The 52,123-nt window shown below is 60.1% G+C and carries 42 protein-coding genes, 3 tRNA genes, 1 rRNA gene and 1 other RNA gene; 21 read left to right on the forward strand and 26 right to left on the reverse strand.

Features of this window, described 5'->3' with window-relative positions; translation table 11 throughout:
- Together Q0J85_RS08145 and Q0J85_RS08150 are read right to left on the reverse strand one after the other, a co-directional pair.
- Window positions 1–72: ribosomal RNA gene (locus Q0J85_RS08145) — 16S ribosomal RNA — on the reverse strand; the annotation flags it as partial.
- Window positions 73–387: 315 nt separating this feature from the next.
- Complete coding sequence (locus Q0J85_RS08150; RefSeq protein ID WP_294480172.1) at window positions 388–1,650, reverse strand: FAD-dependent oxidoreductase; 1,263 nt, start codon at window positions 1,648–1,650, stop codon at window positions 388–390.
- Between the two features lie 109 nt (window positions 1,651–1,759).
- Between Q0J85_RS08150 and Q0J85_RS08155 the strand changes: the two genes are divergently transcribed.
- Window positions 1,760–2,665 (forward strand): AraC family transcriptional regulator, encoded by a 906-nt coding sequence (locus Q0J85_RS08155; protein ID WP_294480177.1) that lies wholly within the window; start codon window positions 1,760–1,762, stop codon window positions 2,663–2,665.
- Here the strand turns inward: Q0J85_RS08155 and Q0J85_RS08160 are convergent.
- From Q0J85_RS08160 to Q0J85_RS08175, 4 genes are all read right to left on the reverse strand, one after another.
- Window positions 2,659–3,102: a hypothetical protein gene (locus Q0J85_RS08160; RefSeq protein ID WP_294480181.1), complete on the reverse strand. Its 444-nt coding sequence runs from the start codon at window positions 3,100–3,102 to the stop codon at window positions 2,659–2,661. The two genes, Q0J85_RS08155 and Q0J85_RS08160, sit on opposite strands and share 7 nt — an antisense overlap.
- 89 nt (window positions 3,103–3,191) lie before the next feature.
- Window positions 3,192–4,445 carry a phage terminase large subunit gene (locus Q0J85_RS08165; RefSeq protein ID WP_294480184.1) on the reverse strand — a complete coding sequence of 418 codons (1,254 nt, stop codon included), beginning with the start codon at window positions 4,443–4,445 and terminating at the stop codon, window positions 3,192–3,194.
- A 1-nt stretch (window position 4,446) separates the two neighbouring features.
- The gene (locus Q0J85_RS08170) at window positions 4,447–5,937 is read right to left on the reverse strand and encodes a hypothetical protein (protein WP_294480186.1); all 1,491 of its coding nucleotides are present in this window, start codon (window positions 5,935–5,937) and stop codon (window positions 4,447–4,449) included.
- Between the two features lie 97 nt (window positions 5,938–6,034).
- A tRNA-Gly gene (locus Q0J85_RS08175) sits at window positions 6,035–6,110 on the reverse strand.
- Window positions 6,111–6,345: 235 nt separating this feature from the next.
- Here Q0J85_RS08175 and Q0J85_RS08180 point away from each other — a divergent pair.
- Complete coding sequence (locus Q0J85_RS08180) at window positions 6,346–7,293, forward strand: hypothetical protein (protein WP_294480188.1); 948 nt, start codon at window positions 6,346–6,348, stop codon at window positions 7,291–7,293.
- Window positions 7,294–7,338: 45 nt separating this feature from the next.
- Window positions 7,339–8,241, forward strand: coding sequence for a quinolinate synthase NadA (gene nadA / locus Q0J85_RS08185; RefSeq protein ID WP_294480191.1), 903 nt, complete (start codon window positions 7,339–7,341; stop codon window positions 8,239–8,241).
- A 41-nt stretch (window positions 8,242–8,282) separates the two neighbouring features.
- Here the strand turns inward: nadA and dnaX are convergent, their stop codons facing one another.
- The 6 genes from dnaX to ilvD all read right to left on the reverse strand — a co-directional run bounded on the left by dnaX (window position 8,283) and on the right by ilvD (window position 14,765).
- Entirely contained in the window at window positions 8,283–10,109 is a 1,827-nt protein-coding gene (gene dnaX, locus Q0J85_RS08190; protein WP_294480193.1) for a DNA polymerase III subunit gamma/tau, read from the reverse strand.
- A 3-nt stretch (window positions 10,110–10,112) separates the two neighbouring features.
- Window positions 10,113–10,892 carry a ribonuclease PH gene (rph, locus tag Q0J85_RS08195; protein ID WP_294480195.1) on the reverse strand — a complete coding sequence of 260 codons (780 nt, stop codon included), beginning with the start codon at window positions 10,890–10,892 and terminating at the stop codon, window positions 10,113–10,115.
- A 189-nt stretch (window positions 10,893–11,081) separates the two neighbouring features.
- Window positions 11,082–11,771 (reverse strand): DUF1559 domain-containing protein, encoded by a 690-nt coding sequence (locus Q0J85_RS08200; protein ID WP_294480197.1) that lies wholly within the window; start codon window positions 11,769–11,771, stop codon window positions 11,082–11,084.
- Window positions 11,772–11,879: 108 nt separating this feature from the next.
- Window positions 11,880–11,978, reverse strand: an RNA gene (ffs, locus tag Q0J85_RS08205) — signal recognition particle sRNA small type.
- Between the two features lie 42 nt (window positions 11,979–12,020).
- The gene (gene accD, locus Q0J85_RS08210; protein ID WP_294480199.1) at window positions 12,021–12,869 is read right to left on the reverse strand and encodes an acetyl-CoA carboxylase, carboxyltransferase subunit beta; all 849 of its coding nucleotides are present in this window, start codon (window positions 12,867–12,869) and stop codon (window positions 12,021–12,023) included.
- Between the two features lie 210 nt (window positions 12,870–13,079).
- Entirely contained in the window at window positions 13,080–14,765 is a 1,686-nt protein-coding gene (gene ilvD / locus Q0J85_RS08215; RefSeq protein ID WP_294480201.1) for a dihydroxy-acid dehydratase, read from the reverse strand.
- Window positions 14,766–14,940: 175 nt separating this feature from the next.
- On the opposite strand from ilvD, the gene ffh reads away from it, so the two are divergent.
- From ffh to Q0J85_RS08260, 9 genes are read left to right on the forward strand one after another with little or no spacing between them, the layout of a single operon-like run.
- Window positions 14,941–16,395: a signal recognition particle protein gene (ffh, locus tag Q0J85_RS08220; protein WP_294480205.1), complete on the forward strand. Its 1,455-nt coding sequence runs from the start codon at window positions 14,941–14,943 to the stop codon at window positions 16,393–16,395.
- Between the two features lie 12 nt (window positions 16,396–16,407).
- Window positions 16,408–17,205 (forward strand): hypothetical protein, encoded by a 798-nt coding sequence (locus Q0J85_RS08225; RefSeq protein ID WP_294480207.1) that lies wholly within the window; start codon window positions 16,408–16,410, stop codon window positions 17,203–17,205.
- A 5-nt stretch (window positions 17,206–17,210) separates the two neighbouring features.
- Window positions 17,211–18,014: an ABC transporter permease gene (locus tag Q0J85_RS08230; RefSeq protein ID WP_294480210.1), complete on the forward strand. Its 804-nt coding sequence runs from the start codon at window positions 17,211–17,213 to the stop codon at window positions 18,012–18,014.
- A gap of 12 nt (window positions 18,015–18,026) precedes the next feature.
- Window positions 18,027–18,812, forward strand: coding sequence for an ABC transporter ATP-binding protein (locus Q0J85_RS08235; protein WP_294480212.1), 786 nt, complete (start codon window positions 18,027–18,029; stop codon window positions 18,810–18,812).
- A 15-nt stretch (window positions 18,813–18,827) separates the two neighbouring features.
- Window positions 18,828–19,826, forward strand: a complete 999-nt coding sequence (locus Q0J85_RS08240) for an MlaD family protein (protein ID WP_294480215.1) — start codon at window positions 18,828–18,830, stop codon at window positions 19,824–19,826.
- Window positions 19,823–20,209, forward strand: a complete 387-nt coding sequence (locus tag Q0J85_RS08245) for a Minf_1886 family protein (RefSeq protein ID WP_294480217.1) — start codon at window positions 19,823–19,825, stop codon at window positions 20,207–20,209. The genes Q0J85_RS08240 and Q0J85_RS08245 overlap by 4 nt, the downstream gene beginning before the upstream one ends.
- 33 nt (window positions 20,210–20,242) lie before the next feature.
- A complete protein-coding gene (locus Q0J85_RS08250; RefSeq protein WP_294480219.1) occupies window positions 20,243–22,780 on the forward strand; it encodes a pitrilysin family protein in 2,538 nt (845 codons plus the stop codon).
- Complete coding sequence (locus tag Q0J85_RS08255) at window positions 22,777–23,328, forward strand: isochorismatase family protein (RefSeq protein ID WP_294480221.1); 552 nt, start codon at window positions 22,777–22,779, stop codon at window positions 23,326–23,328. Before Q0J85_RS08250 ends, Q0J85_RS08255 begins: the two co-directional genes overlap by 4 nt.
- Window positions 23,325–25,202 carry a hypothetical protein gene (locus Q0J85_RS08260; RefSeq protein ID WP_294480223.1) on the forward strand — a complete coding sequence of 626 codons (1,878 nt, stop codon included), beginning with the start codon at window positions 23,325–23,327 and terminating at the stop codon, window positions 25,200–25,202. Before Q0J85_RS08255 ends, Q0J85_RS08260 begins: the two co-directional genes overlap by 4 nt.
- On the opposite strand, the gene pyk is transcribed toward Q0J85_RS08260, so the two are convergent.
- From pyk to lpxC, 4 genes are read right to left on the reverse strand one after another with little or no spacing between them, the layout of a single operon-like run.
- Window positions 25,195–26,601 (reverse strand): pyruvate kinase, encoded by a 1,407-nt coding sequence (pyk, locus tag Q0J85_RS08265; RefSeq protein ID WP_294480226.1) that lies wholly within the window; start codon window positions 26,599–26,601, stop codon window positions 25,195–25,197. The two genes, Q0J85_RS08260 and pyk, sit on opposite strands and share 8 nt — an antisense overlap.
- A 29-nt stretch (window positions 26,602–26,630) precedes the next feature.
- Entirely contained in the window at window positions 26,631–27,935 is a 1,305-nt protein-coding gene (locus tag Q0J85_RS08270) for an acetyl-CoA hydrolase/transferase C-terminal domain-containing protein (protein WP_294480230.1), read from the reverse strand.
- Between the two features lie 25 nt (window positions 27,936–27,960).
- Window positions 27,961–28,875 (reverse strand): 3-hydroxyacyl-ACP dehydratase FabZ, encoded by a 915-nt coding sequence (fabZ, locus tag Q0J85_RS08275; RefSeq protein ID WP_294480233.1) that lies wholly within the window; start codon window positions 28,873–28,875, stop codon window positions 27,961–27,963.
- A gap of 22 nt (window positions 28,876–28,897) precedes the next feature.
- Window positions 28,898–29,749 carry a UDP-3-O-acyl-N-acetylglucosamine deacetylase gene (gene lpxC, locus Q0J85_RS08280; RefSeq protein WP_294480235.1) on the reverse strand — a complete coding sequence of 284 codons (852 nt, stop codon included), beginning with the start codon at window positions 29,747–29,749 and terminating at the stop codon, window positions 28,898–28,900.
- Between the two features lie 90 nt (window positions 29,750–29,839).
- Here lpxC and Q0J85_RS08285 point away from each other — a divergent pair, with 90 nt between their 5' ends.
- Entirely contained in the window at window positions 29,840–30,700 is an 861-nt protein-coding gene (locus Q0J85_RS08285) for a tRNA (adenosine(37)-N6)-dimethylallyltransferase MiaA (protein ID WP_294480236.1), read from the forward strand.
- 8 nt (window positions 30,701–30,708) lie between these two features.
- On the opposite strand, the gene Q0J85_RS08290 is transcribed toward Q0J85_RS08285, so the two are convergent.
- The 8 genes from Q0J85_RS08290 to Q0J85_RS08325 form a co-directional block, all read right to left on the reverse strand.
- Window positions 30,709–31,491, reverse strand: a complete 783-nt coding sequence (locus Q0J85_RS08290; RefSeq protein WP_294480238.1) for a TIM barrel protein — start codon at window positions 31,489–31,491, stop codon at window positions 30,709–30,711.
- Window positions 31,492–31,530: 39 nt separating this feature from the next.
- Window positions 31,531–32,535 (reverse strand): FAD:protein FMN transferase, encoded by a 1,005-nt coding sequence (locus Q0J85_RS08295; RefSeq protein ID WP_294480240.1) that lies wholly within the window; start codon window positions 32,533–32,535, stop codon window positions 31,531–31,533.
- A 1-nt stretch (window position 32,536) separates the two neighbouring features.
- On the reverse strand, window positions 32,537–35,665 hold the full coding sequence (gene ileS / locus Q0J85_RS08300) for an isoleucine--tRNA ligase (protein WP_294480241.1): 3,129 nt from the start codon (window positions 35,663–35,665) through the stop codon (window positions 32,537–32,539).
- Between the two features lie 7 nt (window positions 35,666–35,672).
- Window positions 35,673–37,343, reverse strand: coding sequence for a sodium:solute symporter (locus Q0J85_RS08305; RefSeq protein ID WP_294480243.1), 1,671 nt, complete (start codon window positions 37,341–37,343; stop codon window positions 35,673–35,675).
- Complete coding sequence (locus tag Q0J85_RS08310; protein WP_294480245.1) at window positions 37,340–37,528, reverse strand: symporter small accessory protein; 189 nt, start codon at window positions 37,526–37,528, stop codon at window positions 37,340–37,342. Before Q0J85_RS08310 ends, Q0J85_RS08305 begins: the two co-directional genes overlap by 4 nt.
- A 98-nt stretch (window positions 37,529–37,626) precedes the next feature.
- Window positions 37,627–37,854 (reverse strand): 50S ribosomal protein L28, encoded by a 228-nt coding sequence (gene rpmB / locus Q0J85_RS08315; protein ID WP_294480247.1) that lies wholly within the window; start codon window positions 37,852–37,854, stop codon window positions 37,627–37,629.
- Between the two features lie 81 nt (window positions 37,855–37,935).
- Window positions 37,936–38,011 (reverse strand) — tRNA-Lys (locus Q0J85_RS08320).
- 287 nt (window positions 38,012–38,298) lie between these two features.
- On the reverse strand, window positions 38,299–39,207 hold the full coding sequence (locus Q0J85_RS08325; protein ID WP_294480250.1) for an AraC family transcriptional regulator: 909 nt from the start codon (window positions 39,205–39,207) through the stop codon (window positions 38,299–38,301).
- Between the two features lie 136 nt (window positions 39,208–39,343).
- Between Q0J85_RS08325 and Q0J85_RS08330 the strand changes: the two genes are divergently transcribed.
- From Q0J85_RS08330 to Q0J85_RS08345, 4 genes are read left to right on the forward strand one after another with little or no spacing between them, the layout of a single operon-like run.
- Window positions 39,344–40,579, forward strand: coding sequence for a hypothetical protein (locus Q0J85_RS08330; RefSeq protein WP_294480252.1), 1,236 nt, complete (start codon window positions 39,344–39,346; stop codon window positions 40,577–40,579).
- Entirely contained in the window at window positions 40,576–41,523 is a 948-nt protein-coding gene (locus tag Q0J85_RS08335) for a type II secretion system protein (protein ID WP_294480255.1), read from the forward strand. Before Q0J85_RS08330 ends, Q0J85_RS08335 begins: the two co-directional genes overlap by 4 nt.
- A 27-nt stretch (window positions 41,524–41,550) precedes the next feature.
- Window positions 41,551–43,416: a beta-galactosidase gene (locus Q0J85_RS08340; protein WP_294480257.1), complete on the forward strand. Its 1,866-nt coding sequence runs from the start codon at window positions 41,551–41,553 to the stop codon at window positions 43,414–43,416.
- Window positions 43,413–45,257 carry a beta-galactosidase gene (locus Q0J85_RS08345; RefSeq protein ID WP_294480261.1) on the forward strand — a complete coding sequence of 615 codons (1,845 nt, stop codon included), beginning with the start codon at window positions 43,413–43,415 and terminating at the stop codon, window positions 45,255–45,257. The genes Q0J85_RS08340 and Q0J85_RS08345 overlap by 4 nt, the downstream gene beginning before the upstream one ends.
- A 28-nt stretch (window positions 45,258–45,285) precedes the next feature.
- On the opposite strand, the gene Q0J85_RS08350 is transcribed toward Q0J85_RS08345, so the two are convergent.
- Window positions 45,286–47,001, reverse strand: a complete 1,716-nt coding sequence (locus tag Q0J85_RS08350; RefSeq protein WP_294480262.1) for an SLC13 family permease — start codon at window positions 46,999–47,001, stop codon at window positions 45,286–45,288.
- A 215-nt stretch (window positions 47,002–47,216) separates the two neighbouring features.
- Here Q0J85_RS08350 and Q0J85_RS08355 point away from each other — a divergent pair, with 215 nt between their 5' ends.
- From Q0J85_RS08355 to Q0J85_RS08365, 3 genes are read left to right on the forward strand one after another with little or no spacing between them, the layout of a single operon-like run.
- Window positions 47,217–48,422, forward strand: a complete 1,206-nt coding sequence (locus tag Q0J85_RS08355; RefSeq protein ID WP_294480264.1) for an aspartate aminotransferase family protein — start codon at window positions 47,217–47,219, stop codon at window positions 48,420–48,422.
- Window positions 48,423–48,426: 4 nt separating this feature from the next.
- Entirely contained in the window at window positions 48,427–49,329 is a 903-nt protein-coding gene (gene argF / locus Q0J85_RS08360) for an ornithine carbamoyltransferase (protein ID WP_294480266.1), read from the forward strand.
- 56 nt (window positions 49,330–49,385) lie between these two features.
- Window positions 49,386–49,985: a manganese efflux pump MntP family protein gene (locus Q0J85_RS08365; RefSeq protein WP_294480268.1), complete on the forward strand. Its 600-nt coding sequence runs from the start codon at window positions 49,386–49,388 to the stop codon at window positions 49,983–49,985.
- Between the two features lie 78 nt (window positions 49,986–50,063).
- On the opposite strand, the gene gltX is transcribed toward Q0J85_RS08365, so the two are convergent.
- On the reverse strand, window positions 50,064–51,524 hold the full coding sequence (gene gltX / locus Q0J85_RS08370) for a glutamate--tRNA ligase (protein WP_294480270.1): 1,461 nt from the start codon (window positions 51,522–51,524) through the stop codon (window positions 50,064–50,066).
- 182 nt (window positions 51,525–51,706) lie between these two features.
- On the opposite strand from gltX, the gene Q0J85_RS08375 reads away from it, so the two are divergent.
- Window positions 51,707–51,782 (forward strand) — tRNA-Glu (locus tag Q0J85_RS08375).
- The last annotated feature ends 341 nt before the right edge of the window (window positions 51,783–52,123 follow it).

Here is a 52,123-nt window from a genome sequence, read left to right on the forward strand (position 1 = left end):
GGTTCGTTCAACTTGCATGCCTAATCCATGCCGCCAGCGTTCGTTCTGAGCCAGGATCAAACTCTCCGTAAAAAAATAAATTCTTATCAGAGATATCTGATGATGACTTTGTGATTCTTCTGTAGAAATCTACATGTAATCTCAAAAAAATTTTACGAGTTACATCGCACGATTCAATTTTCAATCAGCCTCATCCCATGAGGGACGCAACAGGATTTTAATATATCAGCGTTTGCTGTTTTTGCAAGCCCGGTTCGCAAAATTTCTTTAAAAATTTTTCAACCGGCTCAATCCTGTTTTTTTCATCAACCGCGTCTCATTCGGGACGCAACAGATTCTTAACATAACCCCCATCCAGGAACTTTTCAAGCTCAAAATCAAACTTTTTTACAACTTTTCCGAAGATTTTCGTTGAAACAGCAGTGGTTGAATCTCCGAAACCGGGACGGTTCTCAACTCACAGCCGTGTTTCGCCGCATAAGCGGCGGCTGCCCCGCCCCCGGCCCCCAGCGCCATGGCAATGCACATGACCCGGCAACTCGCCAACGCCTCGTGCGATGCACTGATGCAGCGGCCGGCAAACAGCAGGCCATCGATCCGACGCGGGATAAGCACCCCGTATGGTATGTCATAAGGCTTTGCACGTTCCGCCGTTCCGACTTCGTGCTCGTCACGACCCGCCGCCTGCCCCCCTCCCGCCGGATTGTGAATGTCAATCGAAAAACAGGCCCGATGCACCACTGCGTCATCGAAAACACGCCCCGCGATGCAATCGGCTTTCTCCAATCGCGCTACCCCGACAAAGCGACGGGTCTCACGCACCCCCACCGCCGCCGGCATCTGCGACAGAAATGCGTTTTCGTAACCCGGCAGCGACTCCCGCAGGAAGTCGACGATCTGAAACGCCTGCCGACGCCCCTCAATCTCCGCCCGCGTCAAATCTGCCGATGAACATCCGTCGATGTAATTCACCTGAGTCGCATTGATGATGTTTTCATCGTCCCGCACCGCCGCATAAAGGCGCACCACACTGACCGTCTCAGGCAGCCGGCCGGCCGCCTGCGCCTCCAGCACGACCTCCTCCCAGGTGCGTCCGTTCACCTTTACCACGCGCGCCTCCTGCTCGGAGCCGCAGGTAAACCGCCGGGCAGGATCGACCCCCGCAATCAGATACATGATGCTGACCGGCTGCATGAGCCCATCCCCATCGCGCCCGATCTCAAACGGAACTCCCGCCCGGAATGCGACTTCGCCATCCCCTGTGCAGTCGATCACGCAGCGGGCATGGAATGCGCGTTTCCCCTCGCGGCACTCCGCCTCAACTCCCTGTACCCGATTTCCGGCAGTCAGCACTCCGCTGACCGGGGCATGGAGCAGAATTTCCACACCGCGCTCGCGAAGCAGGTCGTAGAGCTCCACATCCACGCGCCGGAAATCAATGCAATGTCCGCCAAGACGCTTCAGGACAGTGTCTACGACCAGACTTTCAACTCCACCCATCAGCGGCCCGACCACCGACTGAACCGCGGTTCCTCCCAGTCGTCCGGCACGTTCGAGCAGCAGAGTTTTCGCCCCGCAACCGGCTGCTGTGTATGCGGCTCCGACTCCGGCGGGACCGCCGCCGACCACGATCACATCATAATCTTTCATGATTTCAAATCCTCCCGAATTCCGGAATATAGTATACCAAAATATGATCCATTTGAAAATGCACAAAAAAGCTGTATCTTTATAGAAAATTGCTTTACAACGGAATATTATGATAAACTTTCCGATTATCGACCCCGATTCCCCGGGGAAAATGCTCCGGGAGGGACTCAGGGCTGTGGAAAAACGGCGCGGAATTCACCTGACTCTCCACGATTGCCGCGGCATTCTATGTCGCGAGGATGGACGTCCGTTCTTCCCGGACCGCGGCATGCACACGCATCCTTACTGTCTGTCCGGGCGGTTTGAACTTCCCGGCTGGAATCGGCGCTGCCACGAGGAGTGCATGCTCAGAGCGGAGGCCGCGGGCGACAGATTACGCAAGCCGTTTCTGCACCATTGCTGGAAAGGAGTGACGGAACTGGTTGTGCCGCTCGAACGCAACGGCTCTCCCGTGCTGCTGCTCTATGCCGGCGTTTTCCGGACACCCGGAGCGTCTCCGCCGGACGACTTGACTCCGGAGTTGAGAAGTGTGTTCGACACACTTCCCTCCCCCGACGGCCAGCTCAGTGAGGAACTCGCTCTCGAACTGCAAATACTAGGACAGGGAATCCTGTACTACGCCGATCTCTGCAGAAACCGCGCCGGAACGCCGCAGGGACAGAGCAGTCAGATCCGCCGCTTTCTCGAAGAGCATGCGCATGAAAACGTCGGACTGGCTGAACTCGCCGCGGCGATGCATCTCTCCGCCTCGCACTGCTGTCATGTCGTCAAGTACCATTTCGGAAAGCCGTTTCACGCGTTGCTGCGGCAGGAACGCATCCGCCGTGCGCGCAATCTGCTCGAATCAACCGGAATGCCGCTCAAAGAGGTCGCCGCGGCGGTCGGATTCCGCAACGAGTTCTATTTCAACCGCGAATTTTCACGAGAGTGCGGCATCTCACCGGGAGAATTCCGGAAACACCGGGAGAAAATGCCCGTCGTAAAGCAACAGGCGGAACAGTTGTGCCATCAATGATTTGCGCCATCATTCCGCGGACTGCCGCCGGCTTCTGCCGCAGGCGGATTCATTGCGGTCGGCTCTTTCCGCTCGAACCAGAGCGAAATCGCCCACAGCACCAGCAGCACACAAATGTCGCGCGGAATCGGCGGACAGCATCTCAACAGCAGCGGCAGGAAAAGAGCTCCTGCAACACAAGCGGCGATAAACAGCCGTTTCCGCACCGGTCGGGAAAGACGCACACAATTCGCAACCAGGCAGGACAGGAAGAAGAACGGCGGCACGACAAACAGAGCTATGCACATGACCGGCAACGGAAGCGGCATCTCCGAAAGCTGCATCCGGGAACTGAATTCGCTCCATGCAAGGCTTCCGCGCAGCAGCGCCGGCAGGTCCGTCACCTGCAGATAGTGCCACAACCCCAGAAGTGACAGAATGCAGAAAAAAAACTTCATCCGACGACCCCTCCCCCGGTCTCGCGATCCCGTTGCTTTCAAATACTGTACACCGGTCTGCCGAAAATTGCCAGCCTGCAGCGGGGAAATCAGGCGGGAATCAGCCGGGAGACGTTGTTCCGGGCGCCGAGCATGGTGATCGCCCAGACCAGCGCATCGAGCCGGTCCGGGCTTTCCCGGCTCGACGCGGTGAATCCGGTCATCTCCTCCTCAAGCGCCGGGAAACGGCCGACATGGTGCACCCGGCCCTGTTCATAAAGCGCCGCGACAGGTTCGGCTCTTGCGATTTTCCCGCGCGTGGCGCGCACGGCACGGTAACTCAGATTCCAGTTGACCTGACGGAGAACCGTTTCAACAAGTTCCCCGCCGTTGTTCACTTCGCCGACGACGCGATCGGCCTGAAAGCGTTCATACTCGGCATTCACAACCGCAGCCCACTCGAGCGGACGCCCTTTGCAGCTGGCGTCCGAGAGAACATAAAAGTGGTTGTCTCTCGAGCGCCCGACCGTGACGATCCCGGTACAATCACTCGAGGCGTTCCCGGTCACGGCCGGATCGACACCGACGACGATCCGCTCAAGTTCCGGAACGACAGTCACGCGATTCCGGTCGATCAACTGCGGAGACCAGAGAGCGCCGGCAATGTCGTCGAGCCACGCCCCCTCGAGAAAGCGGGCCCGCTGCCGGTCCGGGAGTCCGGCAAGGGTCTCCTCCAGATATCCTGCAGGGAGATTTTCCGCATTCTCCGCCGGATTCAGCAACATCGACGCATAGTGCGCCGGAAAGGCGACCGGCAGATTCGACTCCGGATCGATCTTCTCCATGAACAATCGATAGCTCCAGTGCGATTTTCCGGAGGGGTTGCAGTCGAAATAGGCCTTGTTTACGAGCGGAGTCTTCTGCGCAAGCCGCGTCAACGCCGTATTGACCGCCTCATAACCGATCTCGGAACACTCGTTGAAATAGATCGTGCTGAACTCCTTGCCGAGAATCTTGTCGGCCCGCTCCCCCGCATCGAGTCCTCCGAACCAGATTTCCGAACGGTTCGGCAGCCGAACGAGTTGATCGCGCGCGGACTCCCGGAGCCGAAGCTGCGGAAAAGCCAGCTGCACCACTTTCGGCAGCGTGTCCATCTGCACCGACTGCCGGACCGCGTTCGAGTGGAGGCGCAGAATCGCGTGACGACTCCCCGGCGCTCGCAGCGCCCGCACGAGCAGCGCATAAACGAGGATAAACGTCTTTCCGGACCGGGACCCGCCGAACAGCAGAACATAACGACTGCCGCCGCCGAGCAGCTGCAGCGCCCGCCGTTGCGCCGGGGTTTTGTGAAAGGGAGTTGCCATATCATTGCGCGTCCCAGTAATTGTAGTTCCAGACATAATCCCCGGGAGCCCGTTGATAACTGCGCGTGATGCGGGTATAGAGTTCTCCCGAATCGCTGAACACTTCACGACAGGTCTGGCGAAGTTTCAGATACGAGCCGGAAATGCCTCCGATCGCCTCGTTGGTCACGCGGTGCATCGCCCAATTCGCAAGAGCCTCGATCCGGGATTTGATATCGCCCGCCTCGTAGGTGCTGATGGTGATCACAAGACAGCGGAACGTGACGTCAACCATGTTCGCAGGCAGCCAGCCGGAAACCTGAAACGGACAGTTGTACATGCAATTCCAGTTCGTAATGGGCTGATATTTGCCGTCCGGCAGCTTCTGATACCCCGCCATCGTCGCGAAAAGATGAAAATCCGCCATATCCACGGTCAGATCATAGCGGTTCGGCAAATCCGAACGGTCGTCGTTGGAATACCGTGCGGCAAGCCCCGGATTGTTGCGGTGCTGAACCTCGATCCCGACCTCGTACTCCATTGCGGAAAGCTGTTTCGGAGTGACATCGGTGATCAGGCAGTTCGCCTCCGGCCAGTCGGCGGGAGTGGTTCCGGTCAATCCGAAGAACGCGGGAAGATCTCCGGCGGCGACCCGCCATCGAGCGTTCCAGACGATCTTCCGGCGGATGATTCCCGCCGCCGTCATGCCGGCAAACGATTCGGAACGGATTTTCGAGAGACATCGGGTTTCGACTTTCCGCGCGACCAGCGTCACCTCGTAACCGGCCTTGCCGAACGGTTTTGAGTCGGCGGAGAGAAGAAGAAATTTGTCGCCCGCCCACGTCTCCGCGCCGCCGACCGGATGGGCGGCGAGAAACTCTTCAAACGCTTCGGAGCTCACGAACCAGACGGCGCGACGGGTTTCAAACCCGTCTTCGTCGACGCCGTGTTCCGTGAGACCGAGCTGAAAGGTCGTCACCTCGCGGGCGGTCACTTCAAACTCGCAGCCCGCCACTCCCGAATCGGTCACGGTGCAGACGGTGCAGACGAAAGCTCCGCCCTCCCATTCGAGTACGCCTCCCGGTCTTGGAATGAGGGAATCATCCGCGCCGGGAGGCAGGCGGAAACGCCGGCGGCGCTCGAGCGCGCCATCGAGATCGCGGCTGTCGACCGTCTCGCCGACTGCGACGGGCTGAAGCAGAATCCCGCCCTCTTCCCCCGCTTCCGCGGCGGCGAATCCCGTGCCGGAATAGATGACGCGGCAGACCCCGGCGTTGACCGGCTTGAACTCGATGGCCGTGACGGTCAGCCGATCGGAAAACTCATACGAGCCGTCGGGCAGCGGCACCCGGAACGGGTCGCCGATCGCGCCCGCCCATGTGCGCGCCTCCTCGAGCAGCTGCCCGGCCGTCTGTGCGGGCTCGGCGAGAGCGAGATTCCAGGCGCTCTCAAGTGTGACGAGGCCGTCGCCCGTGATTTTCAGATTCGCGTGGTAAAGATTCTCTGCAATCATGTTTCACCTCCGTGCGTAATGAATCACAACTGCAGGGGAAATGTCAACTTTTCCGCTCAAAACCGGCGTTCAGGGAAATTCAGGAAGACAAAAAAAATGGAGCGAGTGACCGGAATCGAACCGGCGACAATCACGTTGGCAACGTGATGCTCTACCAACTGAGCTACACTCGCATTTTCCGTTTTCGATGTTTTTAAATATATTACCGCTTCTGAAAAATGCAAGTTCGCAACTGTAATTTTTTCAAAAATTTCCGGACGGGGACGATTCGCGCCCCTCTCCCCGGCTTTCACCCGGCCCGTTATCCCGGGGGCGCTGCCGATAGAATCGTTTCCCAGTTTGCAAAAAAACCTTTTTCATATTATGTTAATAACGTGTCGATTTGTCAATACCGAAAGCTGGAAAGTCATGAGAGTTCTGAAACCGCTGTCCGCCGCGCTCGCCGTCACTCTGCTGGCCGCCGGATGTTCGCTTTTCCCGACCGGTCCCGCGCTGTCAGGGAAAGCCTCCCGCGCACTCGCATATCAACTCGGCGGGGAGTCCGAGGCGCTGGTCATTCCGGTCTGCGACTACAGCGACTCGCTCGCAATCGGAACTCCGCGCGTGATGCGGACACCGTTCCGCGAACTCACCGGGCTGAACGACGAGTGCAGCACTCTTTTCGAGCGACAGCGGCAGCCGGCACGTCTGCTCGTGCTCACGCACTCCGGCGAACTCTGGTCGATGATTCCGGTCGCCGAACCCGAACCGGGATGGGCTTTTTTCCGTGCGCGCCTGGACGAAGCCGGACGGGCGGCCCTGCTCGCGGATTTGAAAGCGCGGCAGTTCGAGATCAACGCCGCCCCCTCGCCGTGGCTCGTTCCCGGTGCGGAGTTCGACGGTACAGCCATCGCGGTCGAACCGCTCGACGATGACGCCGACTGGAGCGCCGCAACCGCTTTCGTCGAGGCCGTACAGCCGGTGGAGAGCGGCGAAAAATTCCGGCCTTTCAACCGCGGTGCCGCACGTCCCGGCGTCTACTGTCAGGCGGAACATTCGCACGTGAAACCGGATTATGCTCCGAATGCGATTCTCACGCTCGACTTCGCTCAGGATCAGCCGGTCCGCATCGGCAGCAAGGCCGAATTTTCCGACCCGGCCGAACTGCGGGAGGCTCTGAACGTTCATCTCGCCAGCGGCCGCTATGCGCTCGTCCGAATCCGACTCGCTGCCGACAACGACATCTTCGCGCTTGAACACAGCGGCATCCATGCAATCGTGCAGAACTGCTCCGACCATTACGGATCGGATCTGCTCGTGGAACTGCCCGACGGAACGACGTTCTGGCGGTGCAGCCGCTGCTTCTCCCCGGAATAAGCGGGGATTTTCCTTTCAACATTCAACGACATCAGGAGTTTACCGATGAATCTGATCGAAGAAATCAAACAGCTCAAGGCCGAACGCAACGCGGTCATTCTCGCCCACAATTATGTGCGTCCCGAACTGCAGGAGATCGCGGACTTCACCGGAGACTCTCTGGAGCTCTCGATCAAGGCGAAGAACGTGAAAGCTGAAACGATCGTCTTCTGCGGCGTCCGTTTCATGGCCGAAACCGCGAAACTGCTCTCGCCCGACTCCGTCGTGCTGCTGCCGAATCCCGACGCGGGCTGTCCGATGGCGGACATGGCGGCAGCGGACGCGGTCGCGGCCTACCGCGCCGCGCACCCGGAGGCGTTTCTCGTCGCTTATGTGAATACCACCGCCGATGTGAAAGCACACGTCGATCTCTGCTGCACCTCCGGCAACGCCGAGAAAATCATCGCCGAACTGCCGGAAAATCAGGAGATCCTCTTCCTGCCGGACCGCAACCTCGGCGGCAATATGAACCGCAAGCTCGACCGCAAAATGGATCTCTGGCCCGGCTGCTGCCCGACGCACGACCACGTTACGCCGGAAATGATCGCCGAGGCGCGCGCGGCTCACCCGGGCGCGAAAGTGCTCGTCCATCCCGAATGCGCCCCGGAAGTCGTGGCCGCGGCGGATGAGGCGCTCAGCACGGGCGGCATCCTGAAATTCGTCCGGGAATCGTTCGACAAGGCGTTTATCATCGGCACCGAATCGGGCATTCTGCACCGGCTGCGCAAGGAGAATCCGGGCAAGGAGTTCTACCCGCTCCAGCCGGAGATGATCTGCCCGGACATGAAGAAAATCACACTCGAGAACGTCCGCGACTGCCTGAAAAACATGGCCCCGCGCATCGAGCTCCCGGAAGAGATCCTGCGTGAGGCCGTCAAACCGATTGAGGCGATGATCGCGCGTTCCTGAAAAAAAAACGCGCACACCGCGCGTCCGATCCCGGAGCCGGATTACGGCTCCGGACGGTGAATATCCACGACTTTGCCGCCGAAAAGATCGACGATCTCGTGCACGATCGGATCCTGGAGCGCATCTTCGAGCGCTTTCGGGTTGTCATTCGCAATGCTGCGCCGTTTGCGACGACCCGGCTTCGTCTCCGGCGCAAGTTTTTCCGCTTCATTTTCGGCGGGAAGCTGCGGCATTTCAAGCGGAATCTGCACCGCCTCCCCGGTTGAAGCATCGAACCCCTGCATGATTTCCGGTTCCGATTCCGGCGCGGAAGCGGCCTCTTCAACATCCAGAACGGGTTCCGGTTCCGACTCCGGCTCTGACTCCTGTTCTGGTTCTGGTTCGGGTTCTGATTCGGGCACAGGCTCGGGCTCGGGCTCGGGCTGCGGCGCAGACTCCGGTTCAGCGGCCGGTTCCGGCTGCGACTCCGGCTGCGACTCCGGCTGCGGTTGCGGCATCGGCGGCGGCGCGGGTTCTGTAACCGGTTCCACTTCCGGCGCAGACTCCGGTTTGGCCGCGGATTCCGATTGGGGCGCGGGTTCGACCACCGCTGTCGGCGCGGGGGTCGGAGCGGGAACGACTTCCGGTTTGGCCGCAGGGCGCTCGATCACCACAACTTCGGGAGCGGCGGGTTTGATCTCGGTCGGAAGCTGCTCCAGAAACTTGAGTTCGCCCGCGGTGCGCAGCTGATTCAGCCGGGCGAGCAGGTCGTTGATCCGCACGGCGTGCGCCTCGCGCATCGCCTTGAGCAGAATCGTCTCAAGATAAACCTGTTTATTGAGCGCATCATGCAGCACACGGCCGACAGGAGCGACGGTTTCGAGCAGGATCTGCAGCGCATCAGGGCGGACGATCTTCGCGAGCTTGCGGTAGTGTTCGATCGTCTCGGGCGCCTCGTTCAGCACTTCGCCCGGATCGGGAAGAATCCCGCAGAGCTGCACCGCCCGCAGCGCTTCAAGCAGATCGTCGAAGAGCGTCTCCAGATTCTTCCCTTTCTTCGACAGGTTCGCGATGACTTTCACGACTTCGCCGGGCTGGTTGCGCAGCATCGCCAGCAGAATCGCATCGAGATCCGCGCGGTCGGTCAACCCGAAGAGCGAAAGCACCTGTTCGCCCGTAATCGCATTCCCATCCCCCTGCGCGAAAAACGCGATCATCTGATCAAGCAGAGACTGCGCGTCGCGCATGCCGCCCTCGGCCGCGCGCGCGATGGCGTTGATCGCCTCATCGTTGATCGCGACGCCCTCACGATCCGCGATCAGCCGCAGCCGTTCGGCGATCCGGCGGGTCGGGATCGGCAGCAGATCGAATCTCTGACAGCGCGAAATGATGGTTTTCAGCACCTTGTGCACTTCGGTCGTCGCGAAGATGAACTTCACGTGGGCGGGTGGTTCCTCGACGGTTTTGAGCAGCGCGTTCCACGCCTGCGCGGTCAGCATGTGGACTTCGTCGATGATGTAGATCTTGTAACGCCCCGCGACCGGCTGGTGCATGACATCCTCGGCAAGTTCGCGCATATCGGCGGCGGAGTTGCGGCTGGCGGCGTCGATCTCGATCACGTCGAGACTGCTCTCCTCCATGATCGCGCGGCAGGAGGCGCATTTGCAGCACGGTTCGCCGTCCTGCGGATCGAGACAGTTCATCGCCTTCGCGAAAATACGCGCAAGTGTGGTCTTGCCGACGCCGCGCGGGCCGACGAAAAGATACGCATGCGCGGTCCGCTGTTTGCGGATCGCGTTTTCGAGCGTCCGCACCACATGCTCCTGCCCGACCACGTCGGCGAAGCATTGCGGACGCCACTTCCGGGCGATTACCTGATATTCGCTCATCGCTTAAAACTCCCCGAAGAGATCGCCGGTCGCCTCGGCCGCGGTCAACGGCGGAAACACGGAGGCGATCACCTCGTTCTGAATCCGGAAAATCCGTTTCAACCCGTGTTCGGCGAGGTCGATGAGCTCATTGAGCTGTTTCCGCGAGAACGGCGCGCCCTCGGCGGTGCCCTGCACTTCGACGAGTTTGCCGGACTCGGTCATGACCACATTCATATCGACCTCGGCGGAGGAGTCCTCCTCGTAGCAGAGATCGAGCATCGGAACGCCGCCGACGATTCCGACGCTGATCGCCGCGACGTTCTCGCGCATCGGGCAGCCGGCAAAATTCGCACGCCCCCATTCGCTGCGGCACGCGATTCCAAGTGCGACCGCCGCCCCGGTGATGCTCGCGGTGCGGGTGCCGCCGTCGGCGTCGATCACGTCACAGTCGATGCTGGCGGTGTTTTCGCCGAGTTCGTTCAGGTCGACCACCGCGCGCAGCGAGCGGCCGATCAGCCGTTGAATCTCCATCGTGCGTCCGCCCTGTTTCCCGGCGGAGGCTTCGCGTCGCATGCGCTCGTGGGTCGACGCCGGGAGCATGCCGTATTCGCAGGTGACCCAGCCGCCGGGAACTTTCTGCGTCTTCATCCACGGCGGGACCTTCGCTTCGACCGTGACCGCGCAGATCACCCGGGTTCCGCCGCACTCGATCAGAACCGAGGAGAGCGGGTGCGAGAGATAGTTCGGGTGAATGATGATCTTGCGAAGCTCATCCGGAGCGCGGCCGTCGATGCGTGTCATAAGTAAAAGAGTCTCCCTCTCAAAAAAAACGGTGAATGATTCCGAAATGCCCGGCAGATTCTCCGATTCCGGGCCGTCGATAAATATATGCTCTCTCCGGCCTTATTACAAATGGCGCGCGGGAAAAACCTGCGCTTTTTCGCGCCCCGGAACCGAAGCCGGGCGTCCTCCGCCGCCGGACGAAACGGGTTACTTCTTCTCGCCCCGCCCGGAGGAGACGGTTTGATCGGAGTAAATGAGATTGCGATAAGCTCCGGGGTGGTTTCCGGCGAGGTCGCGCAGAATGAGGAACGGCGCTTCATCGGAACGATGCCCCTGCCCGAAGTATTCGTAGTCGCTCCACTCCGGATTCGGGCGCCACCGGCTCGGACAGCGGTAGATGGCCTCGTCCGACAGAACGCCCGTATCGGAGAGCGTTTGCAGATCGGGAGGATACGCGCCGCCCTTCTCGTCGGCATACCAGGACAAAGCCAGAACAATCTGCTTGAGATTGCTCCGGCAGGAGATACGCCGAGCCCGTTCCGTGGCGCGCCCCAGCGGCGGCATTCCGGCGATGAAAGTGAAAAGCACAAGGCAGATACAGCCGAATACGATCTCCGCCTGCCTCCACCCGCGCGCGTTCCCGGAAAACAGCGCCCAGACGGTGATTGCGAGCGAGGAAAGTACCAGAAAACCCGACCCGATGGCCAGAAATCCATACAGCCGGAAAGCCGCAAACTCCTCCCAGAGGTCATACCAGTTCTCCGGCAGAAACGGATAGAGATACTGCGAAAAATCGAGAAGCGGCCAGAGGAGGAACAGCCAGATCAGATCGAGCAGAACGATCCATAACCACGGCTGTTTCAGCAGCAACCCCGCCCGTTGTCCCAATTTCAGCATCGCGCCTCCCTCCTTGTGACCTTGCAATGATTACGAAAGATGGATCAATGCTTTTCCAATATACATTGCAGAGACGCCAATTCAAGTCGAAAGACAAAAAAAGAGCCGCCGGATCAGATGACCCGTGGCTTGTCAAAAGCATGTATTGAGCTGCTTGGTTCCCCACCTGACTCGGTATACCCATTTGACAACGCACGAGGTCCAACCCGGCGGCAAAATTCGTATCGTGTTTTATAGTATATCCTGTTTTCAGAAAATTTCAAGCAGGAATTGGAGCTCTTTTTTCAGATTTTTACGCTCAACCACACGGTCGATGAGCCCCTTGTCGAGCAGAAACTCCGCCGTCTGGAATCCCTCCGGCAGTTTTGAATTCGTCGTCTCCTGAATCACGCGCGGCCCCGCGAAACCGATCATCGCGCCCGGCTCGGCCAGAATCACATCCCCGATCGCCGCGAAACTCGCGGTCACCCCGCCGTAGGTCGGATTCGTCAGAATCGCAAAGTAAGGCAATCCCGCCTCGCTGTGGCGCGCGAGCGCTCCGCAGGTCTTGGCCATCTGCATGAGACTCAAAATTCCCTCCTGCATACGCGCACCGCCCGACGCGGTAACGAGCACCACCGGCTCTTTCGCCGCGGTCGCGGCTTCCACAAGACGCGCGATCTTCTCGCCGACCACGGAACCCATCGAAGCTCCCATGAACCGGAAATCCATCACACCGAGCTTGAACGGCTTCCCGCCGAGCGTCGCCGAACCGCAGACGATCGCGTCACCGAGTCCGGTCTTCTTCACGCTCTCCTCGAGGCGCGCCCCGTACGGCTTGCTGTCCACAAAACCGAGCGGATCGACGCTGTGGAGATTCGCATCCATCTCGACGAAACTCTCCGGATCGGTCAGCGTTTTTATGCGCGTCTGCGCGCTCATCGGCAAGTGACAGTTGCAGTACCAGCAGACCTGAAGATTGTCCTCCAGCCGGTCGGTGTAAAGGGTCTGACCGCAACTTTTGCATTTCACCCACGACCCGTCCGGGATCACCATTTTCCGTTCTCCGTGAGCGGGAATCCGCAAGGTGGAATACTTTCCGCTGCTGAATAATGACATATAAGTTTTCAACTCCAGTTAAGGGCAACTCATTCCGGGCCGGTTCCGACGCCCGCAATCCGATAAAACCAAAAGTACCATCGGTTTAATATACCCCCACTCCGCGAAATTTCAATTACGGATTTGCAATATTCGCACCATTCCCCTCAAAATTCCGCTGAAACGGCAGAAAAAAAGCGCGGCACTGCGCCGCGCTTTTCCGGAATCACTTCAGCGGACTTTCAGCACGCCGCCGGTGTCGGCGCTGGTCGCGAGCGAGGCGTACTTCGCAAGATAGCCGGTCTTGATCTTCGGCTCGCGCGGCTGCCACTTCGCACGGCGTTCCGCAAGGACCGCCTCCGGCACGTCGAGCCGCACCGAGCGGTTCGGGATGTCGATCTCGATCATGTCGCCGGGCTCAACCAGCCCGATCAACCCGCCCTCGGCCGCCTCGGGACTCACATGCCCGATGCAGGCGCCGTGCGTCGCGCCCGAGAACCGTCCGTCCGTGATCAGCGCCACCGACGACCCGAGCCCGCGCCCCATGATGTACGAGGTCGGCGCCAGCATCTCCTGCATACCCGGACCGCCTTTCGGCCCCTCGTAGCGGATCACGACCACATCGCCCTCTTTCACCTTGCCGCCGAGAATCCCCTCGCACGCCTCTTCCTGGCTCTCGAAAATCACAGCCGGTCCGCGGTGCGTCAGCATCTTCGGATCGACGCCCGCGGCCTTGACCACGCAGCCGTTCTCGGCGAGGTTGCCGAAGAGAATCGCCAGGCCGCCTTTTTCACTGTACGGATTGTCGAGCGTGCGGATCACCGTGCCGTCCGCATCAGGCGCGGCGGCGAGCTGTTCGCCGAGCGTCCGCCCCGAAATCGTCGGCGCGGAACCATCAATGAGCCCGGGCTTCTTCGCGATCTCTTTCAACGTCGCCATGACTCCGCCGACCCGGTTGAACTCTTCAACAATGTGAAACTCTCCGCGCGAGGGAGCGAGACGGCAGATGTTCGGCGTCTCGCGCGAAATCGCGTCAAGCTCTTTCAAATCGACTTTCAGCCCCGCCTCGTTCGCCACCGCCAGCGTATGCAGCACCGTGTTCGACGAACCACCCATGGCCATGTCAAGCACGAGCGCATTGCGGAACGATTTCGGCGTCACGAAATCCCGCGCCCGCGGGGCGTCGGCCATCTTCGCAAGCTCCACGATCCGGAACGCCGCCCGCCGCCAGAATTCGATCCGCTCGGGCGAATCCGCGGCGATCGTGCCGTTACCCGGCAGCGCCAGTCCCAGCGCTTCGCAAAGACAGTTCATGCTGTTGGCCGTGAACATTCCCGAACAGGAGCCGGCACCCGGGCAGGCCGTGCATTCGAGTTCATGCAGCTGCTCGTCGTCGATCTTGCCGACCACACGGGCCGCGACCCCCTCGAAAATCGAATTCAAATCGGTGTCGTGAGCGGCGCCGGGCGTCTTGCCCGCGCGCATCGGCCCGCCGGAGGCGAAGATCGTCGGAATGTTCAGCCGCATCGCCCCCATCAGCATACCCGGGACCACCTTGTCGCAGTTCGGAATGCAGATCATCGCATCGAACGGATGAGCCGACCCCATCGTCTCGACGCTGTCGGCGATGATCTCGCGGCTCGCGAGCGAATACTTCATGCCGGTGTGGCCCATCGCAATGCCGTCGCAGACCGCGATCGTGTTGAATTCGTACGGAACGCCGCCGGCCTCGCGAATCGCCTCGCAGACGATCTCGCCGACTTTCTTCAGATGGCAGTGACCCGGAACGATGTTCGTATAGGAGTTGCAGACGCCGATGAACGGCTTTTCAAAATCCCCGTCCTTGAGCCCGGTTGCACGCATGAGACTGCGGTGCGGCGTGCGCTCGAGCCCCTGCTTCATGATATCGCTGCGCATGATGATTCTCCTTTCAATATCTGTTGCATTGTTTTAAAATAACATCCCATCGCGGGGAAAGCAATCGAATGTTCCGGATTTTTCAAACGTTCTCTTGACGTTGAGCGGGAATCAAGATATATTAAGCGGTGTTATGTTCAGGAATAAGTAAATATAAGGAAGAAAGTAGGCAGGTATGTTCGAATCGCTCAGCGATAAGCTGCATGACGTATTCCGCAAGCTGCGCGGACAAAGCACCCTCACGGAAACGAATATCACCGACGCAATGCGCGAGATCCGTCTCGCGCTCCTCGACGCCGACGTGAACACGAAAATCGTGTCGGAATTCATCGAGGCGGTTAAAAACGAATGCCTCGGCCAGGAGGTCATCAAGAGCGTGACCCCGGGCCAGCAGGTCGTCAAGATCGTCAATGACGAACTTGTGAAACTCCTCGGCGGCGGAGCGTCGGAACTCGAGTTCAAGTCGAAACCGACCGTCATCATGCTCGTCGGCCTCCACGGCAGCGGCAAAACCACCACGGCAGGCAAACTCGCCCTGCTGCTGAAACGGCAGGGGAAGAAAGTCCAGCTCGTGGCCGGCGACGTCTACCGTCCCGCCGCCATCGACCAGCTCGAAATCATCGGCCGCGAAATCGGCATTCCGGTTCACGCCGAACGCACGAGCGTGAACGTCGCGGCGATCGCGACCAATGCGGTCGACCAGGCTCGCGCGGCGGGAACCGACGTGGTCATCATCGATACGGCCGGCCGGCTGCAGATCGACGACACGATGGTGCAGGAACTCGTCCGCATCCGGCAGGCGGTGCATCCGGACGAAGTGCTGCTCGTGGCGGACGCCGCCCTCGGCCAGGAGGCGGTCTCTGTGGCGGAACACTTCCACAAGGCGCTCGACCTCACCGGTTTCATCCTCACCAAGCTCGACGGCGACGCGCGCGGCGGCGCCGCGCTCTCGATCCGCAAAGTCACGAACTGCCCGGTCAAATTCATCGGTATGGGCGAGAAACTCGACAGCCTCGAGGTGTTCTATCCGGACCGCATGGCCAGCCGCATCCTCGGCATGGGCGACGTGGTCTCCCTCGTGGAAAAAGCCGCCGCCGAAATCGACGAGGCCGAAGCGAAGAAGCTGCAGGAAAAACTGCGCGCGAACAAATTCGATTACGACGACTTCCTCGCCCAGCTGCGCCAGATCAAAAAACTCGGCGGCATGGAGAGCATTCTCAAGTTCCTCCCCGGCGGCCGCCAGCTTGCAAGCGCCATGAGTGAAGTCGATCCGCGCCATTTCATGCGCATGGAAGCGGTCATCCTCTCGATGACGAAAGCGGAACGCGCGAATCCGGAACTCATGAACTTCTCGCGCAAGAAACGCATCGCCAAAGGTTCCGGCGTCCCGGTCGAAATGGTCAGCGGACTCGTGAAACAGTTCGAGGGCATGCGCAAGATGATGAAACAGAACGGTCCGCTCGGGCGGCTTCTCTCCGGCGGTTCCCTGCCGGAAAACAACGGCGTTCCGGGCACGTTCGGCGGACTCTTCGGCGGTCCGACTCCGCTCTCGCGCAAAGAGCAGGAGAAGAAGAAACGGCTCGCCAAACTCGCGAAGAAGCAACGCGCCAAACAGCGCAAAAAACGGTAAGGAGTCAATCAGGTGTACAGTATGATCATCTCCCTGGCGGTCGGAATCCTCATCGGATTGCTGACGAGCCGGGATCTCGGAGTGACGTGGGGAATCGTCTGCGGGGTCGGCGCATTTCTGATTTCGCAGGTGATCATCATGCTCATTTTGCGGAAGAAGATCAACCGCATCCAGCTCGGCATGCAGCAGACCATGCAGGCCGCCCAGGCGCGGATCGCCCGGCAGGTGCAGAATTTTCAGCAGCGTCCCGTCGGCAGTCCGAAGATGATGCAGCAGAAACTCGAGTCGATGCAGAACGACGCTCTGCATGAGGCGCTGCGCATGACCACCGCGTTCGACCCGTTCTACCGATGGAACTGGATGCTCGCCAAACAGATCAATACGATGAAGATGCAGCTCTATTTCCAGTTGAAAGATTATGCCGCGGTCGACAAACTCCTGCCGAAATGTCTGCTCTTCGACGCTCGGTCGCTCGCGATCAAGCTCGTGCGGATGTATAAGAAAGAAGACCCGAAACTCGATACGTTCTACCGGAAGAAATGCCGCCGCTTCAAGGGGGAAGACGGCGCATTCCTGAGCTGCGTCTACGCCTGGATCAAGCTGAGGCAGGATGATTCCGCAAAGGCGCTCGCGGCACTCGTCGAAGCGAAAAAGAACTCCGACAACGCCGTGCTGCTCACCAATTATGAGAATCTGGTCAACGGCAGAAACAAACACTTTTCAAACGTCGGATTCGGTGACAACTGGTACGCGCTATACCTCGAGGAGCCGAAAGTCCGGCCGCAGAAGGTACAGCAGAGGATGTACTGAGGATCTTGAGCTCCAGAGTGGAACAGCAGTTGCAGGCGATCAGCCGCCGTTTCCGTCCACTTCTGCAGGACGGAACCCGCCCGCTCGAATTTATCGGGAGGGTTGCGGCGGAGCTGCCGGCGCTGTTCCGGAACGGGATGCGGCAGCGTGATCTGCGCTACTATCTGGATTTGTGCGGGGTGCAGGCGCTGCCGATCGTGGTTCTGATCTGTCTGCTCATGGGAATGGTCATGGCGGTGAACGGGCAGATCCAGTTCTCCAAGCTCGGGCAGGAGATTTTCGTCGCCGACGCGGTCGGCCTGATCGTGCTCAAGGAGCTCGGGCCGCTGATGGTCGCGATGGTGATGACCGGCTGGGCCGGATCGGCGTTCGCGGCGGAGGTCGGCACGATGAAACTCGACGAACAGATCAGCGCGCTTGAGACGATGGGAATCCGGCCGGAATCATTTCTCGTGTTTCCAAAACTTGCCGCGATGCTCATTTCGATGCCGATCCTCACGATTTTCGGGGATGCGGCCGGGATTCTCGGGGGGATGATCATCGGGGTCACGAGTATGAAGATCCCGCCGGTCGCGTACTGGACGAGGACACTCGAAGCGCTTGACATAACGACTTTTGTGCTCGGTGCGGCCAAGAGCATTCCATTCGCGCTGCTCATCACTTTCGCCGGTTGTTACTGCGGATTCAACGCGGCGAACAACTCGCAGGGAGTCGGGCGCGGAGCGACGAAAGCGGTGGTCTGTTCGATTTTTCTCATCGTGGTGGCGGACGTGTTCATCACGGTGTTGTACTCATTTATCGGTTACTGACGGATCGGGATTATGGATAAGAAGAGAGGAGCGGAAATCGAGGTCAAAAATCTGACCGTCGGTTACAGCGGGAAGATCGTGCTTGAAAATCTGAATTTTCAAGTCGCCACCGGCGAAATCTTCTGCATTCTCGGCGGATCCGGCTGCGGCAAAAGCACTCTTCTCAAACATATCATCGGACTCTACGAGCCGATCGCCGGAGACATTCTCATTCAGGGCGACAGCATCGTGCAGGCCGATGAGCAGCATCGCCGCGAGATCATGCGCAGGTTCGGTGTGACCTATCAGGGCGGCGCACTCTTCAGCTCGATGAGCGTCGCCGAAAACGTCGCACTGCCGCTCGAGGAGTACACGCGACTCACTCCGAAGGAGATCGCGGCAACCGTCGAGGAAAAACTCCGGCTCGTGGATCTCGCCGGTTTCGGGGATTACATGCCGGCGGAACTCTCCGGGGGCATGGCCAAGCGGGCGGGACTTGCGCGCGCGCTCGCGCTGAATCCGAAGCTGCTCTTCTTCGATGAGCCGTCCGCAGGACTCGACCCGATCACGTCGGCGGAACTCGACCGGCTGCTCATGCGGCTGCGCGACCGGTTCGGCGCGACGATCGTAGTCGTCACGCACGAGCTCGACAGTGTCTTTACGATTGCGGATCGGATCATCATGCTCGACAAGCAGACGAAATCGATCGTGGCGAACGGTCCCCCCGCCCTGCTGCGCGACACTTCACCGAATGAGAAAGTGCGCGCATTCCTGACCAGAGACGGGCTTAAAGCGGCCGGAACGGGCGGCCGCGCATAAGAGAGGAGCGGAACGATGGCAAACGATTCCATGCAGAAAATCAAACTCGGACTCTTCGTCACCGGAGGGATCGTACTGTTTGTGGCGATCCTTTTTTTCCTCGGGATGACCGATATTTTCACGAACAAGGCGACGGTGCAGACCTGTTTCAGCGAATCGGTGCAGGGGTTGACGGTCGGTTCGGCGGTGAAGTATCGCGGCGTGCCGATCGGCAGCGTGACCAAGATCTCCATCCGCGTTCCGGACAAGCTCGTGCAGGTGGACATGGCCGTGGAGCTGCGCCACTTCGTTTCGGCCGGCAACCACGGACAGCAGCGGAGCGACTTCCGGAACTTCTTCCGCTCCGAGCTTGAGCAGGGGATGCGCTGCCGACTCGAATACGCCGGAATCACCGGCATGCGTTACATCGACTTCGACTATTATGCGACGCCGGGCGAAACGCTGCCGGAACCTCCGGTGGGGATTCCCGATGCGGGAGCGCTCTACATTCCGGCCGTACCGTCGCCGTTCCGGGACATTCTCAAGGCGATCGGGACGTCGCTCGACCGCATTTCCCGCATTCGGTTCGAGGAGATTTCGGACGGGCTTGAGCGGAGTTTGTCCGAACTCTCCGGACTGCTCTCGGATCCGGCGCTCAAGTCGACCATCGCGCGGATCAACGAGGCCTCGGAGAATCTCGAACTCGGCAGCCGCACGATCTCGCGCGTCTTCAGCGAAGAGCGGCTGAACCGGCTCATGGGTCTCCTGGAGGAGGATCTCGAGAAAGTCAACCGTCTGACCGAACAGCTCATCTCCGAAACCCGGGATGCGAAGATTCCCGAGAGCACCTCCGCATTCCGGGAGGCGTCGAACGCGATCACGTTCAGCCAGGATGAACTCGCAAACACGTTGACCAAACTGAATCAGACGCTCGACGCCCTGACCGAACTGGCAGATTCACTCTCCGCAGATCCGAGTTCGGTCGTTTCCGGCAAGAAGAAACCGCAACTTCGACTGGAGAAGATGGACCGATGACTCCGAATGAAATCAAACAGAAGATCAGGGCGATCATGCAGCAGGAGCCCCGCTTCTCAGAGGAGGCGTACGCATTCGTCGCCAATGCAGTGACATTTACGGTCGGGCGCCTGCCCTCCCACCGCCACGTTTCGGCGCTCGAGCTTCTCGGCGGCGTTCACGATTATGCGAAACAGGAGTTCGGGGTGCTCGCGTATGAGGTGCTTTATGAATGGGGGATCCGCAGCGCCTCCGACGTCGGCAGGATCGTCTATCTTCTGATCGGATCCGGACTGCTTTCGGCCTCGAAAGACGATGCGCCGGAGGATTTCGAGGTGGATTTCAAACTCGCGGATCCGCCCGCCCCGCCCGGAACGGCGCAGGCGCCCCCGAAGATCGATTGAGGCCGCCAGACGGCCGACCGGAAGTGAGGAGTGATGAAATTTTATCGAAACGTACAGTCACGCACGCTGGAAAACGGCGTTCAGATCTTTGTCTTTCCCCAGCCGGGAACGGCGGTTGAAGTCGAGTGCTTCATCCGGACCGGCAGCATTCACGAGGGGGAATATCTCGGATACGGTCTCTCTCACTTCCTCGAACACATGCTGTTTCAGGGCTGCCGCGATTATCCCGGAACGGCGGCGGCCGATGCGGTCGATCGTCTCGGCGGCTCAATGAATGCCTACACCAGTTACGATCACACCGCCTATCACGCGAATCTCGCGGGGCGGCATCTGCCGGAAGCGGTGCGGATTCTCTCGCACATGGTTCGTTTTCCGGAGTTTCCCGAAGCGCGTTTTGCCGAAGAGCGCGAAGTGATTCTCCGCGAAGAGGAGATGGGGCGCGACAACCCCGACCGACTGCTCTACAATCACCTGAACGGTTCGATCTTCCGCCATCATCCGCTGCGCCACCCGATCATCGGATACCGGGAACTCATTGCGAAAGTCTCACGCGGAATCATGGCCGATTATTACGAAAAACGCTACACGCCGGAACGCTGCTTCTGGGTCATCGTCGGCGATGCGGATCCGGAACGCGCCTGCGATCTCGTCGAGAGCGAAATGGGCGACTGGGAGAGAGCGTATTTGTCGGAAGCCGCGATCCCGCCGGAACCGGCGCAGTGCGTCGCCCGCAGCGAAAACTTCTCCTTTGCCGATCCGCTTGCGAGGCTTGCGGTCGGCGTCCGGATTCCGGAGATCTCCCACGCCGATGTGGCCGGCTGCGACGTGCTCGCCGGCATCCTCGGAATGGGCGACGGCTCGCGGCTCGTGCGCGCACTCGAACTCGACCGGCAGCTCGCCGTGACGCTGCGCAGTTTCAGTTACAGTCAGGGCGCGGGGGGACTGCTCGCGGTCACGGCGGCGACGCCGCCGGAGAAGCTCGATCGACTCGAAGCCGCCCTGATGCGCGAACTCGACGCAATCCGCAACGGCGCGCTCACGCGGGCCGAGGTCGAACGGGAAAAGACGCAGCAATACGCCGATCACCTGCGCGAACTGCGCAGCATCCGGGAAATCGCCGCGAACATCGGCGGCGGCGTGATTGCGAACGGCGCACCCGATCTCAGCGACGCCTATCTCGAACAGCTCGGGCGTCTCACGCTCGACGATCTCAACCGGATCGCCGCGACCTATCTTTCGCCCGAGCGTTTCTGCGTCGTCCGGCAGATTCCGGGAGGTCGGAAGCGGAACATCGTACGCAAATCGAGCCCGCTCCGGACCGGACCCGAACTCACGCCGCTCGACAACGGCGCCCGGCTCGTGACGCTCGCCGACCGGCGGCTGCCGCTCGTGGATTTCGCACTGACGCTGCCGGGCGGGACGATCTTTGAATCGCGGGAAACCGGCGGAATCTCCGCTCTGGCAGCCGATCTTCTGAATGCGGGCGCGGGGAAGTGGTCGGAGAGCGCACTGCTGACCCGTCTCGACGCGGGCGGCGCAAACTTCTCGGTCAACGCCGGCTTGAACTCATTCACGATCGAATGCACGTTCCCGCGCCGCCATCGCGCGGCGGTTTTCCAGCTTCTCAAGGCGATCGTCTCCGCGCCGGCTTTCGGACAGTCGGAATTCGACCGCGAAAAAGCGAACCGCCTCGAACTGCTCAAGAGCCGGGAACTCTCTCCGCGCGCCGCAGCCGAGGACCGCTGCCGCAAACTGCTGTTCGGCTCTCACCCCTACGCATGGGGGACGACCGGGACGATCGAACAGCTTGCGGACATCACGCGCGACCGGCTCGCGGAATTCTACTTCTCCCGGCTCGTGCCGGAGCAGGCCATTTTCGGCTGGAGCGGCGACTGTTCCCGCGCCGAAGCCGCGGAGTGGACGGATGAACTGTGCGCGGCAATCCCGTGGCGGCACACCGGAATCGAGCTGCCGCAGCCTCCTGAATTCCCGACCGTCCCGCAATTCGAGACGATCCCGCTGCCGCGCGAACAGACGATGGTGCTCTGCGCCCTGCCCGGACCGGCCCTGAACGGCGAAATGCTCTCCATGTGTGAGATTCTTTTTCAGGCGGAAAATGGTCTCTCGAGTCCCGTATTCAAGCTCGTGCGTGAGGAGAATTCGCTCGCGTATTCGACTGGAATGCGGCTCTGCGGCGGATTTCATCCGGGCTGGCTTCTCTTCTATGCGGTGACGACGGCCGAGAGCGCCAGGCGCGCACTCTCTCTGCTGGAAACTGAGATCCGACGTCTCGCGGAACACGGTCTGACGCCGGAAGAGTTCAATTCCGCCCGTGAGGGAGCGGCTTTCGCGGCGGCGCGCGGCGCCGAATCGACCGGCAGTCTGCTGATCTCCTCGCTGCTCTCCCTCCATTACGGCAGGCCGCTGGAGGAGAGTTTGAATCACGAAGCGGAGCTGCGGGCGATCCCGCGCGAGGAGTTCCAGAAAACGCTCAAGCCGTATCTCTCGAATTCCGCCACGGTCCGGATCTTTGCCGGAAAACTCACAAATGCCAAGGAGCTTCTCTCATGAAGAACATTCCCGGAATCGAATCCTCCGCGCTGGTCGTCGTCGACCTGCAGACAAAACTCACCGGTGTGATGGACCGCTATCCCGCCGTGCAGGAGCGGGCCCGGATCATGCTTCAGGGTGCCGCGGCCCTCGGACTCGACGTAATTGCGACCGAACAGTACCCATCGGGACTCGGGCCGACCGTCCCCGAAATCGCGGAACTCCTGCCGCCGGGGTGCGTTCCGATCGCAAAAACCGGGTTCTCGGTCTTTGCTGAACCGGCTTTCCGGAGCGCTCTGAAAGCCAAGCCGAAAACCACCCTCATTCTGCTCGGAATCGAAACCCACGTCTGTCTGCTTCAGAGCGTGTACGATGCCTTGAACGACGGGTATCAGGTCATCGTCTGCGCCGACGCGGTCACAAGCCGCCGCGCCGAAAACCGCGAACTTGCACTTGCGGCGATGCGCGCGGCAGGCGCGGATATCCTGCCGGTCGAATCGATCCTGTTCCTGCTGTTGCGCGACGCCCGGCATCCGGCATTTAAAACCATTTCAAAGCTGATCCGATGATGAAACGACTTCTTCTTCTGCTGCTTCTGTCCGTTCTGGCCGCCGGCTCCGCTTTCGCGGGGACGATCTCGCTCGAACCCGGGACACCGGTTTTCCGCACGGCGGAGATGCCGGGCGAAGTCATCGCCGTGGCGGCAGAGCCGACCGTGCTCGAGACGACCGGTCAATCCCGGCTTTTCCTGATCCGGTCCCATCCGCTCGCACGGTACTTCCGGATGACGGAGGTCCGTCTTCCGGACGGCAGAACCGGTTACGTTCACCCCGCGGCGTTGCTTCATCCGGATGGACAGCTTGAGGTCGGGAACGTCGTGGAATTCTGGCGCTATCCGCTCGCGGCGCTCCTCGGCGGCGCGCTCGCCGCGCTGCTCGTCATTCTCTGGAAACGGCGCAGAGAACCGGATCCGTGGCGGTGGGTCGAACTCGGGCTCGTCCCGATACTGCTGCGCATGTTCCTGCTCATCCTGCTGGTCAACCGGGCGCAGAACATCATCGCCTCCCCCGCAGACGAGCCCGGATATTACATGAATCTGCTCGGAATCCTGAACTGGGATTTCTCTGAACGGTGGCACTTCACCGTCGGGACCTCGCTCTTCTATCTCCCGTTTGAACTGCTCTCCGGCACCAGGAATCTGATCGACATCATGATTCCGCTCTCATGGGTCGAGGGATTCGTCATCGCCCCCTGCTCACTCTGGCTCGGCTATGTCATCGGGCGAAAACTGACCGGAAGCGACATCAAGGCATCTCTCGCAATGCTCGGATGGGCGATTCTCCCGTTCATCTGGCACCACCAGCCGGATTTCACGGAACGATTCTTTATCGCGTTTTTTGAATTTCCGAGCGCGGAGTTCACCTATCGCCACTACATCAACCTGATCGGCTGCGGTTTCTCGGCCATGAGCGACACGCCGTCGACCTGTCTCATGCTCACGGTGTTCGCGCTGCTCATCTGCCGGAGGGCATCGTATCGGACGGCGGCCGCGGCGGCGTTTCTCTTCGGAGTTGCCTGCCTTTTCCGGATCAACAATATCATGTTTGTCCCGGCCATCGGCGCAATCTGCCTCGTGTACCGCCCGGAATATTTCCGGAACGTGCGGGAAACCGTCCGCTACGCGCTGCTCGGCGCGCTCGCGTTTCTGATCGGCTTCCTCCCGCAGATGCTGGCGAACTGGAAATTCTTCGGCAATCCGCTGAAATTCTCCTACACCAACTACGCCGAGGGAGCCCACACTTATGTGGACTGGATTTTCGTCGAGCTCAACAGCATGTTCTATGCGACGGTCAACCAGCTGCTGTGGATTCCCGCGATTCTCGCGCTCTTCTTCCTGCGGGATCGGAAACTGCGGCTGGTTCTCGCGCTGTGGGCGATTCCGGTCATTTTCTTCTTCTTCGGATACAGCCACGGAACCGACGATCCAGTCCGCTTCATCCTGACGACCTACCCGGCGCTGTTCCTCGCGGTCGCCGCAAGCAATGTCTGGGAAAGACTCAAGCCGCGCGACTTCCTGTGGACGATTCCGCTCCTCGCGGGCTGGATTCTCTGCATCCCGAACGCGGCATACGGCCGTTACGACTGGTATCTCTCCGCCCCGTACCGGATGCTCTGGCGGCTCGGCGACTTTTCATGGATCACGCTCGCGGGAGTTGCCGCCATGGCCGTCGGAATCGTCATGATCGGCCGGAAAAGCAGAAAGACCGCCGCATTTCTCACCGTCTGCAGCGTGCTCTATCTCTTCGGGAACGGCTACTGGCTCGTGCTCGGATTCGTCGCAGTGCTGATCTGCGCGGTGCGGGATGCGTTCATTCTCTTCCGGCAGCGCCGGAGCGGGAAACCGGAAGAGCCCCCGCTCCCCTCAGCCGCTCCGGTCAGATGAACTCCCGGACCTCGCCGAGACAGATCAGATTGTTCGTTTCACGCGCGGGAGAGTTTTTCGAGAGCATGACGATTCTCTCCTCCGGAAGCAGCCGCTTCTCATCAATCAGGCGGCGCGCGGTCTCGTGACCGAGTTCGACCATGCCCTCGATGAACTCATTGTATTCGGCGTAGACACCATAAACCAGCGCAAGCTGACGCACCACATGCCAGCGGTAGGAAAATGCGTAAATCGGAACAAGCGGGCGGTAAGCCGCACAGCAGCGTGCCGATTTGCCCTCGCCAGTGTTGCAGACGATCGCCTGCAGATCCAGCGCTTCCGTCGCACCGACGGCGGCCCGGATCATGAAATCATACTCGCGGTCGCCGTCGGTATCGACGCCGTCGATCTCATTGAAAAATCCGCGGGAAGACTTCTCCGCCTCCTCGACGATCCGGGTCATCATGCTGACCGCCTCGACCGGATAACGCCCCTGCGCAGTCTCGCCGGAGAGCATGACCGCGTCGGTTCCGTCGTAAACCGCGTTCGCGACATCGTTCACTTCGGCACGGGTCGGCAGCGGACTCTCCTCCATGCTCTGGAGCATCTGTGTGGCCGTGATGACCGGCTTGCCCGCCCGGCGGCTGGAACGGATCAACTCTTTCTGAATCAGCGGAACCTCTTCGAGCGGGATTTCGATCCCGAGGTCGCCGCGGGCGACCATGATGCCGTCAGCCGCAGCCAGAATCTCCGCAATGTTCCGCACCCCCTGCCGATTCTCGATCTTCGCGATGATCCGGCACGGGCTGCCGCCCGCGTCGAGAAGAGAGCGCACCGCCGCCACATCCTCCGCATTCCGGACGAACGAGTGGGCGATGTAGTCGATCTCATGCCGAATCACGTAATCGACGAAACGCCGGTCTTTCTCCGTGAGCGTCTCGGCGTGCAGCTCCACGTCGGGGACATTGACGGACTTGTGATTTTTCAGCACCCCCTCGCGGGCCGCCTCGCACTTGAGCACGGAGTGTTCCCGCGCCAGCACAAGCAGTTCGAGTGCCCCGTCGTCGCAGACGATCCGCGCCCCGGGCGGCACCTCTTCGGCAAACGCCGGATAGTTGACCAGCACCACCCCGGGTCCTGCGGCCGCCGGATCACCCGTCACGTCGATCCGCTCCCCTTTCGCAAGCGCGACCGGAGATTCGACGTTGCCGGTCCGGATGTTCGGCCCTTTCGTGTCGACCATGATCGCGATCTTGTCCGACACCTGCCGCACGAGCGCAACAGCCCGCTCCAGCTCCAGGACCTCCATGTGCGCAGTGTTGAACCGGACCACATCCATGCCGTTCTTGTAAAGCGCCATAAGCAGTTCCGGCGTACAGGTCGACGCATTCACCGTCGCGACGATTTTCGTGAATTTCATTCTCGATTCTCTCCTCTCTTTCCCGAACGTCATTTCCAATAGAGGAAATGGCGTCCGAACCGCTCAAACGCGGCTCTCTCCAACTCTTCACGGCACTCAGGGTGCGCAATGCTGATCAGCAGCCGCGCCCGCTGCTGAAGCGGTTTCCCGTAAAGATCGACGATTCCGTATTCGGTCGCGACAAAGTGCACCCGGCTGCGCGGCGTAACGACTCCCGCCCCGGGATCGAGCACCGGAACGATCTTGCTGACCCCTTTCGTCGTGCGCGACGGCATCGCAATGATCGGCCGCCCCCCCTCGGACCGGGAAGCTCCGTAGATGAAGTCGAGCTGCCCTCCCACTCCGGAATACATGCGCATCCCGAGCGAGTCGGCGCACACCTGCCCGGTCAAGTCGATCTGAATCGCAGAGTTGATCGCCACGACTTTCGGGTTGCGTGCAATGCGGAACGGATCATTCGTGTACGCGGCCTCGCGCATGCGCACCATCGGATTCCGGTCGACGAAGTCGTAAACCCGGCGCGACCCCATCAGAAACGACGCGACGATTTTCCCGCGGTCGATCCGTTTGCGCGAACCATTCACCACCCCCGCCTCAACCAGCGGCAGAAGCCCGTCCGCAAACATTTCAGTATGAATGCCGAGATCTTTCCGGTCCGAAAGCTGCGAGAGCACCGCGTTCGGAATCGCGCCGATTCCGAGCTGCAGGCAGGAACCGTCCTCGACGAGTTCCGCGCAGTTGCGGCCGATCGCCCGTTCAATCTCATTCGGCAGCGCAAAGTGGGTTTCTTCGAGCGGAGAATCATCTTCCACAAGGTAATCGATCCGGTCAAGATCGATCTCCCCGTCACCGTAAGTATAAGGCATGTTGCGGTTCATGACCGCAATGACGAGTTTCGCCGTTTCGATCGCGGCGGGAGCCACGTCGACCGAGATTCCGAGCGAAACCCGCCCGTGCCGCCCCGGCGGCGAAACCTGAATCATCGCCACGTCACATCCGACCACCCCGTCACGGATCAACCGCGGCGTGTCGTGCAGCGAAATCGGAATGTAATCGGCCGCGCCGCGCTGAATCTGGCGCCGCATATTTTCGCCGATAAAGAACGACTCCGAGCGGAAAACACCCTCAAATTCAGGTGCCGCGTAATCCTCCGTCCGCCCGGTGTGGATGTGGCGCAGCGTCACGTCACGCAATACCCTCTTGCGTCCCCGCGCACACAACGCCTCCACGAGAAGCCGCGGAACGGAATCGGAGCTGCCGAGATAAATCGACGCCCCGGAATCGATCGCCGCCACAGCCTCCGCCGCAGATACGACAGACGGATTCCTGCCCATTCGCCTCCTTCAGTTCCCGGAGCTTTTATGCGTCGACGATCGCGAACATCAGCGTGATCTGGAAGACGACCTTATCGCCGACCTTGATGCAGCCGGTTCCCTTGCCGAACCGCCCTTTCGCCGGCGGCAGTTCAATATCCACGATCAGCTGGTCGCCCGGATAGACCGGCTCGAAAATCTCCGCCCGGTCGATCGACATGAAGTAACCGAGCTTCCCCTCGTTGCCCGGACGCGCCAGTACGAGCGCGCAACCCGACTGCGCCGTGATCTCGCACAGCAGCGACTCCGGCATGACCGCGTAATCCCCGGCCTGTGAGAAGATCTCCTCGTTTCCGGTCAGATTTTTCACCGCAAACACGTGATCTCCCTCGATCCGCGCGATGTAGTCGATGAACAGAAACGGATAACGGTGCGGAATCAGCGACTTGATTTTCTCGACATCCATCGGGGTCGCATCGCACTTGTCGAACTCGTTGTGCAGTTCCGGCATGGCGGTCGGACCGTTCTTCGGCCGGATCGCGAGCGTGATCTTCGCCTCGCAGGTAAGTCCGCCGTTGTTCGAGGTCTGCGCTTTCACGACCGCCTCGCCGTTCTCAACGGAGAGGATCTCGGCCTCGACCTTGACCCGGTCGCCGGGGTTGTTCGGACGGCGGAACTTCACTTTCTCCACCACCCGCATGTAGACGTCGAACTCTCCGGCGGGATCGAGCTGCGGACGCACCGCAAGCTCGCCGAGCTGTTTCATCGCCTCGAGCTGCAACACCCCCGGCATGATCGCATGCCCCGGGAAATGGCCCTGGAAGAAATTCTCATTGATCGAGAGATTCTTCAACCCGACAAACTTCGTATCGGAAACCTGCTCCGCCCGATCGAGCATCAGCATCGGATAGCGCTGCGGCAGAATTGCGCGGATTTCCCGGAGACTGTAAAACTTACCCATTCTTTTTCCTCTGTCTGTTTTCTTAAGCGTTGTTCGCAGCCATGATTTCGCGCTGGAGCAGCCCGGCGAGTTCGACGTTCTTCGGATGCCCCGGCTTGACCGCGATGACTGTCCCGGTGATCCGGCAGCCGGAGAGGTAAAGGTCTCCGACCACGTCGAGAATCTTGTGCCGGACAATCTCGTTCGGATAACGCAGCGCTTCCTTGCAGATGATCGCACCGTCGTGGATGATCGCCGCCGCGTCGAGACTGCCCCCTTTCACGAGCCCCATCGCCAGAAGCTGCTGCAGATCGCGGAAATCGACGAACGTCCTCCCGCCCGCAATCTCCGTCTCATAAGCCTCCGGATCCGTCGCGGTGAATTCGTAGAACTGCGGATCGATCGGACAGCCCGCGAAACTCGTCGTGCAGACGATCCTCAGCACATCCCCCGGCACGATCACGAGCCGCGTGTGCCCACCCTCGACGTAGAGCGGCTTCGACGGCGTGAACACTCTGGCCTCAGCCTCCTGCTGAACTATGCCTGCTTCGCGCACCATCCGGCAGTACGGCAGCGAACTGCCGTCGCCGATCGGCGGCTCCATGCCGTCCATCTCCACGATGCAGTTGTCCACGTGGAACGCATGCAGAGCCGACATGATGTGCTCGACCGTGAACACCACGGCATTCCCGCTCGCAATCGTGGTACCACGCCGCACGTCGACCACATTCGACGCGAGTGCCCGCACCTCGGGCTTACCCGGCAGGTCGACCCGCCGAAATACGATCCCGGTATTCTCGGGAGCGGAGTGAATCCGCACCCGGGAGCGGGCGCCGGAGTGCAATGCGATCCCTGAATATTCGGCCGAATTGACAACTGTCTGCTGTTTTTCCATCGAATCATCCGTTTTCAAGATTGATTTTTTCGCTTCACGGGCATAATATAATACGCAAAACCGCTTTTGTACAACTTTTTGCAAGGATTTATGGCTGAAAAAATCAAAACTGTTGTCATCACCGGCCCGACCGCGACCGGTAAAACCGCTCTGGCCGTGAAACTCGCGCGCCTCTTCCCGGCGGAAATCGTCAGCGTCGATTCGCGCCAGGTCTACCGGGGGATGGATATCGGGACCGGCAAGGACCTCGACGAATACGGCGAAGTTCCGTACCACCTCATCGACATCGCCGATCCGCAGCGTGAAGTCTACAACCTCGCACGCTTCCTGCGCGACGCCTACCGCGCCATGTGGGAGATCGCCGCACGCGGCAAACTGCCGATTCTCTGCGGAGGGACCGCACTCTACCTCGCCGCGCTCATCGACGGTTATCACCTCCCCGGCGGCGCGCTCCCGCCGCGCGAAAAGGGGATGCCCCGCATCCGCCAGAACCCGGAAAACGAACCATCGTTCGAGCCGCCTTTCGAGCTTGATGCGCTGCTGCTCGGCGTCTATTTTCCGCGCAGCGAGGTCCACGCCCGCATCGAAGCGCGGCTCGACAGCCGCCTCACCGACGGACTCGTCGATGAAGTGAAACACCTGCACGAGCTCAACGAAGTCTCCTGGGAACAGCTCGAATTCTTCGGGCTCGAATACCGGGAAGTCTCACGCTACCTCAAAGGGGAATGCACGCTCTCGGAAATGCGCAACACACTGCTCGCCCGCATCCGCCAGTTCGCGAAGCGGCAGGATATTTTCTTCCGGAAACTCGAACGTGAGGGACATAAGATCCACTGGCTCAAGGCCGGGCGCGATCCCGATCCATGTGCGCTCATCGAAGCGTTTCTGAACGGAGAGCCCCTGCCGGAACCCGCTTTCCGGCTCTGCAACATCGACTACGGGAAAAAGTGAGCGTCCATTCACCGCCAGAGGCGGTTGACCGCTTCGAGCGCCACGCGCAGTTCCGGCAGATACGGATGCCAGAGCTTCTCGTATTCGAGCGTGACCAGCCCCGTGTAGTCGGCCTCTTCGAGCAGCTCAAGCAACTCTCCGACCGGCAGATCCCCCTCCCCGGGGACGGTGGCGACGAGTTTGCCGTCGGCATCGATGCGACTGTCTTTCACATGGACGTCGACGACATGCCCGGCCAGCATCGCCCAGCTGTCCGCAAACGTCTCCCCCGCAAAACGGCAGGTGTGGTGCGCGTCCCAGATCACCGGCAACGCCTCGCCGAGCTCTTCAAAGAGTTTCCGGCAGCGCGCGGCCGAGCTGAAGCCGTCATGCGTCTCCAGGGCAAGCTGCGACCGGAGTCCGAGCGACCGGAACCAGTCGAGATTCCGCCGCGCGGTCTCCGTCTTATCCTCGCGGAACTCTTCGCGAAAATCGAAGCCGCCGAACACCCGCAGATACAGCACACCCGCCTCGTCCGCCAGACGCCCGAGCGCCTCAAGTTCCTCCCGGTCGTTTTCGACCGCGGCCAATCCAAATGAACTGCCGAACACCCGGATCCGCCCCTCCTGCGCGAGTTTTACGAGCAAGGCGCGCTTCTCCGGCGCGGCGAACACCCGCGGCAGCTGAATCGAGTCCTCCACGGCCCGGAGCTCCAGATAACGGAAATCGAACTCGTCCGCCAGCGCAACCGACTCCGCGAGCGTGTTCGCGGGGCAGCCGAGCGTCGAAAATCCCCACTTGAAATTCCGCATGTCAATCCCCTTTCTATTCCGCCTGTCGCCGAACTTTCGTCACGGTTTCGTTTCGGTCGGACGGGCGATGAGCACCGCAACGCCGCCGAACGAACTCTCCGCCCGCCGCGCCAGCGCCTCCCCCTGCAGAAAAATCGCCGTGGAAAGCCAGTCCGCCAACTGCGCCGACGGCGCGATCACCGTCACCGAATGCCTCCCCTGGGTCGGGCGGCCCGTCACCGGATTCATGATGTGCCCGTACTGCACACCGCCGATCGTCACAAACCGCTCGTAATCCCCGCTGGTCGAGAGCGAAACATTGCACAACTCCAGCGTCTCGTCCAGCAGCTCACTCTTGTTTTCCGGATTTCTCACGCCGACTCGATAGGCGCTCTTCCCGGGCGGCGGCTCCGGAAACAGCCGCAGATTGCCGCCGAGATTGATGACTCCACGCCGGATTCCGAACTTCGAGACCGCTTCAAACGCCCGGTCGACGGCGTAGCCTTTGGCAATTCCTCCCAGATCGAAACTCATCCCCCGCACCGTGAATTTCACGCTCCGGTCGTCGTCGTTGAAGATCACCTTGTTCAACCCGACCCGGGACTGCGCCTCGGCGATCTCAAGCTCCGTCGGCAGCGAGTCTCCCCGCTTGCGGTAAAACCCCCAGAGATCCATCAGCGGCTTCGACGTGATGTCGAACGCACCATCCGAAAACGCATACGCTTTCCGCGACTCCAGCAGCAGACTCCAGAGCTCCGGCGAACAGACGAACGGCTTATCCGCCGCCGTCGCGTTCAATCGGGAAAGCTCACTCTCGGGATCGTAGATGTTGCAGAGATCCGTCACCTCATCGAAAACGGCAGTCACGGCGTCCGCCGCATTTTGCGCATTCTCCGGCGACGTGAAAAACGTGAGCTCCGCCACGGTCCCCATCACCGGAAACATCCGGTCAAATCGCGCGTTCCGCTCCGATACCCGCTGCAACAGCTGAAGCACCAGAAGCATCATCCCCGCCAGCAGCAGCAGCGCGAGCGCGATTCCGAACCGTGTGCGGCTCCCCATCATTCTACGCTTTCTCCACCAGAATCCGGCACTCCGCGCCGTTCACGTCGGTCTCGACTCCGGCGGCAGCCTCCCCCGACACCAGCTCCAGAGCCAGCGTCTCTTCACAGATATATGCGCGGTTCGACTCGACGGCCGCGCTCCATTTCTCCGGAACTCGGTATTCAATCCGGATCCGGTCGACCACATCGAGCCCGCTCTCCTTGCGCAGATTCTGGATCTTGCTCACGAATTCGCGCGCAAATCCCTCCGCCTCCAGCTCCGGCGTCAGCTCAGTCGCAAGCGCGATCGTGATTCCGTCCCCGCTCGCGGCTACCAGCCCCGGCTTCTCCTCGCGCTGAACGACAAGATCCGCTGCGGAAATCTCCGCGGTCGTCCCGTCTGCCAGCACAAGGCGGTACGGTTTTCCGGCGAGAATTTCGCCGATCTCGCGCCCCGTGAACGCCTGGATCTTCGCGGCCGCCTCTTTCATGTTCTTCCCGAGACGGCTGCCGAGCACTTTGAAGTTCGCTTTCGCGGAACGCTTCACCAGCGCCTCTTCGTCATCGCAGAATTCCACCTGCTTCACATTCAGCTCCTCGGCGATGATCCACGCAGTCTCCTCGAGCATTTTGCGCGATACGGCGTCCGGCGCGGCCAGAACCGCCTTCGCGAGCGGCTGGCGCACTTTCAAATTGTTCGCCGTCCGCAGGAAGCGTCCCGACGAAACCGCCGACATCGTCAGCTCCATCTGCCGCTCGAGATATTCATCGCGGCTCGCAGCATCCGGTTCCGGATAGTCGCACAGATGCACCGACTCCGGCATCTCCGCCGTCCGCAATACCCGATAGATCGCCTCGGTCGTAAACGGGATGAACGGCGCCGCCGTCTTCGCAAAGGTCAGCAGCACATAATGCAGCGTCGCATACGCCTCTTTCTTGTCCGCATCGTCGCTCGATTTCCAGAAACGGCGGCGACTCCGCCGGATGTACCAGTTCGTGAGATCGTCGATGAACCGGCTGAACCGGTTCGCCGCTTTCTGCAGATTGTACGCATCCATCTCGGTACGGATCTCCTCGACCATCTGCGACGCGGAGGAGAGAATCCAGCGGTCCAGCACGTTCGCAGGCTTCACGGGCGCTTTCACCTCACCCGCAGCCGGCTCGTATCCGTCCACATTCGCGTAGGTCACGAAAAACGCCAGCGCATTCCACATCGGAATCATGATCCCGCGCAGCACCTCGCGCACCCCCGCCTCCGAAAATTTCAGATCTTCGGCGCGCACCACCTGCGATCCGAGCAGGAAAAGCCGCAGCGCATCCGCGCCGCAGCGGTCGATCACATCCATCGGATCGGGATAGTTCCGCAACCGCTTGGACATCTTCTGCCCGTTCTCCGCCAGCACAAGCCCGTTCACCACCACGTTCCGGAACGGCGGCTTGTTGAAGAGCGCCGACGCCAGAACCACCAGCGTATAGAACCACCCGCGCGTCTGGTCGAGCCCCTCGGCAATGAAGTCAGCCGGGAAATTCTCCTCGAAATGCTGCTTGTTCTCGAACGGATAGTGCTGCTGCGCATACGGCATCGAACCGGATTCAAACCAGCAGTCGAACACCTCCGGCACCCGCTTCAGCGGCGACTTGCCCGTCGGCGAGGGAATCTCGATCTTGTCGATGAAGTGCTTGTGCAGATCTTCGACTTTCCGCCCCGAGAGTTTTTCCAGTTCGGCGGCACTCCCGACCACGATCACTTCACCCTCGGCGTTGCGCCAGATCGGCAGCGGAGTGCCCCAGTAACGGTTGCGGCTGATCGCCCAGTCGCGCGCATTCTCGAGCCACTTCCCGAACCGGCCGTCGCGCAGGTGCGACGGCACCCAGTTGATCGTGCGGTTGTTCGCGATCATCTTATCCTTGATCGCCTCGACTTTCACGAACCAGGTCGAGATCGCGCGATAAATCAGCGGACCGTCGTCCCGCCAGCAGTGCGGATAACTGTGCTTGATCTGGCCGCGGTGGATGAGCTTGCCCTCTTCTTTCAACCGCTGGATGATCTCCTTGTCCACCGACTTCACCGGACGCCCCGCGTAATCGGGAACCTCCGCCGTGAAACGGCACTCCTCATCGATCGGACACACCTCCGGAAGTCCGGCGGCCTTGCAGACCGCGTTGTCATCCTCGCCGAATCCCGGCGCGGTGTGCACGATTCCGGTGCCGTCCTCCGTGCTCACGAAAGAGCCGCCCAGCACTTGGAACGCCCCCTCGGCCGCAAGATCGGCGAAGTAGTTGAACAGCGGCTCATACCGCCGCCCGATCAGTTCGGCACCCTTGCCGCGCCAGACGATCTCCGGCGTTTCGCGATAGTATGCGCCGAGACGGCTTTCAGCCAGATAGTAAAAGTCCTCTCCGTCTTTGACTTTCACATAGTCGATCTCCGGCCCGACCGTCAGCGCGAGATTCGACGGCAGTGTCCACGGCGTCGTCGTCCACGCGAGGAAGTAGGCGTTCTCCTCGTCTTTCACCCGGAACCGCAGCGTGATCGCGGGATCAACCACATCCTTGTACCCCTGATTCGCCTCGAAATTCGACAGCGGCGTCGCGCAGCGCGGGCAGTACGGCAGGATCTTGTACCCCTCGTAGACCAGCCCCTGATCCCACAGCGTCTTGAATACCCACCAGATCGACTCCATGAAACTGCGGTCCATCGTCCGATAGCCGTTCCGGAAATCGACCCAGCGGCCCATGCGGTTCACGACTTTTTCCCACTCGGCGGTGTAGCGCAGCACGATCGAGCGGCACGCCTCGTTGAACTTGTCGATGCCGTAGGCCTCGATGTCGCGCTTGCTGCTCAAATGGAGCTGTTTCTCCATTTCGTTCTCAACCGGAAGCCCGTGACAGTCCCAGCCGAACCGCCGCTCGACGTAGTTGCCGCGCATGGTCTGATAACGCGGCACAACGTCCTTGATCGTCCCGGCCAGCAGATGGCCGTAGTGCGGCAGCCCGGTCGCGAACGGCGGCCCGTCGTAAAACACGAACTCCCGCCCGCCCCGACGCTGATCGAGCGATTTCTTGAAAATGTCGGAACGCTGCCAGAAGTCGAGAATTTCGCACTCCAGCTCCGGAAAATGAACCTGATTCGAGATGTTTTTGAAAGCCATTTTGGGATCACCCGTCTATTTTAAAAGATTCAAAACAATTTTTCAGATGCGCCTCGGAGAGCTTCGCGGAGAAGCGGCTGCCGATCACCAGCGCCAGCACCGAAAGCGGCAGCGAGTAAACCAGCGAATCCACATAAGGCCACGGAAACGCCGAAATCAGCTCGCCGCGCCCGAACAGCGCCTGGCAGATGCCGAGTGCCGCCGACTCCTTGCGGTGCAGAAACAACAGCCCGAAAAGGCTCGCCCCCACCCCGACCGAGATCGAGAGCCACACACCGAAACGGGTCGCCCCGCGCCAGTAGAGCGCCGCACAGTAGGCCGGCAGAAACGCCGCCGCGCAGACTCCGAAGAAAATCGCCGTCCCGCGCGCAATGATGCCGGGCGGCAGCACGATCCCGAGGATCACGCTGACCACGATCCCGAATATCACCCCCAGCCGCGTGACGAGAACACTGTCGCGCTTCACACTCGAGAGATTGCGGAACAGATCGTGCCCGATCGCAGATCCGGTCACGTGGAAAAGCGAACTCAACGTCGACATCGCCGCCGAAAGCAGCGTCAGAGAGAACACATAGAGCACCACCGGCGGCAGCGCCTGCCGGATGAAGAGCGGTATGATGAGGTCCGGATTCCCGCCCGCCGCTTCAATCGCGAGTTTTCCCGAGATCCCCTCGGCGATCCCCTTGTCGGCATGGTAGAAAAAGACATTCGACAACGCCCCGACCATGTAGGCCGCCCCCGCCGTGCAGAGGATGAAGACCGAGCCGATCACCACCGCGCGGTTCAGCTCCCGCGTGCTCTTGACCGTCATGAAACGGACCGCCAGCTGCGGCTGCGCGAGCGCGCCGATGCCGACCCCGAGCATGAGACTCGACACGAGCGTCCACCACCAGACCGAGTTGAACTTCGGCATCGAAGTCCACCCCTGATGACCGAGTGCCGCCTCAGCCGGAAGCCGCTCCGCCACCAGCGGCGCCATATCCGTCAACGCCTGATGCGCGCTGACCACTCCGCCGAGCTTCCAGTAACACATCACGAGCAGCGAGAGCATCCCCGCGATCATGACCGTCCCCATCATCGCATCGACGTACATGACCCCCTTGAGTCCGCCGAAAACCACGTAGAGCGCCACGATCACCGCGAAGATCCCGAGCGCCCAGCCGTAGTCGATCATCATGACCTCCTGCAGAAACCGCGCTCCGCCGATCAGCACCACGCTCGAATAGAGCGGCATGAAGAGGAAGATGATCGCCGCGAGAAAAACCTTGAGGTATTGCGAGTCAAACCGCCGCCCCATGAATTCCGGAAACGTGTGAGCGTCGAGCGCCAGCCCGATGCGGCGCGTCCGCGGCCCGAAGAAGATGAACGCGACCACGATCCCGATCGCAATGTTCATGAAAACCAGCCACATGAGACCCATGCCGAACTGCCCGGCGACCCCGCCGAATCCGACCAGAGCCGAGGTGCTGATGAACGCCGCACCGTAACTCATGGCCATGACGAACGGATTGACCGAACGGCCCGCAAGCAGATAATCCTTGTTCGAGGCGGTCTTCCGGAATCCGCGGTAACCGAGGTAACCGACGATGAGCATGTATACGACGATCAGAGCGCCGAGAATCCATACATTCATGCCGCTTTCCGCGGCGGCTGCCGCGGCGGACGCGAACAGAGTCATTGCCGCTCCTCCGCGATTCTGCGGCGGCGGGCCCGGGAGCGGCGACGTGCCCGCATCAGGGCCTCCTCCCGGCGCGGATCCGATCCCCGATTCCAGTTCACGCTCCCGTAAACAACCCCGAAAAGCGTGATCCCGAGACAGCCCGCCAATGCGGCAACGATCTGCAAGTCACCCAGTCCGAACATCTTATTTCTCCGCCTGATTTAGGATTACAAAAGAATGAGCGGACGAGTAACCGCACTCGCCCGCTCTCATATATCGACAAAAATCCGGAAAACGGATCTTACGCTTTTTCGTAATTGCCGGTGCGGATGCAGCGCGTGCACATCTTGACGGTCTTGACCGTCCCGCCGGCGTTGATCTTGACATTCTGAAGATTGACTTCAAAAGTGCGCTTCACATTCTTGACGACGTGCATACCGATGCCGCCGGCTTTCTTGGCCAGACCCTTGCGGGTGATGCAGCCGCCGTTGGCCTTGGTTTTCCCGCACATTTCGCAGACTTTGCTCATTTTGTTCCTCATTTCCCCGGCCCGAACCACAGACGGGCGGCCGGCTTCTATCGTTAAACCTGACTTTATATTCAATAAAAATGGTGGGTTGACCGGGACTCGAACCCGGGACCACCGCCTTAAAAGGGCGATGCTCTACCGACTGAGCTATCAACCCACCGGAAAACCGATGGCAACAGCTCCTTAAGATATCTTCTCTTTTGCATTTTGCAAATGATTTCCGGAATTTTTTTCAAAAAAAAACGAACTTTTTCTCCAAAACGGTTTTTTTACCGCCCGAAACTTGACTTTTCCGCAAGTTGGTATATAGTGAGTACCAGAAGGCAGGTCATACTCGGAATAAGATATGCATCGGGCTCTCTTTTGAGCTTATTGTACACTGTAATTGACGAGCGAATACAACCTGCCTTCTTTTTTGTCTTTGACATCCCGCCTCCGCGCTCTTCAGGAGAAAAACGAGAGCTGTTTCCGATATTCGCGCGGCGACACCCCCTGACGACGCCGGAAACAGGTCGAGAAATTCAGCGCGTTTCCGCAACCGACCGCAGCGGCGATTTCCTTGATGGAACGGGTCTCATCCGCAAGCAGCTGCCGCGCACGATGGATTCGCAAATCGAGCAGATACTGCCGGGGCGTCGTATGGAAATAGTTGTGAAACAGCCGAACCAGATGGGTCGGAGAGCAGTTGCAGCGCTGTGCCATTTCCGACTGCGTCCAGGCATGTTCCGGGTGCTCCTCAAGCAAGGTGCGCAGCTCCGCCAGAGGCGACGGCAGAGCAACCGTGTCCGGCCGACCGCGAAGCAACTGCAGAATCTCGAAGCAGAGCAGCGAATTGCGGATGGAACCCGGATCAGGTGACTCGTCGGCCAGTTCTCCGATCTCCTGCAGAATTCGTTCCATGCTGTGGCCGTCCAGACCCGTCACGACATTCCGCTCCCCCAGACCGCTGCTCTCCAGAAACGGCTTCAACAGCGTCCCGGAGATCATCAACGAGATTTTCCGACACCCCCCATCCCCCGACAGAAATTCGCTTTCCAGCAACGGCTGCATCAGAAAAACCTCACCCGGCTCCAGCTCGCAGGCGCACTCCCGCTGCCGCACCAGCAGAGAACCGCTTTTCACATATTCGATCGACAGAAATGGAGCGTTGCGCCGCATATAATGCGCCTGCCGCAGCAACGCGACCTCGCAGATGCACTCGATCCGCAACTGATCCTCCCGCACCCCCGGGGACAAGTTTCGCATCCGATAGAAACGCCGGGAACGGTGGTGATAGAACTCCATCTCGTGATAATGATTCGGCGGCGGCAGCGGATTCCACCGGAACGGAGAAAGATCATTGAGTTGTTTCATAATGGTTGTTTTTCAAATGTTTTTTCTTTTTTTTCAAATATAAAAACATTTTTCAATATTGTTTTTAAATGTTCATTTCACTATACTATAAGAGAAAATAAAAATCAAGTTACAGTTTTGGAAGAGAGGCGGGAACATGGCGGAAATCACCTGGCAGGAAAAAGCATGGGACCGGATCTCCCGGGTGTTTTTTCATCCTGGAACCGGTCTGGTCTATGACTACATAACGGCAGACGACCCGGAGGAACGTTTTTTCCATCTCCCCTCCGTGGAGGAAATTTCGCTTTCGTTCCCGAATCCGTGCGGATGGAGCACCGGGATGGAGGACTGCGCGCTGAACGGCGGTTTTCTGCTCGACCTGCTGCGTCTCCGCGGCGAGACGGACACCGACTTTGCCCGGCTTGCGGCAGCAGGCCTGATTCGGTGCGGCAACGTTCACGGGAAACCCGGTTTTGTGGCCCGCGGTCTGAGTCCGTACGACGGACGCAGCTGCTACGGGAACTCCTCACGCGACCAGTTCACTCTGGCGACCTACGGCATGTGGCGGTTTCTGACGGGCTATCCGTCTCCGGATGCCGGTCTGAAACGCGACGGGGAAGCATTTCTCCGCTCGGTCGCGGAATACTGCCGGAGAACCGTCACGCCCTCCAACGCTTACAATCTGCTGCGTCTCGACGGGAAACCTGCCATCGTCTCGACCATGTGGCACTGCACACCTCATGAGGCGATGCGGCTGCCGATGATCTACGGAATCGCCGCTGACGTCACAGGAGAATCCTGCTACTGCGAATGGATGCGTCATTATGCCGCGGCCGGACTGGAGCAGACCCTGACGATGGATCCGGAAGCGGACTGGTGGGATATGCCGGTCATTCAAATGCAGCTCTCGTTGAACTTCTTCCGGGAAAGCGGCATCGCACCGGAACTCTATGAGGGAATCCGCGAGGCCATGCGCATGGCGGCGTCGATCGCCGAAACCCGCCTGATGCCGCTGCTGGAAGAGGCGGAAGCATTCGACGGCGACTGGGCAGCTCTGTATGACAACTGGAGATACCTGCCCATGAAAGCGACTCCGGAGACAATCGCTCCGGACGGCAGCTCCGCTCTGTTCGGCGGATTGAGCTATTTGAATCCGGTTTTCCGGGAAAGATATGCGCATCCGAACGCGATATTGCGCGGAATCGGCAACTATCTGGCCACCATTGCGCTCTGCAACGAACATCCATGCCCGGACGCCCTGACCGCCCGGGTGGACAAAATTCTCGGAAACATCGACATTTCCCGCTGCGCCGGAGTGGGAATTCTGCCGCTGCTCTACGGTTATACGTCAATTCTGTTCCATCAAACTCAACTGCAAGGAGAAAAAAAATGAATCGAACGGTCCATTCTGCTTTTCGACCAACCGGTTCCGTGCGCTGCTCCGTTTCCTCACTGCGGCTTCCGCCGGACGGCAGCGCTCCGACCCGGCCGGCGGATGAAAGATTCCGAAAGGGAAATCCCGCGGAGAAGATTGCGATTTTCCCGGTGTCGGCAGTTCGGCAGGACGCCGACCGGATGCGGGAGGTGGGAAAAAGTACCTCCCCCGTACGCTCCGCGCTCCGCAGTCCGGCGATGACCAGGGCCGATTTTACGCTCATCGAGCTGCTGGTCGTGATTGCGATCATCGCGATTCTGGCGGGGATGCTGCTTCCGGCGCTGAATCAGGCGCGGGAAAGAGCGCGGAGCACGAGCTGCCTCAACGGCCTCGGACAGATCATGAAAGCGCAGATTTTCTACAGCGACGACTCCCGGGGACTGATGGTTGGCCGATCGGATAACAAAATATTCGGCAGGGCGCTCTACAACAACCGTTATCTCTCCGATTGGAAGCTGTTGAGCTGCCCCTCGAATCCCAGTCCCGACGCCGCCCGTTCCGCGACCCTGGCGAGCGCGATATGGGAGACGCATACCTACGGGGCCTACCTGGGCAACGCCAGCACCGACAACTGGGATTACGCGATCCGCATCAAAAAGGATTTCGGAGATTTCCTGCTCACACCCGGCGGAGAAGACCCGACGCTTTACCGGACCAACTACTTTTACAGCACGGTTCGGAATCGCCGTCCCACGGAATTCATCATGCTGATTGACACGTTCAATCTGAGCAATCAGGCGCCGTTTTTCATCTATTCTCCGCGCGGAGATGTGGAACAGTCCCGTATCCATCTGATTCATAACAAACGCGCCAACGCCGCGTATATGGACGGGCACGCAGCCAGTTCCGGAGCCTCGGAGCTGGAGGCCTCGGCGATGGGCGTCACGCATTACTATCAATAAAAAACGAATAACCAGGAGAAGATGAAAATGAAATGGTATCGATGGCTTCTGGGAGCGATTTGTTCGATCGGGATCGGCGTCACGGCCGGTTCGCCGTTCGGGATGTGCGCCCATTTGAACCGGATGTCTCCGGAGGAGATGCGTCGCGAACTTGCGGCGATGGCAGACCGGGGTGTCCAGATGGTCCGGGTGGACCTCGATTGGTCGCAGGTGGAACCGCAGCCGGGCAAGTGGGATTTTTCACGATGGGACGCGCTGGTGGAAGAGGCGGGGAAACAGGGGGTCGCCGTTCTGGCGATTCTCGGCGGCGAGCTTCACAAACCGGTGCGGGCGCCTTACCGGAATCTCCCGGATTTCCTGAACTATGTGGAGAAGTGCGCCACCCGTTACCGGGGGAAGATTTTCGCCTATGAAGTGATCAACGAAGCGGATTGCGACCGCCCGTGGGGGGAGAAACCGAATCCGGAGCATTACGCGGAACTGCTCAAGCAGTGCCGGCAGACGATTCGGTCCGCCGATCCGGAGGCGAAAGTGCTCTTCTCCGGGGTTTCGTTCGTGCAGAACCCCTATGGATTTCTCGACCGGGCGTTTGCCGCGGGCGCCGGTGCCGCCTGCGATGGAGTCAATTTCCACCCCTATCAGTGGAAATACGTACCGGAAGCACAGCTGCTCCACAAGATCACCGAACTGCGCGAACTGATGAAAAAGCACAACCTGGATAAACCGGTCTGGGTCACGGAGATCGGCAACTCCTCCGGGGAACAGCCCGTCGCTTTCGTAAGGGAGGTCGTCGGCGCCGCGTTGAAAAAGCTGGAGATCGATCCGGCGTCACAGACGATCGGAATCATTCGCGACGACGAAAATTTCTGGTATGCCGACGGCATCCACATGCAGGTCGGCGAGATTCTGCCGGAGGCGAAAAAATTGCGCACGCTGAAATTCATTGAACTTCCCGCGCTCAAACCGGAGGCTTGTCCGGTGGTGATTCTGCCCGGAGTGGAGGGGTTTCCTGTGCGGCAGTTCGGTTTCGTCCGCGATTATGTCAAGCGGGGTGGGACGGTCGTGATTCCGGGCGGCATTCCGTTCTATTTCAATGTGGAAAAGCAGCCGGACGGCATGTTCACGAACGCCTGGCTCACCCGTCAGTGCCCCGGAGAACTGCATTTCGGCTGGGAGGCCTCCTGGACGCGGAACGGAGTTCCCGCGGAGACGCAGGAGGTCGTTCCGGGGGAAGAGTTCCCGGAGCTTTCGCCCCGGAAATTCTCCGCCGGGCGATTCCTGACCGCGGCGAACCTGAAAGGAAATGACCGGATGATTCCGATTTTTTACGGAGTCAAAGGAGAGTACAAGGCTCCGGTCGCCGCGCTCTACCGTTTCGACAGTGATCTCAAGGGGAATCTGGTGCTGATTCCGGGTGTCATGAACGAATGCTCCAGTGAGATTCAGCAGGCTTCGCTTCTGGTTCGCCAACATCTGCTGCTGCTCTCGGCAGGGGTCGAGGGGATCTGCTACTATCGTTTCCGGGCGGGAGAATGGAACCGGGGACGCGAAGCGAATTTCGGCATTCTGCACCGGGATTTCTCACCGAAACCGGCGGCTGGGGCCTTTCAGACCCTGACGCGGCTGTATCCGGAGGGATCGGGTCAGGTCGCGATTTCCGAACCCGCCGCCGGAGTCCGGACGGCGGTCTGGCAGCAGCCCGGAGGTCAACGGATCTATGCCGTCTGGTCGCTCTCGGGTGATCGCAGGATGAAATTTTCCGGAGAGGCCGTGCAGATCGAAGATCTCTGCGGCGAAGAGATGAAACTTTCAAACAATTTCTTTGAGGCCCGGACCGCGCCCGTGTATTTCCATGCCGCGCCGGGAACAACGTTGGAGTTTTCCGCAAGATGAAACGTTCGTTTGCCGCCGGGATACTCGCCGCGCTCGCGCTCTCGCTGACCGCGGCGGAATCCCCCTATGGAGTCTGCGCCCATTTGAACCGGATGCCGCAGGAGGAGATGCGCCGGGAACTCGCGGGAATCGCGGCGACCGGCATCGGCTTCGTCCGAACCGATCTGGACTGGGCACAGGTGGAGCCGCAGCCGGGCAAGTGGGATTTCTCACGCTGGGACGCCCTGGTCGGGGAAGCGGAAAAACAGGGAGTCTCCGTTCTGGCCATTCTCGGCGGGGAGTTGCCGGCCCACGGGAAACCTCCTTTCCGCAATATGGAACGCTGGCTCAACTATGTGGAACGGTGCGTCAGCCGCTACAAAGGGAGAATCGACTCCTACGAGGTGATCAACGAAGCCGACTGCGACCGGCCGTGGGGCGAAAAGCCGAATCCGGCCAACTACGCGCAACTGCTGCGCGAAACGTTCCGGACGATCCGGCGCATCGATCCGGATGCGCGGGTCCTGTTCAGCGGGATGTCCGATTTCGGCAATCCGATGGAATTTGTGGAGCAGGCATTCCGGGCCGGAGCGGTCGACTGTTTCGATGTGATGAATTTTCATCCCTACCAGTGGCGGAACGTACCGGAGTCGCAACTGCCGTTACGCATCCGGGATCTGCGGAATCTGATGAGAAAATACGGCATCGACAAACCGATCTGGATCACGGAAATCGGCGACTCCAGCGCGCCGGAACGGTTTCTCCTCGCCCGGGAAACGGTTCCCGCCGCACTGAAGTTGCTGGGATTTTCTCCGGAGCGGGACTGCATCGGCGTTCTTTCGGACACTCCGACACTCTACTGCACCGGCAGCATTGACGATTACCTCCCCGGCTGGAAACATCGGAAAGAGCTGTCGTTTCAGGATCTGGCGGTACTGGACGTTTCAAAGTGCCCGATTCTGGCGCTGCCGGGACGGGAGGGCTTTCCCGCCTCACAAATCGACGCGGTGGTCGAATACGTCCGGCGCGGCGGGACGCTCATTCTGCCGGGCGGACTCCCGTTCTACTTTGATTTCAGCGAATCGGAGGAAGAGGGTCTGTTCCGCACAGTCCAGATCGACGACGCTCTGCTGCCGAAACTCCATCTGGGCTGGGAGGCGTTCTGGGTGAAACCGGAAGTTCCCCGCACCACCACCGCGACGGAAGCGGGGGAGGCCTTCCCCTCGCTCACCCTGACCCACCGTCCCGGAATGCGGTTTCTGAACACGGAGAATCTGAAAGGAAACGATCGGATGATCCCGATCGCATTGGGAGTCAACGGCAGCTATCGCATGCCGGTAGCCGCACTCTTCCGACTGGACAGCGACCTGAAAGGGAACATCATCGCCGTGGTCGACTCCGCCGGAACCGACAGCTTCTCCGAGCTGGAGCAAACACAACGGCTGCCGCGTCAGCTGCTGCTGGCGTTTTCCGAGGATGTGGAAAAGGTGTTCTATTACCGCTTCCGGGCCGGAGAGTGGAACAACGGACGCGAAGCGCATTTCGGAATTCTCCACCGGGACTTCACCGACAAACCCGCCAGACTGGCCTACCGGAGCTTGATCCGGAATCTGCCGCCGGGCTCGACCAAGCCGGTCATCACCGGCGACGGGCGACTCCGTCAGGCTCGTTGGATTCGACCGGACGGACGGGCCGTGACGGCTCTCTGGACCGCGTTCGGCACGGGAAGCGAATGCCTCCGGGAGACCGCCGGCGAAGCGGAGACGCTCACCGGAGAAAAAATACCATCTGCGCGTCTGCCGGAGAAGCTCACGCCCTCCATTCTCTATCTGACGGGAGAAGCCGGGCAGGAGACCCGCTGATCCCCTCCCCGGAGTCGGGACGTCGTTTTTATTTCGACTTCCCGACCGGTTCGATCTCCCGGAGTCGCAGCGTCGGCGCTTCGCCCGGCGTGCCGTCTCCCGTGAGGAGCCCGCGGAAAATCGCGCGTTTACCCGGGGCGATCCCCATCTCCTCCGCGGGGGAATCCGGAATCGCAACGATCACCGGTTCGCTCTCCCCGTCCGGCGGAGCGAGCCGGATCTCCTCCCGGCCGTCGACCCGGTTGATGGCGGCGCAGATCGCGTCGATTTCGACAAGTTTGTTCTCAAACCGCTTTTCGAGCTGATCGAAGCCGACTTTCGACGGCCGGTCCGGCATGAGCGGCGAAGTCAGCGTCAAACCGATCCAGACCACGCCGCAAGCGAGCAGCGCCGATACCGCCCCGACTTTCAGCCAGGCGAAAAATCCCATCTGATGCGGGGCTTTCTTTTCGAGCATGCCGAGTGCAACGATGTTCGCGGTGCTGCCGATCATCGTGATGTTCCCGCCGATGCACGCTCCGAACAGCAGCGCCCACCAGAGCGGAAACGCCTTCACCGAGACCGAGAGCTGCTCGATCACCGGGCAGAACGCCGCCACGAAAATCACATTGTCCACAAACGCCGAACCGATCGCGCTCGTGACGAGGATGAACGGAATCAGAATCGCCGGGCTTCCGCCGCAGACCTGCGTGAAGTAGTCCGCCATCACCCGGTCGACGTGCGTATGCTCAAGCGTTCCGGCGATCGCAAAGAGCAGCATGAAGAAGAGCAGCGTCCACCAGTCCACCTCGCGCTCGACGTAATGGCGCGCCCGCTCCGGACGCAGAATCATGACCAGCCCCGCGCAGACCAGCGGAGCGATCAGCAGCACGCTGTTCCGACCGAGTCCGAGCAGCGTCTCAAGCTGATGGTGCGACGCGATCGCGAGAATCGTGAAGATCAGCAGCGCCAGCCCGCGCTTGTACGGCACCTCCACCACCGGCGCAAGCGACAGATTCCGGCTCAACCGCTCCTGCAGATTGATGTCGAACTGCCGCAGATCTTTCCGGTAGCAGTAGAGCAGAAACGCGATCGTCACTGCGAGCGCAAGCAGCATAAGCGGGAACGACCAGAGCATGAAATCACCGAACGTCAATCCCCCTTTCGTCCCGATGTAGATGCCGACCGGGTTGCCCATCATCGTCCCGGCTGAACCGACGTTCGTCGCGAGAACCGCGATCAGGATGTAAGGGGTCGGATTGAGTTTCAGTCGGTCGCACACCTGAAAGATCAGGGTCGAAATGAAGATGATCGAAGTCACCTCGTCCACCGCGCACGCGAGCAGAGCCGACGCGACCGCCGTCACTGCGATGAACTTCTTCCCCGAAATGTTCGGCATCGAGACGATCAGCTGCACGACCCACGTGAAGAATCCGAGGTCCCGCAGCGCTCCGACCACGATCATCATGCCGACCAGGAAAAGGATCACCTCCAGCGCCGAGGACTGCACGAACTGCGCCACCGAAAGCGAATTTGTGCAGATCAGAACCGCGAGCCCGAGAAACGCGATCGCCAGCCGGAAACTCCAGAAAAAGAGCGTCCCCATGATGATCGCGAGAAACACCCCCACCGCCGTCGCCTGATGCGCCTCAAACACGGTGATTCCTCCCGCGACCCCGACTCCGACACTGACCAGAAGCAGAATGGCGAAACGACTGAGCATCATTTTCGGCGACAACGCGGCGGAACTCTCTTCTCCATGCATGGCGGAACATCCTTTCCCTGTCTAAGTTGCCGGAAACTCCGGGGGGTTCGAGGTAATATAACCGCTGTTCGGACAAACGCAAGGCCGGAAAAAAGTTTTTTCTCATCCGCAAATTCTCCCCGCAGGAAATTTGCATTTTCAGGAAAGCGTGTTATAGTAACTCTTTCCACATCAAATCAGCGATGTGTTTTTCCAAACATAGGAGTCGAACGATCATGGAAAATCTGTATGAGGCGACCGTCGAACGGTACCGGAAGTATGTGATGCCCACCTACGCACCGAAGATTCTTTTCGTGCGAGGCGCCGGCGCGCGCCTCTGGGATGCCGACGGGCGCGAATATCTCGACTTCGCCACCGGAATTTCCGTATGCAACCTCGGGCATTGCCATCCGGGCGTCACCGCCGCGATTCAGAAGCAGGCGGCCACGCTCGTGCATGTCTCGAACCTCTATATGAACGAAGTCATGCCGCGTCTCGCCGAAAAGCTCATCAGCAACTGTTTCGACGGCGTGGTGTTCTTCGCGAACTCCGGCGCCGAAGCGAACGAGGGGATGTTCAAGTTTGCGCGTAAAATCGGCAACGCGACCGGACGCAACGAGATCATTTCGATGGACAATTCGTTCCACGGGCGGACGCTCGCGACACTCGCCGCGACCGGACGCGCCAAATACCGCAAGGGATTCGAGCCGGACACTCCCGGTTTCAAGCAGGTCCCGTTCAACGACATCGAAGCGTTGAAGAGCGCGATCACGGAGAAGACCTGTGCGGTCGTGCTCGAGCCTGTGCAGGGCGAAGGCGGCATCCTGCCCGCCGATCCGGAATACCTCAGGCAGGTTCGCGCGCTCTGCGACGAAAAAGGGATTCTGCTGCTCTTCGACGAAGTTCAGTGCGGCATGGGCCGGATTGGAACGAGATTTGCATGGCAGAGCTTCGGCGTCGAACCGGACGCGCTCTCGATGGCGAAAGCGATCGCGAACGGACTGCCGATGGGCGCGCTCATCGTGAAACGCAAGTACGCCGAAACGCTGACGCCCGGAACTCACGCGAGCACGTTCGGCGGGACGGCGCTCGTCTCCGCGGCCGCGCTCGCGGTACAGGAGGCGTTCGACCGCGAAAACGTGCTGGAGAACTGCCGGACTCAGGGGGAATACCTCCGCACGCGGCTCGCCGAAATCGGTAAAAAATATTCATTCGTGAAAGGAGTCCGCGGCATGGGACTCATGATCGGCGTCGTGCTCGATCGCGAAGCCGCGACGCTCGCCGGACTCTGCCTCAAACAGAATCTCGTGGTTCTGACCGCCGGGGAGACGGTCCTGCGGCTGCTGCCGCGGCTGAACCTCACCCGGGCCGAAGCCGACGAGGGGATCGCCCGCATCAGCGCCGCGCTCGAGGAGCTCAATACGCTCATACAGAAGGGATGAGAAGATGAAGAAAGATTTGCTGACCCTCCGGGACATCACCCGGGATGATTTGTCGAATATTTTTGAACTGGCCTCGAAACTGAAAGCCGAGCGCGGCAAGGTCGCGTTCACTCCGCTCGCGGGCAAGAGCATCGGGCTCATCTTCGCGAAGTCCTCGACCCGCACGCGCGTCTCGTTCGAGGTCGGAGTCGGCGAGCTCGGCGGACGGCCGCTCTATCTCGACCAGAGCAAGATGCAGATCGGCCGCGGCGAGACGGTCGCCGATACCGCGAAAGTGCTCAGCCGCTATCTGCACGGGATCGTGATCCGCACGTTCTCCCACGCGGGAGTCGAGGAGCTTGCGCGGGAAGCGACGATTCCGGTCATCAATGCGCTGACCGACGAGTACCATCCCTGCCAGATCCTCGCGGACCTGCTCACGATCAAGGAGTACTCCGGCCGCATCGACGGCTCGATCAAGATGGCGTTCTACGGCGACGCCCGCAGCAACATTGCGAACTCCCTGATCCTCGCGGCGCGGCTGACCGGCATGGAACTCGTGCTGTGCGCCCCTGCCGAAGAGCAGCCGGAAATCTCCCTCTATCAGGGATATTCGAACATCTCCTGGGAGCCGGACCCGATGAAAGCCGCGCGCGACGTGGACTACTTCTACACCGACGTCTGGGTCAGCATGGGCTTCGAGGAGGAGCGTGAACGGCGCATGAAGCTCTTCATTCCGTACCAGGTCAACGAGAAGCTCTTCACGGTCGCGAAACCCGACGCGAAATTCCTGCACTGCCTGCCCGCTCACCGCGGAGAGGAGGTCTCCGCCGGGGTCATGGACGACCCGAAACGGTCGATCGTCTTCGACGAAGCTGAAAACCGGCTCCACGTCCAGAAAGCGGTCATGAGTCTGCTGATGAAATAATTCCCGGGAGCGGCTCAGATGAGCCGCTCCTTTTTTGCCATTTTCCGGAGAGATCGATGTCACTCTTTGCAATTCTGGTTCTGGCTGTGAGCGTATCGATCGATGCGTTCGCGGTCTCGGTCGGCGGTGCACTCAGCGACCGCACGGGCCGCAAATGGCGCAACGCGTTGCATGCGGCGCTGTTTTTCGGCGGATTTCAGGTCATAATGCCGCTCATCGGTTATTTCGCCGCTACGCAGCTGGCCGGTCTGGTTGAGGTGCTCGACCACTGGCTCGCGTTCGTTCTGCTTGGAATCGTCGGCGGCAAGATGATTTACGAGGGTGTCAAGGGCGAATCCGGAGAGGCGGAGGCGGAGTCCGGAGACGGCGGCGAATGCGGCGCGGACTTCTTCGCGCTGAAAGCGCTTTTCATGCCGGCGGTGGCGACGAGCCTCGACGCGCTCGCGGTGGGGGCGGGACTCGCATTCGCGCGCAGCCCGATTCTGCTGCCGGCGGCGGCGATGGGGGTCGTGACGGCGGCGGCTTCGATCGTCGGCGTGCTGCTCGGGCGGAAACTCGGCAAACTTGCGGGCGAGCGCGTCATGCTTATGATCGGCGGTACGGCGATCGTGCTCATCGGACTCAAGATCCTGCTCGAACACCTGACCGCCGCCTGACTGAACGACCGATGCAAAACGCGCCGCCTCCGGATTCCCGGAGCGGCGCGGCAGTGATTTCCATCGGTACGATGCGGATTATTTCGCGGCAGCCTCGCGCAGGCGGCGCAGCGACTCCTCTTTCCCGAGAATCGCCATGATCTCGGCGGGACCGCCGGGAGTGACGGCGAGGCCGGAGACGCCGATCCGGATCGCCCACATCGGCTGGCCGATTTTCACCCCGAGCGTTTCCGCATAACGGGTCATGATCGCGTTGAGCGCCTCGACGTTCCAGTCGGTCTCGGCGAGCGCCTCGAATTCCGGGATCAGTGCGGCAAACGCAGCCTTTGCGGTCTCGGGATTCGACTTGCTCTTCTTGTTGCAGAAGAGTTCGGAGGTGTATTCCGGCTGCTCACGCAGGAAGCCGATCTTCTCCGGAATCTCGGTGAGGCGGCCGACACGCTGCTGAAGCAGCGACGCGATGAGCGGCCACTTCGATTCCAGTTCTGTTCCCGCGACGCCGGAGAACGGCAGAGAGACGCGCGCGAACTCCGCGGGGGAGAGCGCTTTCAGATATTCTCCATTCATCCAGGTCAGCTTGTCGTAGTCGAAAACGGCCGAAGATTTGTTGAGACCGCGCACGTTGAAAATCTCCTCAAGCTCGGAGAGCGGGAAGATCTCGCGGTCGTTCTTCGGCGACCAGCCGAGCAGCGCGATGTAGTTCACGATGGCGGCGGGGAGGTATCCGTCCGCGACGAGCCCCTCGAAGCTCACGGAACCGTGCCGCTTCGAGAGTTTCGAGACATTGCCGTCGGCGTCGCGCCCCATGATGAGCGGCAGATGGACATATTCGGGGATCTCCCAGCCGAAAGCGCGGTAGAGCAGATTGTACTTCGGCGTACTGGAAAGGTATTCGCAGCCGCGCACGACATGGGTGATGCCCATGGTATGATCGTCGATGACATTCGCGAAGTTGTAGGTGGGCATTCCGTCGCGTTTGATGAGGATCTGGTCGTCGAGCACCTTGTTCTCGATGGTGATCTCGCCGAAGACCGCGTCATGATAGGTGGAGACCCCCTCCTTGTCGATCTTCTGACGGATGACATAGGGTTTTCCAGTGGCGAGATTCGCCTTGACGACTTCGGGGTCGAGGTTGCGGCAGTGGCCGTCATAACCGGAGGAGACCGAGCCCTCCGCGTCGGCGGGATCGGCGGGCTCGTGTTTGTCGCAGAAGCAGTAGTAGGCGGCGCCTTTCTTCACGAGCTCCTCGGCATACGGGAGGTAAAGATGTTTGCGTTCGCTCTGGACGTAGGGGCCGTAATCGCCGCCGACATCGGGGCCCTCATCATGGGAGATTCCGGCGGCGGCGAGGGTTTTGTAGATGACGTCGACGGCGCCGTCAACGTAACGGGCCTGATCGGTATCCTCGATGCGGAGGATGAACTTCCCTTTCTGCGAACGGGCGAGCAGAAAGGCGTAGAGGGCAGTTCGGAGGTTGCCGACGTGCATGAATCCGGTCGGACTTGGAGCGAATCTGGTTCTGACGGTTTGATCGGACATAATGGATTTCCCGGGTTAATTTTTACGATGTTCGATTCTCATTAATGTACAGCCGGGAGCGTGTGAATGCAACCGATTCCGGCCGGGAACGGGGCAACTCCGCGCAAAAAACGAAATTTTTCCGCAAACGGGGTTGACATTCGCCGGAATCCGGCTATATTAAAAGACATCACGAGAGATGCGTCTCCATCGTCTAGTGGCCTAGGACACCGGGTTCTCATCCCGGCAACATGGGTTCGACTCCCATTGGAGATGCCATTTTTATTTTCCCCTCAAGTATTTTCGCGCGAATACGTTTTTTTTGGCCTCTTCTCCGTTTTGAGCCATAAATCAAAGCTCTTTCTGAGATTGAATAGAGGGCAGCGGAAAGATCTTCAATTTGAGATAAAATAGGCTCGAAAACCATATGCCTGGCGAATGCGGTTGACCCCATGGACAACTTGACTTGGTGTAAAATGCCCGTTAAATTAACCTGAAAAGGGAGGGCATTTTTATGAAAAATCGTATGACTCCAAATTTAAAGATAATGTCCCAAATTTTGTGATGGGACGTGTTGTTTGACAGAGGTGCATCTGCCCTTTATTTTGAGTTTGCTCAAA

This window comes from uncultured Victivallis sp., from assembly GCA_944389935.1.
Taxonomy (GTDB): Bacteria; Verrucomicrobiota; Lentisphaeria; order Victivallales; family Victivallaceae; genus Victivallis.

Excerpts from the sequence above, each read along its gene's own strand:
- Q0J85_RS08270 (WP_294480230.1), bottom strand. The coding sequence starts at position 27,935 with ATGGGCAGGAATCCGTCTGTCGTATCTGCGGCGGAGGCTGTGGCGGCG.
- Q0J85_RS08330 (WP_294480252.1), top strand. The coding sequence starts at position 39,344 with ATGGCGGAAATCACCTGGCAGGAAAAAGCATGGGACCGGATCTCCCGG.
- ffh (WP_294480205.1), top strand. The coding sequence starts at position 14,941 with ATGTTCGAATCGCTCAGCGATAAGCTGCATGACGTATTCCGCAAGCTG.
- Q0J85_RS08290 (WP_294480238.1), bottom strand. The coding sequence starts at position 31,491 with ATGCGGAATTTCAAGTGGGGATTTTCGACGCTCGGCTGCCCCGCGAAC.
- Q0J85_RS08245 (WP_294480217.1), top strand. The coding sequence starts at position 19,823 with ATGACTCCGAATGAAATCAAACAGAAGATCAGGGCGATCATGCAGCAG.
- Q0J85_RS08160 (WP_294480181.1), bottom strand. The coding sequence starts at position 3,102 with ATGAAGTTTTTTTTCTGCATTCTGTCACTTCTGGGGTTGTGGCACTAT.
- Q0J85_RS08345 (WP_294480261.1), top strand. The coding sequence starts at position 43,413 with ATGAAACGTTCGTTTGCCGCCGGGATACTCGCCGCGCTCGCGCTCTCG.
- Q0J85_RS08155 (WP_294480177.1), top strand. The coding sequence starts at position 1,760 with ATGATAAACTTTCCGATTATCGACCCCGATTCCCCGGGGAAAATGCTC.
- rpmB (WP_294480247.1), bottom strand. The coding sequence starts at position 37,854 with ATGAGCAAAGTCTGCGAAATGTGCGGGAAAACCAAGGCCAACGGCGGC.
- Q0J85_RS08365 (WP_294480268.1), top strand. The coding sequence starts at position 49,386 with ATGTCACTCTTTGCAATTCTGGTTCTGGCTGTGAGCGTATCGATCGAT.
- Q0J85_RS08165 (WP_294480184.1), bottom strand. The coding sequence starts at position 4,445 with ATGGCAACTCCCTTTCACAAAACCCCGGCGCAACGGCGGGCGCTGCAG.
- Q0J85_RS08335 (WP_294480255.1), top strand. The coding sequence starts at position 40,576 with ATGAATCGAACGGTCCATTCTGCTTTTCGACCAACCGGTTCCGTGCGC.
- dnaX (WP_294480193.1), bottom strand. The coding sequence starts at position 10,109 with ATGAGCGAATATCAGGTAATCGCCCGGAAGTGGCGTCCGCAATGCTTC.
- Q0J85_RS08325 (WP_294480250.1), bottom strand. The coding sequence starts at position 39,207 with ATGAAACAACTCAATGATCTTTCTCCGTTCCGGTGGAATCCGCTGCCG.
- Q0J85_RS08180 (WP_294480188.1), top strand. The coding sequence starts at position 6,346 with ATGAGAGTTCTGAAACCGCTGTCCGCCGCGCTCGCCGTCACTCTGCTG.
- Q0J85_RS08305 (WP_294480243.1), bottom strand. The coding sequence starts at position 37,343 with ATGACTCTGTTCGCGTCCGCCGCGGCAGCCGCCGCGGAAAGCGGCATG.
- Q0J85_RS08250 (WP_294480219.1), top strand. The coding sequence starts at position 20,243 with ATGAAATTTTATCGAAACGTACAGTCACGCACGCTGGAAAACGGCGTT.
- ilvD (WP_294480201.1), bottom strand. The coding sequence starts at position 14,765 with ATGCGCAGCGATATCATGAAGCAGGGGCTCGAGCGCACGCCGCACCGC.
- Q0J85_RS08310 (WP_294480245.1), bottom strand. The coding sequence starts at position 37,528 with ATGTTCGGACTGGGTGACTTGCAGATCGTTGCCGCATTGGCGGGCTGT.
- Q0J85_RS08240 (WP_294480215.1), top strand. The coding sequence starts at position 18,828 with ATGGCAAACGATTCCATGCAGAAAATCAAACTCGGACTCTTCGTCACC.
- Q0J85_RS08350 (WP_294480262.1), bottom strand. The coding sequence starts at position 47,001 with ATGCATGGAGAAGAGAGTTCCGCCGCGTTGTCGCCGAAAATGATGCTC.
- Q0J85_RS08355 (WP_294480264.1), top strand. The coding sequence starts at position 47,217 with ATGGAAAATCTGTATGAGGCGACCGTCGAACGGTACCGGAAGTATGTG.
- lpxC (WP_294480235.1), bottom strand. The coding sequence starts at position 29,749 with ATGGAAAAACAGCAGACAGTTGTCAATTCGGCCGAATATTCAGGGATC.
- argF (WP_294480266.1), top strand. The coding sequence starts at position 48,427 with ATGAAGAAAGATTTGCTGACCCTCCGGGACATCACCCGGGATGATTTG.
- Q0J85_RS08150 (WP_294480172.1), bottom strand. The coding sequence starts at position 1,650 with ATGAAAGATTATGATGTGATCGTGGTCGGCGGCGGTCCCGCCGGAGTC.
- Q0J85_RS08235 (WP_294480212.1), top strand. The coding sequence starts at position 18,027 with ATGGATAAGAAGAGAGGAGCGGAAATCGAGGTCAAAAATCTGACCGTC.
- pyk (WP_294480226.1), bottom strand. The coding sequence starts at position 26,601 with ATGAAATTCACGAAAATCGTCGCGACGGTGAATGCGTCGACCTGTACG.
- accD (WP_294480199.1), bottom strand. The coding sequence starts at position 12,869 with ATGTCATTATTCAGCAGCGGAAAGTATTCCACCTTGCGGATTCCCGCT.
- gltX (WP_294480270.1), bottom strand. The coding sequence starts at position 51,524 with ATGTCCGATCAAACCGTCAGAACCAGATTCGCTCCAAGTCCGACCGGA.
- Q0J85_RS08295 (WP_294480240.1), bottom strand. The coding sequence starts at position 32,535 with ATGATGGGGAGCCGCACACGGTTCGGAATCGCGCTCGCGCTGCTGCTG.
- nadA (WP_294480191.1), top strand. The coding sequence starts at position 7,339 with ATGAATCTGATCGAAGAAATCAAACAGCTCAAGGCCGAACGCAACGCG.
- Q0J85_RS08285 (WP_294480236.1), top strand. The coding sequence starts at position 29,840 with ATGGCTGAAAAAATCAAAACTGTTGTCATCACCGGCCCGACCGCGACC.
- Q0J85_RS08255 (WP_294480221.1), top strand. The coding sequence starts at position 22,777 with ATGAAGAACATTCCCGGAATCGAATCCTCCGCGCTGGTCGTCGTCGAC.
- Q0J85_RS08170 (WP_294480186.1), bottom strand. The coding sequence starts at position 5,937 with ATGATTGCAGAGAATCTTTACCACGCGAATCTGAAAATCACGGGCGAC.
- Q0J85_RS08340 (WP_294480257.1), top strand. The coding sequence starts at position 41,551 with ATGAAATGGTATCGATGGCTTCTGGGAGCGATTTGTTCGATCGGGATC.
- fabZ (WP_294480233.1), bottom strand. The coding sequence starts at position 28,875 with ATGGGTAAGTTTTACAGTCTCCGGGAAATCCGCGCAATTCTGCCGCAG.
- rph (WP_294480195.1), bottom strand. The coding sequence starts at position 10,892 with ATGACACGCATCGACGGCCGCGCTCCGGATGAGCTTCGCAAGATCATC.
- Q0J85_RS08200 (WP_294480197.1), bottom strand. The coding sequence starts at position 11,771 with ATGCTGAAATTGGGACAACGGGCGGGGTTGCTGCTGAAACAGCCGTGG.
- ileS (WP_294480241.1), bottom strand. The coding sequence starts at position 35,665 with ATGGCTTTCAAAAACATCTCGAATCAGGTTCATTTTCCGGAGCTGGAG.
- Q0J85_RS08260 (WP_294480223.1), top strand. The coding sequence starts at position 23,325 with ATGATGAAACGACTTCTTCTTCTGCTGCTTCTGTCCGTTCTGGCCGCC.